This is a genomic window from Cnuella takakiae, from assembly GCF_001953305.1.
In the GTDB taxonomy this organism is placed as follows: domain Bacteria; phylum Bacteroidota; class Bacteroidia; order Chitinophagales; family Chitinophagaceae; genus Flavisolibacter; species Flavisolibacter takakiae.
On the sequence record NZ_MTFE01000010.1, the window covers coordinates 2,907,411 to 2,964,849 of the forward strand.

Annotated in this window: 55 protein-coding genes and 1 tRNA gene (2 of these 56 only partly in view); 25 read left to right on the plus strand and 31 right to left on the minus strand. The window is 50.4% G+C overall.

From position 1 onward, the window contains the following. Positions 1–371 carry the beginning of a glycosyltransferase family 2 protein gene (locus tag BUE76_RS12705; RefSeq protein ID WP_073039868.1) on the minus strand. It extends 547 nt beyond the left edge of the window, so the window shows 371 of its 918 coding nt (coding positions 1–371); its start codon is at positions 369–371; its stop codon lies beyond the left edge, outside the window. A 94-nt stretch (positions 372–465) separates the two neighbouring features. Further along, positions 466–2,940, minus strand: a complete 2,475-nt coding sequence (locus tag BUE76_RS12710) for a YfhO family protein (protein ID WP_073039866.1) — start codon at positions 2,938–2,940, stop codon at positions 466–468. Between the two features lie 185 nt (positions 2,941–3,125). On the opposite strand from BUE76_RS12710, the gene BUE76_RS12715 reads away from it, so the two are divergent. After that, positions 3,126–3,419, plus strand: coding sequence for a hypothetical protein (locus BUE76_RS12715; RefSeq protein ID WP_073039864.1), 294 nt, complete (start codon positions 3,126–3,128; stop codon positions 3,417–3,419). Then, positions 3,416–4,225, plus strand: coding sequence for a queuosine precursor transporter (locus BUE76_RS12720; protein WP_073039862.1), 810 nt, complete (start codon positions 3,416–3,418; stop codon positions 4,223–4,225). Before BUE76_RS12715 ends, BUE76_RS12720 begins: the two co-directional genes overlap by 4 nt. Positions 4,226–4,435: 210 nt before the next feature. Here the strand turns inward: BUE76_RS12720 and BUE76_RS12725 are convergent, their stop codons facing one another. From BUE76_RS12725 to BUE76_RS12740, 4 genes are read right to left on the minus strand one after another with little or no spacing between them, the layout of a single operon-like run. Then, positions 4,436–4,903, minus strand: coding sequence for an NUDIX hydrolase (locus BUE76_RS12725; RefSeq protein WP_073039861.1), 468 nt, complete (start codon positions 4,901–4,903; stop codon positions 4,436–4,438). A gap of 2 nt (positions 4,904–4,905) precedes the next feature. Continuing rightward, positions 4,906–5,844, minus strand: a complete 939-nt coding sequence (locus tag BUE76_RS12730; RefSeq protein ID WP_073039859.1) for a magnesium transporter CorA family protein — start codon at positions 5,842–5,844, stop codon at positions 4,906–4,908. A gap of 19 nt (positions 5,845–5,863) precedes the next feature. Further along, the gene (gene dapF / locus BUE76_RS12735; RefSeq protein ID WP_073039857.1) at positions 5,864–6,646 is read right to left on the minus strand and encodes a diaminopimelate epimerase; all 783 of its coding nucleotides are present in this window, start codon (positions 6,644–6,646) and stop codon (positions 5,864–5,866) included. Between the two features lie 2 nt (positions 6,647–6,648). Beyond that, positions 6,649–7,524: a nucleoside phosphorylase gene (locus BUE76_RS12740; RefSeq protein ID WP_073039855.1), complete on the minus strand. Its 876-nt coding sequence runs from the start codon at positions 7,522–7,524 to the stop codon at positions 6,649–6,651. 106 nt (positions 7,525–7,630) lie between these two features. On the opposite strand from BUE76_RS12740, the gene BUE76_RS12745 reads away from it, so the two are divergent. The 4 genes from BUE76_RS12745 to BUE76_RS12760 all read left to right on the plus strand — a co-directional run bounded on the left by BUE76_RS12745 (position 7,631) and on the right by BUE76_RS12760 (position 10,121). Further along, a tRNA-Cys gene (locus BUE76_RS12745) sits at positions 7,631–7,701 on the plus strand. A gap of 57 nt (positions 7,702–7,758) precedes the next feature. Then, a complete protein-coding gene (locus BUE76_RS12750; RefSeq protein ID WP_073039853.1) occupies positions 7,759–8,097 on the plus strand; it encodes a magnesium transporter in 339 nt (112 codons plus the stop codon). Positions 8,098–8,135: 38 nt separating this feature from the next. Beyond that, on the plus strand, positions 8,136–8,654 hold the full coding sequence (locus BUE76_RS12755; protein WP_073039851.1) for an FKBP-type peptidyl-prolyl cis-trans isomerase: 519 nt from the start codon (positions 8,136–8,138) through the stop codon (positions 8,652–8,654). Between the two features lie 42 nt (positions 8,655–8,696). Then, entirely contained in the window at positions 8,697–10,121 is a 1,425-nt protein-coding gene (locus tag BUE76_RS12760; protein WP_143157188.1) for an L-serine ammonia-lyase, read from the plus strand. 20 nt (positions 10,122–10,141) lie between these two features. On the opposite strand, the gene BUE76_RS12765 is transcribed toward BUE76_RS12760, so the two are convergent. After that, complete coding sequence (locus tag BUE76_RS12765; protein WP_216820661.1) at positions 10,142–10,699, minus strand: thermonuclease family protein; 558 nt, start codon at positions 10,697–10,699, stop codon at positions 10,142–10,144. On the opposite strand from BUE76_RS12765, the gene BUE76_RS12770 reads away from it, so the two are divergent. Next, a complete protein-coding gene (locus tag BUE76_RS12770; protein WP_083596336.1) occupies positions 10,685–11,119 on the plus strand; it encodes an MmcQ/YjbR family DNA-binding protein in 435 nt (144 codons plus the stop codon). The two genes, BUE76_RS12765 and BUE76_RS12770, sit on opposite strands and share 15 nt — an antisense overlap. A gap of 91 nt (positions 11,120–11,210) precedes the next feature. Next, positions 11,211–12,440 (plus strand): TCR/Tet family MFS transporter, encoded by a 1,230-nt coding sequence (locus tag BUE76_RS12775; RefSeq protein WP_073039848.1) that lies wholly within the window; start codon positions 11,211–11,213, stop codon positions 12,438–12,440. Positions 12,441–12,710: 270 nt separating this feature from the next. Here BUE76_RS12775 and BUE76_RS12780 read toward each other — a convergent pair whose 3' ends face one another. Together BUE76_RS12780 and BUE76_RS12785 are read right to left on the minus strand one after the other, a co-directional pair. Further along, entirely contained in the window at positions 12,711–12,983 is a 273-nt protein-coding gene (locus BUE76_RS12780) for a hypothetical protein (protein ID WP_073039847.1), read from the minus strand. Positions 12,984–13,126: 143 nt separating this feature from the next. After that, positions 13,127–13,963, minus strand: coding sequence for a DUF2911 domain-containing protein (locus BUE76_RS12785; RefSeq protein WP_073040308.1), 837 nt, complete (start codon positions 13,961–13,963; stop codon positions 13,127–13,129). A 110-nt stretch (positions 13,964–14,073) separates the two neighbouring features. Between BUE76_RS12785 and BUE76_RS12790 the strand changes: the two genes are divergently transcribed. The 6 genes from BUE76_RS12790 to BUE76_RS12815 all read left to right on the plus strand — a co-directional run bounded on the left by BUE76_RS12790 (position 14,074) and on the right by BUE76_RS12815 (position 24,638). Then, on the plus strand, positions 14,074–16,962 hold the full coding sequence (locus BUE76_RS12790; protein ID WP_083596335.1) for a sensor histidine kinase: 2,889 nt from the start codon (positions 14,074–14,076) through the stop codon (positions 16,960–16,962). A gap of 49 nt (positions 16,963–17,011) precedes the next feature. After that, a complete protein-coding gene (locus BUE76_RS12795) occupies positions 17,012–17,635 on the plus strand; it encodes a response regulator transcription factor (protein ID WP_073040306.1) in 624 nt (207 codons plus the stop codon). Between the two features lie 311 nt (positions 17,636–17,946). After that, complete coding sequence (locus tag BUE76_RS12800; protein ID WP_073039843.1) at positions 17,947–20,166, plus strand: bifunctional alpha,alpha-trehalose-phosphate synthase (UDP-forming)/trehalose-phosphatase; 2,220 nt, start codon at positions 17,947–17,949, stop codon at positions 20,164–20,166. Then, positions 20,159–21,937, plus strand: a complete 1,779-nt coding sequence (locus tag BUE76_RS12805; RefSeq protein ID WP_073039841.1) for a glycoside hydrolase family 15 protein — start codon at positions 20,159–20,161, stop codon at positions 21,935–21,937. The genes BUE76_RS12800 and BUE76_RS12805 overlap by 8 nt, the downstream gene beginning before the upstream one ends. 434 nt (positions 21,938–22,371) lie before the next feature. Beyond that, complete coding sequence (locus BUE76_RS12810) at positions 22,372–23,601, plus strand: cation:proton antiporter domain-containing protein (protein ID WP_073039839.1); 1,230 nt, start codon at positions 22,372–22,374, stop codon at positions 23,599–23,601. Beyond that, the gene (locus BUE76_RS12815) at positions 23,598–24,638 is read left to right on the plus strand and encodes an arginase family protein (RefSeq protein WP_073039837.1); all 1,041 of its coding nucleotides are present in this window, start codon (positions 23,598–23,600) and stop codon (positions 24,636–24,638) included. The genes BUE76_RS12810 and BUE76_RS12815 overlap by 4 nt, the downstream gene beginning before the upstream one ends. A 132-nt stretch (positions 24,639–24,770) precedes the next feature. On the opposite strand, the gene BUE76_RS12820 is transcribed toward BUE76_RS12815, so the two are convergent. The 9 genes from BUE76_RS12820 to ureA form a co-directional block, all read right to left on the minus strand. Then, a complete protein-coding gene (locus BUE76_RS12820) occupies positions 24,771–26,708 on the minus strand; it encodes an ABC-F family ATP-binding cassette domain-containing protein (RefSeq protein ID WP_073039835.1) in 1,938 nt (645 codons plus the stop codon). Between the two features lie 143 nt (positions 26,709–26,851). Further along, positions 26,852–27,553, minus strand: a complete 702-nt coding sequence (locus BUE76_RS12825; protein ID WP_073039833.1) for a hypothetical protein — start codon at positions 27,551–27,553, stop codon at positions 26,852–26,854. Continuing rightward, positions 27,543–28,340: an urease accessory protein UreD gene (locus tag BUE76_RS12830; RefSeq protein ID WP_073039831.1), complete on the minus strand. Its 798-nt coding sequence runs from the start codon at positions 28,338–28,340 to the stop codon at positions 27,543–27,545. The genes BUE76_RS12825 and BUE76_RS12830 overlap by 11 nt, the downstream gene beginning before the upstream one ends. Next, complete coding sequence (gene ureG, locus BUE76_RS12835) at positions 28,337–28,972, minus strand: urease accessory protein UreG (protein ID WP_073039829.1); 636 nt, start codon at positions 28,970–28,972, stop codon at positions 28,337–28,339. Before ureG ends, BUE76_RS12830 begins: the two co-directional genes overlap by 4 nt. A gap of 67 nt (positions 28,973–29,039) precedes the next feature. Beyond that, positions 29,040–29,729, minus strand: coding sequence for an urease accessory protein UreF (locus BUE76_RS12840; protein WP_073039826.1), 690 nt, complete (start codon positions 29,727–29,729; stop codon positions 29,040–29,042). Next, the gene (locus BUE76_RS12845) at positions 29,722–30,225 is read right to left on the minus strand and encodes an urease accessory protein UreE (RefSeq protein ID WP_073039824.1); all 504 of its coding nucleotides are present in this window, start codon (positions 30,223–30,225) and stop codon (positions 29,722–29,724) included. Before BUE76_RS12845 ends, BUE76_RS12840 begins: the two co-directional genes overlap by 8 nt. A 9-nt stretch (positions 30,226–30,234) precedes the next feature. Next, positions 30,235–31,956 carry an urease subunit alpha gene (ureC, locus tag BUE76_RS12850; RefSeq protein WP_073039822.1) on the minus strand — a complete coding sequence of 574 codons (1,722 nt, stop codon included), beginning with the start codon at positions 31,954–31,956 and terminating at the stop codon, positions 30,235–30,237. Next, positions 31,953–32,327, minus strand: coding sequence for an urease subunit beta (gene ureB, locus BUE76_RS12855; RefSeq protein WP_073039820.1), 375 nt, complete (start codon positions 32,325–32,327; stop codon positions 31,953–31,955). Before ureB ends, ureC begins: the two co-directional genes overlap by 4 nt. A 51-nt stretch (positions 32,328–32,378) precedes the next feature. Continuing rightward, positions 32,379–32,681 carry an urease subunit gamma gene (gene ureA / locus BUE76_RS12860; RefSeq protein WP_073039818.1) on the minus strand — a complete coding sequence of 101 codons (303 nt, stop codon included), beginning with the start codon at positions 32,679–32,681 and terminating at the stop codon, positions 32,379–32,381. Positions 32,682–32,938: 257 nt separating this feature from the next. Here ureA and BUE76_RS12865 point away from each other — a divergent pair, with 257 nt between their 5' ends. Both BUE76_RS12865 and BUE76_RS12870 read left to right on the plus strand, forming a co-directional pair. Then, a complete protein-coding gene (locus tag BUE76_RS12865) occupies positions 32,939–33,556 on the plus strand; it encodes a DUF3347 domain-containing protein (RefSeq protein ID WP_073039816.1) in 618 nt (205 codons plus the stop codon). 12 nt (positions 33,557–33,568) lie between these two features. Continuing rightward, positions 33,569–35,920, plus strand: coding sequence for a TonB-dependent receptor (locus tag BUE76_RS12870; RefSeq protein ID WP_073039811.1), 2,352 nt, complete (start codon positions 33,569–33,571; stop codon positions 35,918–35,920). Positions 35,921–36,047: 127 nt separating this feature from the next. Here BUE76_RS12870 and BUE76_RS12875 read toward each other — a convergent pair whose 3' ends face one another. From BUE76_RS12875 to BUE76_RS12895, 5 genes are all read right to left on the minus strand, one after another. Beyond that, a complete protein-coding gene (locus tag BUE76_RS12875; RefSeq protein WP_073039809.1) occupies positions 36,048–37,172 on the minus strand; it encodes a redoxin family protein in 1,125 nt (374 codons plus the stop codon). Between the two features lie 82 nt (positions 37,173–37,254). Continuing rightward, complete coding sequence (locus BUE76_RS12880; protein WP_073039807.1) at positions 37,255–37,974, minus strand: tRNA1(Val) (adenine(37)-N6)-methyltransferase; 720 nt, start codon at positions 37,972–37,974, stop codon at positions 37,255–37,257. A gap of 26 nt (positions 37,975–38,000) precedes the next feature. Then, a complete protein-coding gene (gene tsaD, locus BUE76_RS12885) occupies positions 38,001–38,990 on the minus strand; it encodes a tRNA (adenosine(37)-N6)-threonylcarbamoyltransferase complex transferase subunit TsaD (RefSeq protein ID WP_245798292.1) in 990 nt (329 codons plus the stop codon). A 304-nt stretch (positions 38,991–39,294) separates the two neighbouring features. After that, entirely contained in the window at positions 39,295–40,545 is a 1,251-nt protein-coding gene (locus BUE76_RS12890; RefSeq protein WP_073039805.1) for an ABC transporter permease, read from the minus strand. A 188-nt stretch (positions 40,546–40,733) separates the two neighbouring features. After that, on the minus strand, positions 40,734–40,955 hold the full coding sequence (locus BUE76_RS12895) for a hypothetical protein (RefSeq protein WP_073039803.1): 222 nt from the start codon (positions 40,953–40,955) through the stop codon (positions 40,734–40,736). A 289-nt stretch (positions 40,956–41,244) separates the two neighbouring features. Between BUE76_RS12895 and BUE76_RS12900 the strand changes: the two genes are divergently transcribed. After that, positions 41,245–42,831 carry a peptide chain release factor 3 gene (locus tag BUE76_RS12900; RefSeq protein WP_073039801.1) on the plus strand — a complete coding sequence of 529 codons (1,587 nt, stop codon included), beginning with the start codon at positions 41,245–41,247 and terminating at the stop codon, positions 42,829–42,831. A 183-nt stretch (positions 42,832–43,014) separates the two neighbouring features. Here BUE76_RS12900 and recF read toward each other — a convergent pair whose 3' ends face one another. Beyond that, a complete protein-coding gene (gene recF, locus BUE76_RS12905) occupies positions 43,015–44,112 on the minus strand; it encodes a DNA replication/repair protein RecF (RefSeq protein WP_073039800.1) in 1,098 nt (365 codons plus the stop codon). 284 nt (positions 44,113–44,396) lie between these two features. Between recF and pdhA the strand changes: the two genes are divergently transcribed. The 5 genes from pdhA (at position 44,397) to BUE76_RS12930 (ending at position 48,155) form a co-directional block, all read left to right on the plus strand. Next, complete coding sequence (gene pdhA, locus BUE76_RS12910; protein ID WP_073039798.1) at positions 44,397–45,392, plus strand: pyruvate dehydrogenase (acetyl-transferring) E1 component subunit alpha; 996 nt, start codon at positions 44,397–44,399, stop codon at positions 45,390–45,392. A 29-nt stretch (positions 45,393–45,421) separates the two neighbouring features. Next, on the plus strand, positions 45,422–46,108 hold the full coding sequence (locus BUE76_RS12915) for a tetratricopeptide repeat protein (protein ID WP_073039796.1): 687 nt from the start codon (positions 45,422–45,424) through the stop codon (positions 46,106–46,108). Between the two features lie 73 nt (positions 46,109–46,181). Next, entirely contained in the window at positions 46,182–46,676 is a 495-nt protein-coding gene (gene ribH, locus BUE76_RS12920; protein WP_073039794.1) for a 6,7-dimethyl-8-ribityllumazine synthase, read from the plus strand. A gap of 95 nt (positions 46,677–46,771) precedes the next feature. After that, on the plus strand, positions 46,772–47,491 hold the full coding sequence (locus BUE76_RS12925; RefSeq protein ID WP_073039792.1) for a (Fe-S)-binding protein: 720 nt from the start codon (positions 46,772–46,774) through the stop codon (positions 47,489–47,491). Positions 47,492–47,678: 187 nt separating this feature from the next. Further along, positions 47,679–48,155: an EVE domain-containing protein gene (locus BUE76_RS12930; protein WP_083596356.1), complete on the plus strand. Its 477-nt coding sequence runs from the start codon at positions 47,679–47,681 to the stop codon at positions 48,153–48,155. 150 nt (positions 48,156–48,305) lie between these two features. Here BUE76_RS12930 and BUE76_RS12935 read toward each other — a convergent pair whose 3' ends face one another. The 5 genes from BUE76_RS12935 to BUE76_RS12955 all read right to left on the minus strand — a co-directional run bounded on the left by BUE76_RS12935 (position 48,306) and on the right by BUE76_RS12955 (position 52,718). Further along, on the minus strand, positions 48,306–48,968 hold the full coding sequence (locus BUE76_RS12935) for an NAD(P)H-binding protein (protein WP_073039790.1): 663 nt from the start codon (positions 48,966–48,968) through the stop codon (positions 48,306–48,308). A gap of 90 nt (positions 48,969–49,058) precedes the next feature. Then, complete coding sequence (locus BUE76_RS12940; protein ID WP_245798290.1) at positions 49,059–49,289, minus strand: hypothetical protein; 231 nt, start codon at positions 49,287–49,289, stop codon at positions 49,059–49,061. A gap of 248 nt (positions 49,290–49,537) precedes the next feature. Further along, a complete protein-coding gene (locus BUE76_RS12945) occupies positions 49,538–50,926 on the minus strand; it encodes a M16 family metallopeptidase (RefSeq protein ID WP_073039786.1) in 1,389 nt (462 codons plus the stop codon). Between the two features lie 35 nt (positions 50,927–50,961). Beyond that, positions 50,962–52,272, minus strand: coding sequence for a M16 family metallopeptidase (locus BUE76_RS12950; RefSeq protein WP_073040301.1), 1,311 nt, complete (start codon positions 52,270–52,272; stop codon positions 50,962–50,964). An 86-nt stretch (positions 52,273–52,358) separates the two neighbouring features. Further along, positions 52,359–52,718 (minus strand): cupin domain-containing protein, encoded by a 360-nt coding sequence (locus tag BUE76_RS12955; protein WP_073039784.1) that lies wholly within the window; start codon positions 52,716–52,718, stop codon positions 52,359–52,361. Between the two features lie 180 nt (positions 52,719–52,898). On the opposite strand from BUE76_RS12955, the gene BUE76_RS12960 reads away from it, so the two are divergent. Together BUE76_RS12960 and BUE76_RS12965 are read left to right on the plus strand one after the other, a co-directional pair. Continuing rightward, the gene (locus tag BUE76_RS12960) at positions 52,899–53,783 is read left to right on the plus strand and encodes an ATP-grasp fold amidoligase family protein (RefSeq protein WP_073039782.1); all 885 of its coding nucleotides are present in this window, start codon (positions 52,899–52,901) and stop codon (positions 53,781–53,783) included. A 33-nt stretch (positions 53,784–53,816) separates the two neighbouring features. Next, positions 53,817–54,506: an SIR2 family NAD-dependent protein deacylase gene (locus BUE76_RS12965; RefSeq protein WP_073039780.1), complete on the plus strand. Its 690-nt coding sequence runs from the start codon at positions 53,817–53,819 to the stop codon at positions 54,504–54,506. 53 nt (positions 54,507–54,559) lie between these two features. Here BUE76_RS12965 and BUE76_RS12970 read toward each other — a convergent pair whose 3' ends face one another. Further along, positions 54,560–56,068 carry a saccharopine dehydrogenase C-terminal domain-containing protein gene (locus tag BUE76_RS12970; RefSeq protein WP_073039778.1) on the minus strand — a complete coding sequence of 503 codons (1,509 nt, stop codon included), beginning with the start codon at positions 56,066–56,068 and terminating at the stop codon, positions 54,560–54,562. A 66-nt stretch (positions 56,069–56,134) separates the two neighbouring features. Then, the gene (locus BUE76_RS12975; protein ID WP_073039776.1) at positions 56,135–56,938 is read right to left on the minus strand and encodes a hypothetical protein; all 804 of its coding nucleotides are present in this window, start codon (positions 56,936–56,938) and stop codon (positions 56,135–56,137) included. Between the two features lie 205 nt (positions 56,939–57,143). On the opposite strand from BUE76_RS12975, the gene gyrA reads away from it, so the two are divergent. Continuing rightward, a protein-coding gene (gene gyrA, locus BUE76_RS12980; protein WP_073039774.1) for a DNA gyrase subunit A crosses the window boundary here: on the plus strand, positions 57,144–57,439 show its 5' end (the start). 2,320 nt of this gene lie beyond the right edge of the window; the window shows 296 of its 2,616 coding nt (coding positions 1–296); its start codon is at positions 57,144–57,146; its stop codon lies off the right edge, out of view.

Sequence of the window (57,439 nt, forward strand, 5' to 3'; positions counted from 1 at the left end):
CCCAATCCAACCGCGTCGGGATACTGCTCAAAAAACCGGAGCATGCGCTCCAGGTAATCGGGCGCTGCAACGGCGTCATCATCCATAAAACACAAGATGGTACCTGTAGCAAAACTGGCTCCCGTATTTCGGGCAAAAGAAGCACCTTGTTTTTGTTCGCTCAGGTAGTGCAGGTGAAAACCAGGATGCGCCTGCATATAGTCCTGTACCAGTGCTCCGGTATTGTCGATGCTGTTATTGTCTACCACAAACACTTCAAAGAGTTCTTTGCGCAATGTTTGCTTGTTGAGGCTTTCAACTGCATCAATGATATAATCGGCCCTGTTGTAAGAACATACAACTACCGAAATCTGGGGCTTCAGCGTATCCATACAGGCCTTTGATCTTTTTTAAAATAATAAACCACGGAAACCATACGGCACTGATGGTGCGGTAAAGCTTCCGTGGTTATTTCTGGCAGGATAATTAAGCGCTTTGTTCTTTTTTGCTCCTCTGGTAAACTTTAAAGGCTGCAAAAAGCAGGAACAGGAGGATGAGGATATTTACCACCAGGGATACCGATTCTCCCGTTTTGTAAGCCGTTGGCTCAAAGGCAAAACGGATATCGTGTTTGCCTGCCGGTACATTCAGTCCACGCAACACATAGTTGGTGCGGATGATGGGCACTTCCCTGCCATCGATATAGGCTTTCCAGCCGCGATCGTAAAATATCTCGCTGAACACCGCAAAGCCATTAGCAGCGGCATTACTCTGGTAGATCATTTCCTCATTGTCGTGACGCACCAATTGGATGCTGGCAGCACTATCGGTTTGCGGCTGTTGTACCTGCGCCTTGCTGGAAGCTTCCAGAATTGCTGTATCCCCTGGATTAAATTGGTCCATGGCCTTCATCACCCCCAGCCAGTTGTTTTCAAAACGGACCGCTTTTACAAACCAGGCGGCACCCAGTGCTTCGGGGTTGGCCTGAACTTGTGGCTGGTTGTTCTGCCCGGGTGTAATTACATACTTGGTGTTCAGCATATTGAGCACCGCTATATTCATGGGCTGCTTGCGCAACTGGAAGGAAAGGAGGTCTTCTACGATGCTCAGCTTGGCAGGATGGTAACCACCAACCGCACGATGGTGGTAAGAAGTGATGGCGTCGTTGAACACATCGCGCGTCAGGTTGAGCACGCGGTAATAACCAGTGTCCTGTTTGATCTGCTGGTCGGCAGGAGTGAGGGCAAACTCCTGTTCGTATTGATCGGACTCCACAAAGTTGCGTTCATTGAGGTAGCGCTTACCAACACCCGCCAAGTCGAACAGGTTGAGCACGATCAGGGCACCCAGGGCAACCGTAGCTTTTACCCGGTCTTTCAGGTACAACCAAAGCACACCGGCTGCCAGTGCAATCAGCACCAGGCTGCGCAACAGGTCGCCGCCAAACATGCCCTTGCGGTCTGCTTTGAGCGAAGCGTATAAGTCCTGTGCGGCAGCTTCTCCGCCCAGCGACTGCGCAAAGTACTGCAACAGGCTCTCATCGTTGGGCCCGCGGAAATCAAACGACAGGTAGGCGAGGACAGCAAGTGCCAGGAGGCCGCCGGTTACATAAAGGCTGTTCTTAAAACCTTTCCATTGCGCTTCGGGCTTGTCTTCACCTGAAAAGAAACGCGTGAGGGCCATGCCTCCCAGCAGCGGGAACAGCAGCTGTGGCACCACCAGGATCATGGCAGGAGCACGGAACTTATTGTAGTAGGGCAGGAAATTGAATACAAAGCTGTTGAAAGCTTCAAAGTTCTTACCCCAGCTCATAAGGATTGCGAGGATGATGGCCGCCAGCATCCACCAGCGGTGGCCTGTTTTCAGGTACACCATGCCCAGCACAAAAAGGAAGCACATGATGGCGCCCAGGTACACAGGGCCTGCGTGGCCGGGCTGGGTACCCCAATAGGTGGGCATGGACGCGGCAAACTGTGCTGCCTGGTCTTCTGGAACGCCTTTAGCAGTTAAGTTTTTGGCCACCCTGCTGTCGCCGTCCAGCTCGCCGCCGCTGCCGCCACCATACATGCCGGGCACCAGCATGGTCATGGTTTCGGCCTGGCCATAGCTGCCATAGGTAAAGGCATAGTCAATGGAAAGCCCCGACTTTTTGGAACCTGCGTTGGCCGTCGTATCCAGGCCCAAGGTGCCATTGCGCATGGTGGCCTTGGAATAGTCGTAGGTAGTGAAAATATTGGTAGCATTGGACAGTACACCCGATATGCCGGCAACCAATGCAATACCCAAGGCAAGGGCCAGGTGTTTGTAGTCCTTAGCCTTGATCCACTCCACGGCATAATATATGGTCATAAAGCCAGCCACCAGCAGGAAGTAATAGGTAATCTGCAAATGGTTCATGCCAATGAGCAGGGCACTAAAGAGGGCAGTAAGCGCACCACCCAGCCAGTAGTTCCGGTTGTACAGCACCACCAGTGCGCCTAAAAGCGCAGGCATGTAGGCAATGGCCAGCATCTTGGTATCGTGGCCCACGGCAACGATGATGGGATCGTAAGTGGCATAGGCATAACCAATAGCGGTGAGCACACCGATCCAGGGACGCATACGGAAGGCCTGGCTCAGGAAATAAAACATCAGCGAAGCCAGGAAGAAAAAGGAAATGGGCTTGGGCAATCCCAGGGTAAATATCTGGTGGAAGAAGCCAGTGCTTACCACGTTCTGGCTTTCCAGCGCAATCTGGTACGACGGCATACCGCCAAACATATTGGTGATCCACAAAGGAAAATGGCCGTGTTGCTCTTTATATTGCAAGGCCTCCTGGGCCATACCTTTCCAATGGATAACATCACTCTGGCTGATTTGCTTGCCGCTTAATGCCGGGCTACAGAAGATTACGGCTACCAGCAACAAAACAATAATCGCAACCAGGTTGGGAAGGACTTTTTGAAAGATCCCTTTTTTCATGTGTCTGTTTTTTCCTTTACCCTTTGACTGCAGTAAAAAGCCAAAGGCTCAATTTTCTAGGCTGGGCAAATTAATGCTATTTTACACGATTAAACGAAGGCGGGGTCAAAAAGGGAAAGCTTAACGCGCAACCTTTTCACCGCTTTCTTGTTGTTGAGGACTAGCTGTTTATAAAATCAAGATTCATGAAGGGCCTGGGCTTACTGGCTAAGTTGGCATTTATCTGCAACCTGTTCTTTCTTGCCTGTGTGGTCATGCAACGAAGCGCCGGAAATGCGCAGGGCAGTATGGTTTCGCTTATTGCCATCCTTGGGCTCGTGATGGGCATGGGCATTTTCAATCCTGTTTCCAATATTATGAATGGCCTGCAGCTTTTGCGTAAGCAACCCATCACAGCCACTGTACCCCTATGGCTGGCCATTACCAATGGCGTTTTCCTAATTTTTCAAATCGCTTACCTGCTACATACATTGTTATGATCAACGCTATCATCAAAGACAAACCAACCAAGCTGTTTATTTCCTTTGCTGCCTTCTTTGTTGCCAATGCACTTATTGCCGAATGCATCGGCGGCAAAATCTTTTCCCTGGAAAAGCTACTGGGTATTGCGCCGGCCAATTTCAGCCTGCTGGGACAGACAGGGCTTTCCTTCAATCTTACCTGCGGGGTTTTATTGTGGCCACTGGAGTTTATCATGACGGATATTGTCAATGAGTTTTACGGTCCAAAGGCAGTGCGCCGCATCAGTTATACCGCGGTGGCGCTGATCTCCTATGCTTTTGTCATGTTTTATATGAGCATGCATATTCCTGCTGCCGACTGGTGGGTAAGTTCCCGTACGGCTGAAGGCATACCCGATATGCAGCTGGCTTTTGGTGGTGTGTTTGGACAGGGCATGTGGATCATCGTGGGTAGCCTGGTAGCCTTCCTGGTAAGCCAGCTGATTGATGTTTATGTATTTCATCGCATCAAAAAAGTAACAGGGGAGAAGAAAGTGTGGCTGCGGGCAACGGGCTCCACCATGGTATCGCAGTTCATCGACTCCTTTGTGGTGCTGTTTATTGCCTTCCGTATAGGCAACAACTGGCCCGTTGCGCAGGTGGTAGCCATAGGCCTGGTAAACTATGCGTATAAATTTACCGTAGCCATCCTGCTTACCCCTGTTATTTACTTAGCCGAACAAAGAATTGAAAAATACCTGGGACGTGATACTGCCCAACGTATGAAAAGAGCCGCCATGGGGCAGGGCGAAGATGCCTATACCAATATCCCTGCGGCGGGTTGATTTTAATAGATCTGCTGTCTCTTCTAAACCTGGTTTTATTAATTCATAGGCCCTTAATAAGAACAGCGACTGTCATGCCGAAACGAGTTCGGCATGACCATACTCCGGAAGTGAGGCTTGGTTTCTTACCATGCCAAAACCCTACTATTATTTGGAAGTGTACAGTTGTAGCAAAGATGGCAGATCTGGATAATAGGTGGCCTACGCAGATTATCTGCTATGATCTATTATCTGTCTTACTACCAACTTGTCAATCGGCAGGGTCAGGCATTCATCTGAAAGTTCTGCCCAATCAATAAAACGGAAGGACTCTGTTTCCCTCCGTTCTTCATACAGTTTCATCTGGTCTGCATCAAAGTCGAAAGGGGTAGTGCTGATGCGTACCTTGATGGGTTCCAGTGCACGCACTTTATAGTAAATTGAAATGATCTGGTCGCCGGGACGGAAAGCAGACTCCTGGAAAAAATCGGTGGTGTACAGGTGTTCCAGCACTTCTACTTTGAGGTTCATTTCTTCCATGAACTCGCGTGCCAGGCAGTTGCGGGTACCTTCGCCAAACTCGAGCCCGCCACCCGGGAATTTGGTGATCCGCATGCCGCGGATCAGTTCGTCGGTTACCAGCAGTTGGTTTTGTTCGTTGATGAGGATGCCATATACCCGCAGGTTCAGTTGGCCCATGCTCAGAATATTTTTTTGCGTAAAAAGAAATAACCAATGGCCAGCGATACACCCAGGGATAGGATGGCTACAATATAAAAGGCATAAGGCGAGTGCTCAAAACCACTGGGCACATTCATGCCAAACAGCGAGGAAATCAGTACCGGGAAAGTGAGTACAATGGTGATCACCGACAGCCTTTTCAATACATCGTTCTGGTTGTTGGCGATGATGGAGGCAAATGCATCCAGGGTGCTGCTCAGGATATTGGTATAGATATTCGCCATTTCAAGGGCCTGCGCATTGTCTACAATCAGGTCGGCCAGGAACTCTTTTTCATGGTCATTCAACCCAAGAAAATTGGTACGCTCCAGCTTCATAAACAACAGTTCGTTGGAGCGCAGTGCCGTTACAAAGTATACCAGGCTTTTTTGTATCCGCATCAGCTGCAACAGGTACTCGTTGCGGTTGGCGGTATAAAGCTTTTGTTCCAGGCCATTCCGGCGCGAGTTGATTTCCTTCAGGTTTTCCATGAAGTTCTGCACCACCTTTTCAAACACTTTCAGCACCATCATGTTTTTCTTGTCGGGATGACGGTTTTGAAACGTGTTTAAGAATTTCTTCATGGCGGCATTCTCAAAGGAGTTTACCGTTACAATCTGGTCGTCGGTGAGGATGATACATACCGGGATGGTGATATAGTAGGCATCACTTTCGTTGAACGAGTTGTTCTCCGTTGGTGTTTTGATCACAATCAGCCTTACGTTCCCTTCTTCTTCAAAACGGGTTCGTTCATCAATATCCAGCGAGTCGGTCAGGAAGTCGATGGGAATGTTCAAAGTTTCCGACAGTTCGGTAAACTCCTCCTGTTTCAGCGGGGGCAGCACATTCACCCAGGTACCGTGTTCGGGCTTGGGCGTTTGCACGGTTTTCTGGTTGATATTGATAAAGTATTGGATCAAAGCAGTTACTTGTGTTTAATCAGATGTCAATGGTACCGGTAAATACTCTTTGCGCGGGTCCGTTCAGCCATATATTTTTAAACGATTCGCCCACCTTGTCGTAGTCCACGCTTAAAGGTCCGCCCAGGGTTTTGATTTCCACCCTGTTGAAGCCATTATCATTGTGATAACAAACCAGGGCAGCAGCGGTAACGCCGGTGCCACAGCTATAGGTTTCGCCTTCAACGCCCCGCTCGTAGGTGCGTACAATGATCTGGTCGGTGTCGCGGGTTTGCTCCACAAAATTTACATTGATGCCTTCTGCTTTATACGCATCGCTGTATCGTATATCGCGGCCTTTACGGGCCACGTCTTCGGCCATCACATCGTTGCTGAAGGTTACAAAATGCGGCGACCCGGTATTGAGTACAAAGTGGCCATTGCGTTTTTCAAAGCCATCTACGTCTACCATTTTCAAAGCCACAATACCATCCAGTCCTACCGATGCTTCGTGTGGACCATCGATAGCCAGGAAGTTATAGGTGGTTTTGATGATGCCCAGGTCGTAGGCAAATTTTACGAGGCAGCGGCCGCCGTTGCCACACATGGTACTTTCGCCGCCATCGGCGTTGTAGTACTTCATTTCAAAGTCGAACGAAGGATGGCTGTTCAGCAGCATCAGGCCATCGGCGCCAATACCAAAGCGGCGGTCGCATAATTGTTTTACCTGCTTTTTGGTAAGCTCGTTGAACTTGCCATCGCGGTTATCAAATATGATAAAGTCGTTGCCAGTGCCCTGGTACTTATAAAAATTTACTTGCATGATCAGATCTTTTCTACGATAGCCAGCGATTGTTTAATCAAACCTTCAACGGCTGCTGCGCCATCTTTTGTAAACTCCTGTTTTACCCTGTTGGCAACAATGGCATTCAGTGCCAGGCAATGGTGACCCAGCAAACGGCCAAGGCCAAAAATGGCGGAAGTTTCCATTTCAAAATTGGTGATGCGGTGCTGGCCATAGCTAAAGCTGGAAAGGCTGCCAATAAGCTGCGGGTTGCGAACGCCCAGGCGCAACACTCGTCCCTGCGGACCGTAAAAGCCGGGACAGGTAACGGTAATGCCATGGTGATAACCCTGTACAAAATGTTTGAGCAGGGTAGGGCTTGCACTGCTGATATAAGGGTTGGTTACCTGCATGTGCAACTGCGAATGCGTAGTAAAGGATTGCAGCAACTGGCGCTCTTCGTCATTGTGCTCCAGGCGGTAAAAATTAAGCAGGTTGTCGAGGCCCAAACCATGCGTGGATGCCACATAACTGTCCACGGGAATATCGGCCTGCAACGAACCCGAAGTACCCAGGCGGATGATCTGCAGTTGGGTCAGGTGGTCTTTAACCAGCCTTGTTTGAAAATCGATGTTTACCAGAGCATCCAGTTCGTTTACAACAATGTCAATATTGTCTGGACCAATGCCGGTGGAAATAACACTGATTCTTTTGTTGCCGATGGAACCGGTGTGGGTAATGAACTCGCGGTGCTGGCTTTTATATTCGATCTTGTCGAAGTACTTGCTTACCTGTGCCACCCGATCGGGATCGCCTACGGTAAGTACGGTGGGCGCCAGCTCTTCGGGGCGCAGGTCGAGGTGGTAAACAGCACCCCTGTTATTGATGATCAGTTCGGATTCGGCTATACGCTGCATGTTGACCGGGAAAATTGGTGAGGGCTTGACAATAAATTTGTTCGGGTGCGAAATTACCCTATTTTTGCCACCCGTTCCAAAAGCATTAGTGCTTAAGGATCAAACTGGTACCGTGGCCGAGTGGCTAGGCAGAGGTCTGCAAAACCTCGTACAGCGGTTCGAATCCGCTCGGTACCTCTTCCAAAGCTGTCCTACCTAAGGCAGCTTTTTTTGTATCCATATAGCCACAACGCCATGGCACTTTCTAAAGAAGAACAGGACTTCCTGCAGTACTGGGAAGCCAACCGCAACAACAAGAAAAAATTCCTCCGCCAGTTCAGCATTGGCCTGCCGCTTAGTGCCGTTATGGCGCTTGCGCTTTTTATCAACGTATTTTCTGGATGGAACAGGCGTGCCGAGATGGTAATGCGCGGCGACAGTTCGGCCATGTACACGGTGCTTATTGCCATTGTGGGTATAGCCGTTTTCATGACCATCTTTTCCAGCCGGCACAAATGGGACATGAACGAACAGCGCTACCAGGAGCTGAAACAAAAACAAGAGGCTGGGGATGCAACGAATACCGCTCCCTGAATGTCAGCAACGCTAACCTTTTCTCTTAATACATTTGAATGAAACGATTTTTTGCACTCGCCGCTATTGGCTTTGCCTTTGCCGGATGTTTTAAAAACGGGGAAGATTCCCGTACCTGCAACTACGACCCTTGTGGCTATAAAGCGCCACAGGCTGAAATCGATAGTGTTAAAGCCATACTGGCCCGCCAGGGCATTACCAATGCTACGGAACATTGCAGCGGCTTGTTTTATGTAGTTGATTCGATGGGTAATGGCGCAGTACCTTCTCCTTGTGACCAGGTTGCCGTTAGGTATAAAGGCATGTTGAAAGACGGATCCGTTTTTGATCAAAGTAATACCACCTCTGGTTGGGCTCCAGTAGGAGGATTCATCCCAGGCTGGATAAATGGTTTGCCTTTGATCAAACAAGGTGGTGGCATGCGCTTATACATCCCGCCTTCTCTCGGTTATGGCAAGAATGCTATCAAAGACCGTGTTGATACCACTAAAGTGATCATCCCTGCTAATTCTGTTTTGATTTTTGAAGTCAAGTTAGATGGGGTATGGAAAAGTTAAGTGGTACCCGGAACGCTTATTTTTGCCAAAAATCTAAACCCTTTGGCACACGAGGCGATTTCGGTATTTGATATGTTCAAGATTGGTGTAGGGCCATCCTCTTCGCACACTTTAGGTCCGTGGAGGGCGGCCCTTCGCTTTGTGGCCAACCTGCAACAAGGCCAATTACTGGAGCAGGCAGCGCACCTGGAGGTTTTACTCTACGGCTCGCTGGCAAAAACAGGCAAGGGCCACGGTACCGACATTGCCGTGCTGATGGGACTTTTGGGTGAAGACCCCGTTACCACCGATGTTGCAGCAATAGATGCCAAGATAGCCGCTATTGCCAACAGCAGCCAATTATTGTTGGGCGGGCAAAAGGCACTTGCTTTCGACATCGCGGCACAACTGAAATTCCTGTTTACCGAAACTCTTCCCTTTCATCCCAACGGCTTGTCCTTTTTGGTAACGCTTGCCGATGGCAGGCAGTTTTCCGAAACCTATTATTCTATTGGTGGCGGTTTTGTGGTTAAGGAAGGAGAGGAGGCGGGCCGCTCGCAGGTACAGTTGCCTTTTCCCATCAACACCGCGGGTGAGCTGCTGCATTGGTGCCGCAAAACAGGACTTTCCATCCACGAAGTAGTGCAGGAAAACGAAGCCGCCTGGCGACCTGAAGCCGATACCCGTTCCGGTATCCTCAATATTTTCGGGGTGATGAAGGAATGTGCTTACCGGGGTTGCCACATTGAAGGCATTTTACCCGGCGGGCTCAACGTACAACGGAGGGCCGCCGCGCTCAACAAACGCCTGCTGAAAGGCCGCACTTATAATAATTACACCGAATGGCTGGAGGCCATCCGGGCCGGTGGCAATTCTTTTCAATACATTTTAGATTGGGTGAGCTGTTTTGCCCTGGCGGTAAACGAGGAGAATGCTTCCTTTGGCAGGGTGGTAACGGCACCTACCAATGGTGCTGCCGGCGTAATTCCGGCTGTATTGCACTACTTCCTGGTTTTTGGTGAAAACATCAATGACGAGAAAATCATCCAGTTCCTGCTAACCGCTTCGGAAATCGGGTCCATCTTCAAAAAAGGTGCAACCATTTCTGCCGCCATGGGCGGTTGCCAGGCCGAGATCGGGGTTTCTTCTTCCATGGCTGCCGCGGCACTTACCGAGGCCATGGGCGGTACCCAGCGCCAGGCACTGATGGCAGCCGAAATCGCCATGGAACACCACCTGGGCATGACCTGCGACCCCATTGCCGGACTGGTGCAGGTACCCTGTATTGAGCGCAATACCATGGGTGCCATCAAGGCCATTACTGCATCGCAGCTGGCCCTGCAAAGCAGCCCCGATTTTGCAAAGGTGTCCCTTGATGTGGTGATTGAAACGATGTGGGAAACCGCCGTGGACATGAACAGCAAATACAAAGAAACGGCCGAAGGCGGGCTGGCGATCAATATTCCTTTGAGCCTGAGTGAGTGCTGATGCTGCCTATAGCAGCACCATCATTCAAACAATACGGTTGTATTACTCTTCCTAGGTTTGGTTCCTTTTGGGTTTTTTGACCTGGCTCTTTTCGCCGAACGGAATTCCCACGGTGCCACCGGGTTGGATTCCTTCCATAAACCCAACCGCTGGTCGCGGGCTTTGGCTTCCAGTGCACTCCAGGCCGGGTTTTTATCAAAGTCGATGTAGTGCCAGGCATAACCCTGGGCCAGCATAGTTTCGTTGATGTTGCGGCCATCATCCAGGAAAGCAACGGCAATGGTACGACCATAGCGGTCTTTGTCTTTTTCTTCAATACGCACCCGGTGGCCTTCCATCAAGGCACCCAGCACACGGCCCGCAGCCTTACCATAGGGCTGCGCTTTCTCGGGGCAGTCGATGCCATATAACCTCACTTTTACCTGCTGGTTGCCTGCCATCAACAGGGTAAACGTATCGCCATCGGCAATCTTCACTACTTGGCCCATGTTCTGGTCGCCGTTGCTGCTGTTACAGGCAAAAAGCAGGCAGCAAAACAGGACCCTTGATACCGACATAAAAAAATGCGAACCCTTCATACCTATAAAGATAAGGGCTCTGAGTACTGGTACTTAGCAGTGCCTTTCACCCTTATTTTTGGCGCTATGGAACTGGAAACCCTGCAGGCTATCTGTATGCAAATTCCCCGTGCTACCGAGTCGGTAAAATGGGATCACAACCTGGTATTTGCCGTTGGCGGTAAAATGTTTTGCATCACCAACCTGGATGGTCCTTTGATGTTTTCGGTTAAAGTTCCCCCCGACAGTTTTGAAGAGTGGACCTTGCTGCCGGGCATCATTCCTGCCCCATACCTGGCACGCGCCAAATGGATACAGGTACAGCAGCCCGGAAACCTGTCGCGCAGCGAAATTGAAGACCTTATCAAAGAAAGCTACCGCCTGGTGGTTGCAGGCCTGACCAGGCAAATGAAAAAAGAATTGGGGCTGGATAAACAGTAAACCCACGCTTTGCTGCCACCCATCCCAATGCCCATAGGCCTGGTACAGGTTTTAGCCCGGTTTTCCACCGATTGCCGCAACTTTGCGCCCTATGGCCAAACAGGTTAAGGATTCCAAATCGGCACTCCGCTTTATCTTTTTTACCCTCCTGATAGATGTAACAGGTTTGGGGTTAATCATCCCGGTGATTCCCAAACTCATCGAGCAACTGACCGGCGGCGATGTCAGTTCGGCTTCACAGTGGGGCGGCTGGCTCACCTTTGCCTATGCCATCATGCAGTTTGTGTTTGCCCCCATCCTGGGCAACCTGAGCGACCAGTACGGTCGGAGGCCCATCCTGCTGCTTTCCCTGGTGGGATTTGGTATCGATTATCTCTTTGTTTCCTTTGCACCCACCATCGGGTGGCTGTTTGTGGGCCGGCTGGTGGCGGGTATCACCGGTGCATCCTTTACTACGGCCTCCGCATATATTGCCGATGTGAGCACCGAAAAAAACAGGGCGCAAAATTTCGGGTTGATTGGTGCAGCCTTTGGCCTTGGTTTTATCATCGGCCCTGTAATTGGCGGGTTGCTGGGAGCCTATGGTGCCCGGGTGCCCTTTCTGGTGGCGGCAGGTCTTAGCCTGGCAAATGCATTATATGGCTACCTGGTATTGCCCGAGTCGCTGCCCAAGGAAAACAGGCGGCCTTTCCAATGGCGCAGGGCCAACCCACTGGGTTCACTGCTCCACCTCAAAAAATATCCCCGCGTAAGCGGACTGGTAGGCGCACTGGTACTGGTGTACATTGCCGGCCATGCGGTGCAAAGCAACTGGACCTTTTTTACCATCCGTAAGTTTGGATGGAGCGAGTCGCTGATCGGTATATCGCTGGGCGCTTTTGGGGTGTTGATCGCCGGTGTGCAGGGTGGACTGATCCGTTTTATTACCCCTAAAATTGGGAGTGACCGGAGCGTGTACATAGGTCTTGCCTTGTATACAATTGGTATGCTGCTCTTTGCTTTTGCTTCCCAAAGCTGGATGATGTTTGCCTTCATGGTACCTTATTGCCTGGGTGGCATCGCCGGGCCGGCACTGCAATCCATTATCTCCGGCAATGTACCCCCCAACGAGCAGGGCGAGTTGCAGGGGGCGCTTACCTCCCTCATCAGCGCCACTTCCATTGTAGGGCCGCCGCTGATGACCAATCTTTTTGCATATTTCACCCGTCCTTCCGCACCCATTCAATTCCCTGGTGCACCATTTTTAGCCGGCGCTGTGTTGATGCTTACCAGTACGCTTCTGGCTTATGCATTTTTGAAGCCGGTGGTGGTGAAAAAGTAAGGATAGCGGCAACTAGCAATTAGCTGCAAGCTACTGGCTGCAAGCTGCAAGTTGAAGCGGCAAGTTTGGGTAGGAGTAGAGAAAGGCAGCGTTATGTTGGTGGTGCGAAATAGCATCAGATATGCTTTACCATGTACTTGCAGCATTTCCATAATACAGGTACTGTGAAAACAAAATAGCCACGCTGCACAGCGTGGCTATTTTCATAATGACGGTTCTAGGCCAGCAGCTTTGGAACGCAAAATCCTTACTGGTGTTCAGGTCTGTTTTTTAGCCTTGTACCAGGTTGGTGTCAGCCTTATTCTCCAGGTCGTCGCGCCGGTCCACATCTTCAAAAGTAGGATCTGCGTTTTCGCCAAAGGGTTCTTCCCGGTACTGGTCGCCGGTGGTGCGGGTTAGATTCTGGTTATCGCCATCGGTTTTGGAACTGCTATAGGTTTCCACACCTGGCTGCTGCCCCGATTCTTCCCTGCGGTGCGGATCTTTCCTGCGGCCTTCGTCGGAAGGGAGGTTGCGGTGAAACTCTTCATTTTCCTTGTCCATAAAAAGCGTTTCCCTAACCGGCTAAAAAGCCATGCCAAAAGATTGCGGATGTATGATTTCGGATTTCGGAAGTTTCATCCAGCAGATTGTTCCTCATGCAATGAAATGTCCAAAATCCGAAATCTCAAATCCGGGATCAACCCTTATTTCAAGCTTGTGATCAGCTTTTCATTCAGGCGCACATAGTCCATGTTCTGCGCCTTGCGGGCCAGTTCAATGGATTTGTTGGCTGCCTGCTTTGCGTCGTTGTTGCGACCCAACTTGGCAAGGGCATTAGCACGCTGGTGGTGGATCCAGAATGCATCGGGGCTCTGGGCTACGGCTTTATCCAGCCACTCCAGCGCCTTGTTCATGTCCTTACCGGTTTCCATATAGTACATGGCCGACTGGAAATAAGGACGGTTGTCCTTGTTCATCAGGTTGTCGATCTGCGCCATCACTTTGCTTTCCACATCCATATTGATGGGCAGGGCTACCGCGGTATTTTCCCATGCAAGCTGGAGGTCGGCGCCTCCGGGACGCACATTCACAAACTGCATGCTCAGGGTTTCTACCGGCATTGCAGTGGACTGGGGCTTTGCTTTTACCCGCACCAGGTCCTGGTCCTGCTTGTAAGCTGCAGGCGAGGTTACATCGGTTTGTTTGGTCAGGATAAAGGTCCATTCGCCGGCCCCGGGAATGCTCAGTAAACCATATTTTCCTGCAGGCACCTTGGTGCCGCCAATAATTACTTCGTCGGAAAAGGTGAGGGTAGTGGCCCCGTTGGCACCTGTGCGCCATACCGCATCAAAAGGCACGAGGTCGCCAAAAACTTTACGTCCCCTGGCATTGGGCCTTGAATAGGAGAGGTCAACCGAACCAATGCCCAGTTCCTGTTTGATGGTTTGGGTAGTACTGGGTGCAGGGGTACGGAGTTGCTGGGCACCGGCACCCAGGGTAATGGAAGCTAAGGCGGCAAGCAGGATACATTTTTTAATCATGGCAAAAGTGGTTTGAAGGGTCAAATGTAGCACATCAATGCTATAGGCTGCCCTGCTGGCCAAAGCTCCTGCTGGGCTTAGGCCAGGGTCCTGTACCTTTGTCACCTGTCATGAAGGGATATGCTTTTCACCGCATCTTATGGTGCTGTCTTTTGTTTTGCTGCCTGCCTTATGCCAGCGGCAGTCAAACCGTATTTACCAAGGTGGAAGGTCTGCCTACCAACGAAATATTCGACTTGCTGGTGGATAAGAAGGGTTACGTGTGGGTAGGCCACGATATGGGTATCAGCCGCTTCGATGGCGTAAGCTTTACTCCTTTCAGCCACCCCGAAAGGTCCTCGCTGAGCATTACAGATATCATAGAGGACAACCAGGGAAAAATCTGGTTTCACAATTTTACCGGGCAGATCTTTTATATTGAAAATGAACGCGTACACCTGCTGAAGGCTTACCGCAACGAGGCGGAGGACGTATTTCCCCGCATGGTGCTGCTGGGTGATGAACTGGTGGTTACCTCCAACAAAGGGTTGTTTGTATGCAATACAAGGACTTTGGAAAGCAGGTACGAGGTGGTAAAGGGGCCTAAATATGGTGGCACAAGGTCGCTGGCAAGGGTAGGCAACCAGGTGATGGCCATTCACATCAACCGCTTTTACCTGTACGACAAAAAAAATGGGTTCAGGGCAGTAAAACTGCCGCAGCCCCATATTTATGTGCAAAACCGAAATATGGTTTTGCAAACGGAAGGGCTGGGCGATACCGCCCTGATGATTGCCAACCCATCTGGTACCATGTACCAGCTTAAAGTGCAGCACAATGAGATCAAAATGGTAGGTACGAGGCAGTTGCCCGACTTTATCAACTCGATTAGTTTGCTCAAGGGAAGGCCCTGGATCCATGCAAAGCACGCGAGCTTAAAACCATCGGCAACAGGTATTGAAGACAGTATTGAAGGCCTGAATATCAGCGATATGGCTGTTGACCTGCAGGGCAGACTGTGGGTCAGTTCGCTAACCAAGGGATTAATGGCAGCCCAAACAGGTGGTTTCAACCAGGCTTTCCAGCCTTCTTTCCTGGAGGCCAGCGACCTGATCAGCGCGGGTACTGCTTTCAATGATACGCTTTTGTTGGGGTCCCGGAACGGCTGGCTGTTCCTCGTGGCTGGCAAACAGAAAAACCTGATCTGGAAACACAAGCTCCCTGCCGATGTGGGCGGCGTCAACCTGATTTCCCGGCAGGTTGGCGGAAGATTTATCATCAGTACTTCCCTGGGCACTTTCCAGTTTTATTATCCTTCCAAAACCATCTTCAAGTTTTTCTCTTTTATCACCAAGGATGTTGAATTCTACCGGGGCCGCATCCTGGTGGCTTCGGCGGTGGGATTGATCTCATTTCCCTTGCATGTGTCGCCCGATACCTTTATCCTCCGCAATATCATAGGACATTATAATTGGAATAATTGGTGGCAGCGTTACCGGGAGACTGTCGTTGTCGAGGAAGACCAGCGATATTTCTGGTACCTGCCGCGTTGCAGGAGCATTGCCTTGACCGAAGACCGCAACCTCTACGCTTCCTTCATGAATGGCGTACACTATTTTGACAAAAGGGGCATCCTTCCGCTGCTGCATATGGGCAAAAGGGTGTATTCCAACTCACTGGTGGCCATTGGAAAAAAAGTATACATCGGTACCCTTAACAAAGGGTTGATGGTAATGGAAGGAGGGAAGCTGAAAATGGTGGGCACGCCGGAAGGTTTGTTTTCCGAAAGCATCATCCGCCTGAAGCATACCGGCCCTTATTTGTGGTTGTTGCTCGACCGTGGTATTCAACTGCTTAATTTGCAAACCGACCGGATCATCTCCAATATCGAGCTGCCAGAAGAGTCGGGCTCCAATGTACAGGACATCATACTGGATGGCGACACGGCCCTGATCGCTACCAACTCGGGGCTCCTGAAAGTAGCCATGAAGCCTTCCGGCAATTACAACAAGCTCCATAGCGAGCTGAAGCTGGTGGTGGTAAACGGTTTGGATACCTTACGCCAGCAATCCGGCAAGCTATCGCACCAGCAGAACACCATCCAATTCCACCTGTCCGTTCCCTGGTACAGCCCGGGCAGGGGTTTGTATTTTAAATACCGCCTGTTGGGCGGCACCAATACCCAGTGGTATTACAGTCTTCCCGGCGAACGCATCATCCGTTTTGCATCGCTCATGCCGGGTGATTATACCTTTGAATCTTATGCCGTGGTTTCCGGTTTCCAGGAGCCCCGGCCTGTTCGCTACCAATTTTCCATTCAAAAGCCCTGGTGGCGCAGCTGGACCTTCAACATCACCCTGCTGGTGCTGGCAGCCCTTATATTTTACGGCCTCTACCGGATGCGGGTTCGACAGGTACTGCACCTGGCCCAGGTGCGCCAGGCCATCAGCAGCGACCTGCACGACGAGATCGGGTCTACCATCAGCAGCATTAATATTTATTCGGAACTGGCCAAGTCGGAAACGAATAACGAACCCTACCTGCAACTGATTCAGGAAAATACAAGGGAGGTGATCAGCAAACTCGACGACCTGGTGTGGAGTATCAACCCGCGCAACGATTGCCTGAGCCAGTTGGTAGCCCGTATGCGATCCGTGGCCGAGCCCGTGTTGCTGGGTGCCGGTATCCAGCCCCGTTTTTTTATTGCCGAAGGCATCGATGAACTGGAGTTGTCGCTGCATGCTAAACGCAACTTTTACCTGATATACAAGGAGTTGGTCAACAACGTAGTCAAGCATTCAAAAGCCACCCACTGCCAGATCAGGCTGCAATTGCTGCCCGGGTGGCTGGAGCTGTCCATTTCGGATGATGGCATTGGCTTTCCCGAAAATGTCAGCCAAAAGGGCAGGAGCGGTATGTACAATATGCAGGAGCGGGCCCAGCAGGTAAAAGCCAGGTTCTTCATTTCCAGCCAGGAAGGCCAGGGCACTTATGCCACTGTGCAGTTGCCCTTAAAATAACCCGGTATAAACAAAGCCCGGCTGTTGCCAGGCACTTACCTTTATGGGTATGATCCGTATATGTATCGTTGAGGACAATATGGCTTATCGCAATGCCCTGGCCCTGTTCATCGGCCGGGTAAGTGATTTCGAGGTGGTGCACATCAGCGATACGCTGGAGGACATCGAAAACGTAGTGCGTAATGTAAACCCCGATGTATATGTGCTGGACATCGACCTGCCGGTAACCTCCGGCATCAGGGGCATCCGGCTAATCAAGGACATCAACCCCGAAGCCAATATCCTGATGCTGACCGTGTTTGAAGATGAGGAAAAAATTTTCCAGTCGGTAAAGGCTGGTGCACTGGGATACCTGTTGAAAAAGGACCCGCCCGAAAGGATCATCCATGCCATCCGCAGCATCCATGGCGGCGAAAGCATCATGAATGGCCAGATTGCCCGCAAGATCCTGAACTATTTTACCAAGCAGGTGCCGGCAAAACCCAGCTTTGAAGATTATAACCTTACCAAGCGGGAAACGGAAATCCTGATGTTGTTGATTGATGGGTTGACATATAAAGAAATTGCCGCCCGTTGCTTTATTTCCCTTGATACTGTTTTTTCGCATATCAAGAAGATCTATGCCAAGCTGAAAGTGAACTCGCGGTCCGAAATTGCCGCCCGTTTCCGGTAAAAAAAAGCTCCAGGTAAAATACCCGGAGCGTTTGCTAAGTAGCCGTGTTAGCGTAAACAGTTTAGTATTGGTTGCTCAATAAATTTGATACAGCAAAGTTACCTGAGGCATATACGCCACCCTATCGCATATTTATGTGATTTTTATGGGATGCCCTTGCCGATTCCACATTATATAATAAATTCTACCCCTGCTTAGTCCCATTTTCCAAAGCCAGATAGCTGGGGCGTGCTCTTTTGGCTGGTAACTGCTGCAGCTGCTTTTTCCCTTGTGGCGCAATTTTTTAGCTATGCCTGCACGGAGAAATATTCATGAGCAGACTGATCATCGTTTCCAACAGGCTTCCATTTTCCATCGACCGTTCCAACGATACCCTCTCGGTACGGCAAAGCTCCGGGGGGCTGGTATCGGCCATCAAAAGCTATTTTGAAGGCGAAAACCAGACAGCGGATTTCCAGGGTAAAATTTGGATTGGCACTTTTGATGCACCCGAAGAAGACTGGCAGGCGGCCCTGGAAGCTGGCGCCATTCCTACTGATTTCGGAATTGAACCCGTATTTGCCGGCCGCGATATATACGAAGCTTTTTACAATGGCTTTTCCAACTCCACATTGTGGCCCCTTTTCCACTATTTCCCTTCGCTGGTAGAATACGAACAGGAGAACTTTGATGCCTACCTGGCCGTGAACCGCCTTTTTGCCGAAAAAATCCAGGCCATTTACCAGCCGGGTGATGTCGTTTGGGTGCACGATTATCAATTGCTTTTGCTGCCCGCCCTGGTGCGCCAACTGATACCCGATATCACCCTTGGTTTTTTCCTCCACATACCTTTTCCATCCTACGAGATATTCAGGATGATGCCTACCGACTGGAAAAGACAGATACTCCATGGTATGCTGGGCGCCGACCTGATTGGCTTTCATACCCATGACTATGTGCAGCATTTCATCCAGTCGGTAAAAATGGCTTTGAAAGGCGACTCGCAGTTCAATACCATTTACTATGAAAGCCGCATTGTGCGTGCAGAGCTTTTTCCTATTGCCATTGACTTTAAAAAGTTTCAGCAGGCTGTGACCACTCCGCAGGTGCAGGGCATACGCGAGAGTCTGGAAGAGCGGTTCCGGGATAAAAAGATCATTTTCAGTGTCGACCGGCTGGATTATACCAAGGGGCTCAACTACCGGCTGAATGCTTTTGAGCGGTTTTTAGAAACCTATCCAGAGTGGAAGGAAAAGCTGGTTTTTATTTTCAATGTCATTCCCTCAAGGGATGTGATCCCTACCTATATTGACCGCAAACGCAGCATCGAGGAAAAGGTGAGTACCATCAATGGCCGCTTTTCCACCCTCGACTGGCAGCCCCTGTTGTACCGCTACAACCACATGTCCTTTGAAGAACTCTGCGCCCTGTACAGCGCTGCCGATGTGGCCCTGATTACACCCTTGCGCGATGGCATGAACCTGGTGGCGAAGGAGTATGTAGCAGCCTGCAGCGATAAAGGTGTTTTGATTTTAAGTGAACTTACAGGCGCCGCCAGCGAGCTGTCGGAAGCACTCCAGGTAAACCCTACCGATATCATGGATGTGGTGCAGGCGCTGGAGCAGGCCCTGCTGATGCCTGCCAACGAGCAAGGGCGCAGGCTTGCCGGTATGCAACAGCGTCTTAGCCGTTATGATGTAAACCACTGGATAGAGGATTTTTTGCAGCAACTGCAGGAAGCCAAACAGGAGCAGCAGCGGAATGAGATCAACCTGCTGGACCCCGACGAGGTAAAAGAAATTCTGGAAGCTTTTCATAAAGCAGAAAAACGTTGCATCCTGCTGGATTATGACGGCACCCTTTCGCCCATACAAAAGCTGCCCTCTATGGCCAAACCTTCGGAGGAATTGCTGGAACTGCTGATCCAATTGTGTAGTGATCCCAGGAATGAAGTGGTGGTAATCAGTGGTCGTGATGCCGATACCCTTGAAGGCTGGCTGGGTCAGCTGCCCCTCAGCCTGGTGGCCGAGCACGGCGCCTGCATCAGGCTGCGCAACGAAAGCTGGCAAACCCTCAGCAACCAGTCGCCAAGCTGGAAAGAAGCCATCAAACCCATACTGGAACTGTTTGTCAACCGGTGCCCCGGGTCATTTATCGAGGAAAAGAAAAACACGCTGGCCTGGCATTATCGCACCACCAACCCCGACCTGGGTTTTACCCGGAGCCGCGAGTTGCGCAACAGCCTTTTGCAGCTGACTACCAATACCAACCTGCAGGTAATTGACGGCAATAAAGTGATCGAGGTACGCCAGATAGGGATTGATAAAGGAAACACGGCCTGTAATATCATCAACCAGTTTGCACCCGATTTTGTGCTGTGCATGGGTGACGATACCACCGATGAGGACATGTTCAAAACCCTGCGCGACCAGGCCTTTACCATCAAAATTGGCAGGGGCACTACCGCCGCGCAATACTCCCTTTGGAGCCAGGAAGAAGTGCTGCCCCTCCTGAGAAAGTTAATCAACCACCAACCTAAAGTATATGGCTAAACATAAATACAATTTCGGGGTCATCGGCAACTGTTCCTACCTGGCTTATATCGATATGCATGCAGACGTAAAGTGGATGTGTTTGCCGCGTTTTGACTCGTCTTTCCTGTTTGGTTCCCTCCTGGATGAAGAAAAAGGGGGGCATTTTTACATCCGCCCTGCAGCCGAGCAATACGAGAGCAAACAGTATTACCTGCCCAACACCAATGTATTGTGTACAGAGTTTACCACTGCCGACGGCCGCTTCCGGATTGTGGATTGCGCCCCGCGCATGACCATCCATGACCGCCAGTTCCGGCCGCTGATGCTGGTGCGTAAAATAGAATTGCTATCGGGTGATCCAAGCATCAAGGTGGTATGCGACCCCAGAGGGGAATATGGCAAAATAGTACCCGAAACTGCTACCGGCAGCAACCATATTGCTTTCCTTGGGCTGGGCAAACAGGTGCGGATGACTACCGATATTTCGCTCAACTATGTACTGGAGCAAAGGCCTTTTGTGCTGGACGAAACCCGCTACATCGTACTTACTTATGGCCAGCCTTTGGAAGCGCCACTCCGGGAAACGGCCGAGGAGTTTCTGACCAAAACAGTGCTGCACTGGCAGGCCTGGGTGAAGGGTTGCTATATCCCCAATATTTACCAGGAGCAGATCATACGGTCGGCGCTGATATTGAAATTGCACCAGTACGAAGATACCGGCGGTATCATTGCCTCGGGCACAACCAGCTTGCCCGAGTACCACAACAGCACCCGCAACTGGGACTACCGTTTTGTGTGGTTCCGGGATGCTTATTATACGCTCCGCGCTTTCAACCAGATCGGGCATTTTGAAGAGCTGGAGCGTTATTTCGATTTTATCCAGAATGTCATCCGCAATTCGGGCGACACCTTGCAACCTTTGTATTCCATTACGGGCGAAAAAGACCTGCACGAACTGGAGCTTGACCTGGCAGGATATATGGGCAACCAGCCGGTGCGTATAGGCAATAAAGCTTCAATCCAGATACAAAACGATGTATATGGGCAGGTAATGGTAAGCCTGATGCCTCTGTTTACCGACAAGCGCCTGACCTTTGCCCGAAAAGAAAGCTATAAGAAAATTGTACCCTGGCTGCTGGACCGCATAGAAATGACCATGCATGCCGAAGATGCAGGCTTGTGGGAATTCAGGAACAGTAAGTACATTTTCGCCTATACCATGATGTTTCATTGGGCAGGCGCAAAGGCTGCTTTTAAAATTGCCCAGGCTTTCAATGATACAGCCATCATGGCAAAAGCCAGCAAACTGGCCAGTGAGGCTGCCAAGAATATTGAAAAGTGCTGGGATCCTGAACGGGGGTGCTATACCCAGGCCATCGGAAGCAAGAACCTCGATGCCAGCACGCTCAAACTGATCTCCATGAATTACCTGCCCGGAAACGACCCGCGGGCAAAAACGCATATAGCCGCACTGGAAAAAGAGTTGCTTGCCGACCATGGCCTTTTTTACCGCTACAAACATTACGATGATTTTGGCGAGCCGGAAACCACTTTCCTCGTGTGCGCTTTTTGGTACATAGATGCGCTGGCCTGCGTGGGCCGTATTGATGATGCTAAAAAGAACCTGGACCAGATCATGCAGTTCAGCAACCACCTGGGCATCTTCAGCGAGGACGTGGCCACCGATGGTTCGCAGTGGGGCAATATCCCGCAAACCTATAGCCATGTTGGCTTGATCAACGCAGCTTTCCGGGTATCGCGTAAGCTGGACCAGGCGGAGTTTATATAGTTTGGAGTTCGGGGTTGGTCTCACAGATGACACAGATGACACGGATGTTTTTGGATAAACTTGATTCTTGCTTTCCTGTTTAATTTGGTTTTGTAAATCCCTCAATATTGTATTTCCATCTGTGCTATCTGTGTCATCTGTGAGCAAAAAATTGAATAAAAGTTCTCACGGATGACTCGGATAGCACAGATGGTTTTTCGTGTAGAGAAGTAGGTGTTTACAATTTATGGGCACTCTTTATCCAGTGGTTTTTATCCGTGTTATCTGTGTCATCTGTGAGAACCTATTAAACCAATACGACAAACAGTGAGGTCTAAAAACACTACGGCACTGTTGAGCATCATAACCTTATCATCTGTGGCATCTATGAGAACTTATCATTTCAGTAAACCATCCAAGCCGCAGCTGCTGGCTAAATATTGTACTTTTCTACCATGGGATTAGTGTCAACAGAATTATTGCTGATCATACTGTGCAGCCTGGTTATCCTTTCTTATTTCTTTTCCATCATCAGCCAGTACATACGGGTGCCATCTGTTTTGCTGTTGTTGTTTGCCGGTATTGGGTTAAGGATGATTGCCGATGCCTACCAGTTGAATCTGCGGCTGCCAGCCACCCTTGTAGAAGGGCTTGGCGTGGTGGGCCTCATCATGATCATCCTGGAAGCCGGCCTGGACCTGAAGTTGGGCCGCGATAAAATAAAGCTGGTGCGCGACTCCTTTTTGTCGGCGCTGGTCATACTGGTGGTATCGGTAGCGCTGATCACGGCCATCCTCCATATCTGGTTGCGGGAAGACGTGATCTCCTGTATCGTTTATGCATTGCCGTTATCCATCATGAGTTCGTCCATCACCATTCCTTCCATCCACAACCTCACACCTGCCAAGAAGGAATTCCTGGTGTATGAAGCTTCGTTTTCCGATATCCTGGGCATCATGTTGTTCAACTATTTTGCTGCACCCGAAATCCTCACAGCAAAATCCATCGGCATTTTTGGCTTCAACATCATCATATCGATCCTGCTGTCGATTGTCATTTCTTTCCTGCTCTTCCTCGTACTGGCACGCACCAAACTGAACATTAAGTTCTTCCTGGTATTTTCCCTGCTGGTGGTGATCTATTCGGGTGGTAAGATGCTGCACCTGCCATCCCTGCTCATTATCCTTGTTTTTGGTATGGTGATCAACAACTGGGACAAAATTCCATTACCCGGTTTGCTGAAGCGTTACCCACAGAAAGAGGTAGACCCCTTGCGGGAATTCCTGCATTCCATTACCGCGGAATCCTCATTTTTGATCCGCACCTTTTTCTTCATCCTCTTTGGTTATACCATCGATCTTTCCTTTATCAACGACCAGGAAGTGATCGTTGTGGGCAGCCTCATTGTGCTGGCATTTTTCCTGATCCGTTTAATTTACCTGAAGTTCTACTTCCGGACCCAAGTGGTACCCGAGGTGTTTTTTATTCCCCGCGGACTGATCACCATTGTCTTATTCTTTAAAATCCCCACCTCCTTAAAGCTGGCCAGTTTCAACGACGGCATTTTGTTTTTTATCATTCTCTCCACAAGTATTATCTTATCACTGGGAATGATCCTTTACAAGAAACCAGCGGAAGCTGTGGTGGAAGACCCGCAGTTTTCGGAAAGAAGCGACATACTATGAACTTGACCCATTTCAAATTTTACGGCAAAGAAGAAGTGCTGCAGCAAACAAGGCTGCGCAAGTTTGAAACCAAGCTGGGTGAAGTGGTGCAAACCATGCAACCGGGTATCAGCGTGCAAAAGGAACTGGACCAGAGCACAGCAGGCTACGTGGTTTTTGGCATTCCGGAAGACATAGGCATCAAAGCCAACCTGGGTTCTGCTACCAGCCGGGGTGCCTGGAATGCGTTTCTCGATGCGTTCCTCAACACGCAAAGCAATGATTTCCTGGAAGGGGAAGAAGTGCTTTTGCTGGGTCATTTTGATTTTACGGAAGTAGAAGAACTGGTGGAGCAAATGGCCCTGAATGCCGATGAAAAAACAGGCGCTTACCGACATGCCGTCAACTCCATTGACGATGCTGTGGAAGGCCTGGTTAAACTGATTGTTGCGTCTGATAAAATCCCCATTGTAATTGGCGGTGGGCACAACAATGCTTACCCCTGTATCAAAGGTGCGGCAAAAGGCCTGGCACAAACCGGGCAGGTAGCCATTCCGCAAATCAATGCCATCAACCTGGATGCGCACAGCGGTTATGCTCCCACTGAAGGCCGGCACAGCGGCAATGCCTTCCGTTACGCAGAAGAAGACGGGTACCTGGAAAAATATTGCGTGGTTGGCATCCAGGAAGCATGCCTGCCACAAAATGTATGGATGGATATCGTCAACAATCCATTTACGGATTGCATCACATTTGAAGACATCTATGTACGCAACAAACGCAGCTTTGTAGCTGCCGTTGAACATGCCATCGACTTTACTGATGATACCCATGTAGGCATTGAGCTGGATATGAATATCCTGCAACAGGTAGAAGGCATCAATGGCATCACGGCCATGCATGCCCGGCAGTACCTGAACCTATGTGGCAGGGCTGCCAAAGTGGCCTACCTGCATATTGCAGAAGGCGCAGGCCCACAAACTACTGCAAGTGTGGGACAGCTCACGGCTTACCTGGTGAGTGATTTTGTAAAAGCGGTGGAAGAGATAAGGGATTAGGAGAACGGTTGGTTTCAGATATAAGAAGACCACGGACAACGGACAACAGACCTCAAAATACAGCTAATACCCTGATTACATTTTGTCGTCTGTCGTCCGTTGTCCGTGGTCTATTCTAAGCTCTTACCGCTACTAGCTTTCCATCTCCATGATCTGCTCAAAAAGCTGCTCGTAGGTTTTATTTAAAGACGCGAGATCTTCTTTTACCTTTTTATAAGCGGCCTCTGTTTGTGCAAATACCTGCGGGTTGGAGTAGGTTCCGGGATTACCCAGGCTTTCTTCCAATTCCCGCTTTTTATCGTTCAGTTTTGCCAGTTCTTCTTCTGTTTGCTTGAACTTGCGCTGCACCTTTTGCAATTCTTTATTAATCGGCTGATTCTTTACAGGTGCAGGTGCGGCTACCGGCTGCGGAGCGGCTTGTTTTGCACCTTTCCCTTTTTCTTCTTTGCCATTTTCATCGCCTTTCCGGGCTGCCATCCGTTCTTTCCAGGCAACATACTCTTCGTAATTGCCTTTGAACTCCTTGATCTCGCCATCTACAATTTCCCAGATCTTATTGGCAGCCTTGGAAATAAAATAACGATCGTGGCTTACCAGCAGGAAGGAGCCTTCGTAGCGGTTGAGTGCGTTTACCAGCAGCTCGGTAGAATGGATATCGAGGTGGTTGGTAGGTTCATCCAACAACATGAAGTTGGCCTTGGAAATGATGGTTTTGGCAAGGGCCACGCGGGCCTTTTCGCCACCACTCAGTACGCGGATCTTTTTCTCTACATCATCGCCGCCAAAGAGGAAGCAACCCAGCAGGGTGCGCAGCTCCAGTTCGTTTTTCTTCGAACCGGCCTCCTTCATTTCTTCAATGATCGTATTGTTGATGTTGAGGGCTTCCAGTTGGTGCTGTGCGTAAAACGCTTCTTCTACGTTGTGGCCCCATTTGCGTTCGCCATCAATAGGTTCCTGGCCGGCGACAATCCGCAGCAGGGTTGATTTACCCTTGCCGTTGGCACCAATCAGTGCAATCTTGTCACCGCGTTCAATTTCAGCAGTAGCACCTTTCAGGATTTGGAGTTCGCCAAAGCTTTTGTTGACATTCTTCAGCTCCACCAGCACCTTGCCCGGTGTTTTTTCAACAGCAAAGTTGATGCGGATATCAGGTCGCTCAATGGCCACATCTTCAATTCTGTCCAGCTTGTCGAGGCGCTTCATCACACTCTGGGCCTGTGCAGCCTTGCTGGCTTTTGCCTTGAAACGCTCGATGAAACGTTCCTGCTGGCGGATATACTCTTGTTGGTTTTCGAAGGCACGTTGTTGCAGTTCCACGCGTTGCAGCTTTTCTACTTCGTAAAACTCGTAGTCGCCGTTGTAGAAATGCAGTTCGCGCTGGTACAGTTCCACCACCTTCGTCACCATGCGGTTCATGAAATAGCGGTCGTGGCTCACAATCACCACGGCGCCTTTGTAGTGCAGCAGGTATTTTTCCAACCATTCAATAGAGGGAAGGTCCAAGTGGTTGGTCGGTTCGTCAAGCAGCAGCAGGTCGGGGGCCTGAAGGATCATTTTAGCCAGCAACACCCGCATCCGCCAGCCACCGCTGAATTGCTTATAAGGTTTCTGAAGGTCGGCATTGCTGAAGCCAAGACCCTGCAGCACTTCTTCAGTTTGGTGCTGGATGGTATATCCGCCCGCTTCTTCAAACTCGTGTAGCTTCTCGCTGTACAGCATCAGCTTATCATCCGAACTATCGGATTCCAGTTCTTTGGTCAGGGCTTCCAGTTCTTTTTCGATGGCCATGGCTTTATCAAAAGCATGCATGGCCACACCCAGGATGGACTCGTTGGTGTCGAAAGAAAGCAGGTCCTGGTGCAGGTAACCGATGGTGGTAAAGCGGCCTTTTTCCACCTGTCCCACGCTGGGCAGGTATTCGCCTACTAGCACTTTAAGGAGGGTGGATTTGCCGGTGCCATTATAGCCAACTAGGCCAATGCGTTCGCCTGGATGAATATGCCAGGTGGCATTTTCAACGATGGTGCGTGCGCCAAATTCAAAAGTAACGTTCTGGAAACCTGCTAACATAGTCGGAATTGAGCCCGCAAAGATAAACAGGGCAGGCTTACGGCTGGCAGGTTTAAGATGAAGTTGATTTTAGGAGTGGAACCACGGAGACCCGGAGGGCAGGGAGGTACACAGAGGTAGGGTAAAATCAAAAAAGAAGGTAGTTACCAGCCCAGGGCAATGATACCCAGTCCGCAGATAAAAATGGTAAGCCCACCAAGTGGGTGCATGTACCGCTCCAGTTTCTCCGTTTTCAAAAAGCCCAGGCCGAAGTACCCGGCAAGTACCATCCCGGCCATGGTAAGCAGGGTTATGGTTGTGTAAACAGCAACGATGAGCGCCATAGCACCCCAGGATGCTTTTGCCGCAGGCATAAACAGCAGGGGGATCATGGGTTCGCAGGGTCCCAAAAGAAAGATGAGAAATAGGACCCAGGGCGTTACCGTATGCCGGTCCTGGGGTAATACAGCCTGGCCATGCCGGTGTTCAAAAACATAGAGGCTTCCGGCTTCATCCATATCAAAATGCTTGTGCCGCCGGTTGCGTCCAAGCTGGTACATACCCCAGGCTGCGTAGCCAACACCAAAGACCAATAGCGCCCAACCGGCAATGCCGCCGCGAATTTCCTGCAATCCCTGCAAACCTGCAAGGCTCCAGCCAAGGGCTGCGCCCAATAATCCCAGTACAATAGAACTGCCCACGTGGCCGAGGCCGCACAAAAAGGTCCAGAACAGGGTTTTTTGGAGGCTCCATCCCCTTGCCTTTGATAGTGCCACAAAGGGTATATAGTGATCCGGCCCTGCAAGGGTATGCAGGAAGGAAATGGTGATGGCAGATAAAAGGAGTAGGGTCAGTTCAGAATGCATGGGCAAAGGTTTTGGATTGCGGCTGCACCAGGACCGCCAGTTGCTGGATACAGGTAAAAAGCTGTTCGCCCTTGTGGCCTACCATCCTGACCAGCAAACCCGGTACGGGTAATTGGGAAATACCCCAACGGATACCAGTAAAAGCGGCAAGTTTTTGCGCCAGCTTCTCCTGGTAGTTACCCTCGTAACCTTCCGGTGATAACCACAGAAAGCTGGCCTGGTGTGAAAAGCCTTCAAGTTGTCCCATACCTAAGGGGTTGATTGTACTCGGAGTAATCACCAGGTTATCTTTTACCACCAGTTTGCCTTCCTGGAATATCTCGGTGCTGCTCTGATAATGCCGGAAGGAAAAAGCTTCGCCCTGCAGCTGGCGGCCGGGTGTCAGCACTTCCCCCCAGGCAAGGGTGCAGCTTTTTTCCAGGTAAATTTTATTGATACCGGTAAAATGGGCAGCCCGGTGGGGCACCGAAGGGTGGGGGATATAGGTAAGACAGCAATCTTCTTCCATCCTTACTTCCATAGTTTGGCTGGCCCTTCCCTGCATCTTGAAAATCCGCTGGTAGGCCTGTGTTTCCAGCTGGAGCGAGGTGCCCGTATCCATTGCCACCTGGATATCATAATGATCCCCATCCAGCACACCCGGCGAGGCGTTCATGATCATGGCACGACAGCCCGGCAGCCCGCGCTGGCTGATATCGGCCAGTTTGAACGGTGCGGAAAAATAGGTGGAACCCAGCACGGTTTTGCCTTCCCGTAAACGGGTATGTAGGTGCAGGCTTGCCTTCATCGTACCAGTTCGGGTTCGTCAATTGTTTCCAGCAAAGCGTATTTTTTGATCCAGCCAATCACGCTGTCCAGGCCGATATCGTTCCGCAGGTTGGTAAACACAAAAGGGCTGCCTTTGCGCATCCGGCGGGCATCTGTTTCCATCACCTCAAGGCTGGCGCCAACGTAAGGAGCCAGGTCAATTTTATTGATCACCAACAGGTCGGAGCGGGTAATGCCGGGGCCGCCCTTACGGGGAATTTTGTCGCCTTCGGCAACATCGATCACAAAAATGGTCAGGTCGGCCAGGTCGGGGCTGAAGGTGGCCGAAAGGTTGTCGCCGCCGCTCTCAATAAAAATGAGTTGGATTGCCGGGAAGCGTTCTGCCATTTCCTCCACAGCCTCCAGGTTCATGCTCGCATCCTCGCGGATGGCTGTATGTGGGCAGCCGCCGGTTTCCACGCCAATGATGCGGTCGGCTGGCAGCAGGCTGTTTTTGGTAAGGAACTCGGCGTCTTCTTTTGTATAAATATCGTTGGTGATCACCCCAAGGTCGTAGTGGTGCATCATGTGGCGGCTCAGCCGTTCGATCAGGGCTGTCTTGCCCGAGCCAACCGGGCCGGCAATACCAATTTTGATATAGTTTCTTTCCAAGTTTATTTGATTTGTTGCCTTTCGGTTGTTCTTGTTTCAACATGAGTTACCTAAAGGGCAGGTTTTATCAGGACATGTATAATCTCGAATAAAGGCCTTCATGTTGCATGCTCCGGATGTCGAAGCCGGTACAGCAGCGGCCAAGCAATTCCGGGTCAGGAGTTATTGTAGCGGTTGCCAATTCATCCATCAGTGGTTGCAGGGAAAACAGGATTTCCTGTCCATCCTGCTGGCCAAGCGGTACCAGTTTTACGCTATTGGTAACCATGCCTACAGCGGCATTGTAAAAGAACCCCGTGAGCGCTTCCTTTTTGCCAATACCCATGGCAGCGGCATAGATGCCAAAGGCGATGCAGTAATGGCCACTACATTCTTTTTGCCGGATCATGTGCAGGTATGCTGCGCCACAGCTATTGGCTACCAGGGGCTGCAATATTTTAATCAACCGTAAACCCAGCTTCTGGCTGGCTTCCCTGATTTCCCTGGGCAGCTTAAGAGCTGTACAGGTTTGGTCAAGATCCGCGATTACCGCTATGTTATCTTCCACGGTAGCATCAAAAGCCAGCGAAACAAAAGCCGCATCATTAAATGACAGGTTGTGCCGCAATTGTCCCTCGATAAAAGCTAAAGCCGTGGCCTTGTTGTGCACAGCGCCCTGCTGCACATAGGTTTCCAAACCTGCGGAATGGGAAAAGCCACCAATGGGAAGCGTCGGGTCGGTTATCTGTAAAAGCCTGAGCAGGGATAGATCAGCCATTCTGGGTCATTTGCAGGATACGGGAAAACAGGCTGGGATTATTGTTGCCATGGCCATGCGGCGCAACCGTTGTTTTCAATGGATGGAGCAGTTTGGCGGTTTCGGCAATGGGCTCAAAACCTGCAGCCTGCAGTACCTGGAACAGGGGCTTTTCAAACGGCACCAACAGGCAGTCGTCCTGGTAAAAGAGGGGCAGGTGCTTGTTGCCGATCTCATATACCACCTGTGCCATGGCGTACATGGTTTTGGGTTGGATGCGGATAACGTTGCAGGGTAGTATGTTGATGACACAAATCGTTTGTTCATCTGAATTTACCACATCATCCTGCTCCAGCGCGGCGGTTTCATTGATCCTTTTCAGCACGATTTCCTTGCCCAAAGCACTGCGTTTATGCAGGATCTTTTTTCCTGTTTCAAACCACTCCAGGCTTACTGTATCCACCACAAAATGAGGGGGGAAATCCGCCTTTTTACCAAGCACTTTTTGTATCACCATCCTTGTTGGTTAAAAAAGAAAATAACGTTGGGTAAGCGGCAGTTCTGCCATTGGCTCACAGGTAAGGTGTACGCCGTCTACTTTTACTTCGTAGGTTTCGGGGTTCACCTCGATGTCTGGGGTAGCATCATTGAGCAGCAGGTCTTTTTTGGAGATGTTGCGGCAACCCTTTACAGCTTGCACCTGTTTTTGCAACCCATAGGAAGCTACTACTCCATTATCAAGCGATGCCTGCGAAACAAAGGTGATACAGGACTGGAACAAAGCTTTGCCATAAGCGCCAAACATGGGACGGTACAATACGGGCTGTGGCGTTGGTATGGAAGCATTGGGATCGCCCATTCTGCTGGCGATGATCATGCCGCTCTTGATGATGATCTCGGGCTTTACGCCAAAAAAGGCGGGTTTCCACAAAACCAAATCCGCCAGTTTGCCAGCTTCTAATGAGCCTACGGTGTCGCTAATGCCATGGGTGATGGCGGGGTTGATGGTGTATTTGGCTACATACCTCTTTACCCGGAAATTATCATGGCCTTTGCCCTCGTCTTCGGGCAAGCTGCCCCGCTGCACTTTCATCTTGTGGGCGGTTTGCCAGGTGCGGGTAATCACTTCGGCTACGCGGCCCATGGCCTGCGAGTCGGAACTCATCATGCTGAACACACCCATGTCGTGGAGTATATCCTCTGCGGCGATGGTTTCAGGCCGGATGCGCGAATCGGCAAATGCCACATCTTCGGGCACCGATTTGTCGAGGTGGTGGCATACCATCAGCATGTCGAGGTGTTCGTCGATGGTGTTGATGGTAAAGGGCCGGGTAGGGTTGGTGGAAGAGGGCAGGATATTGGGGTACATGGCCGACTTGATAATATCGGGGGCATGCCCGCCACCGGCGCCTTCGGTATGAAAGGTGTGGATGGTACGGCCTGCTATGGCTGCCATGGTATCTTCCAAAAAGCCGCTTTCATTCAAGGTGTCGGTATGTATGGCTACCTGCACATCGTACTGGTCGGCTACCTGCAGGCAGGCGTCAATTACGGCAGGCGTGGAGCCCCAGTCTTCGTGGATCTTAAGGCCACAGGCACCCGCCTCCACCTGTTCGGCAATGGGAGCCGTGGTGGCACAGTTACCCTTACCAAAGAAACCCAGGTTCATAGGAAAGGCATCGGCGGACTCCAGCATCCGCCGCATGTTCCAGGCACCCGGCGTAACGGTGGTGGCATTGGTGCCATCGGCCGGGCCGGTGCCGCCGCCCATCATGGTGGTAATGCCACTGTACAGGGCATGTTCTATTTGCTGGGGGCAGATAAAATGAATATGCGTGTCGATACCGCCGGCAGTGGCAATCAACGCCGCGCCGCCATGCACTTCGGTGGAAGCGCCAATGATCATATTGGGCGAAACACCATCCATGGTATCGGGGTTGCCTGCCTTGCCGATGCCCACGATGCGGCCATCCCTGATCCCTATATCGCCTTTTACAATACCCCAATGGTCGATGATGATGACATTGGTGATCACAAAATCGAGTACGCCATCGCTGCGCAGGGCAGTAGCCGATTGGGCCATGCCATCGCGGATGGTTTTGCCGCCGCCAAACTTGGCTTCATCGCCATAATGGGCAAAATCCTTTTCGATCTCGATCAGCAGTTCGGTATCGCCCAGCCGCACTTTGTCGCCAGTTGTGGGGCCGTACATGCTGGCGTATTTATGCCGGTTGATGGATAAACTCATGAAGTGGTGTTTTTAAAATGAGCAGCATTGGCTTTTGCTACAGCCGCTTCACGGGCTTCGGCACTGGTTGTTTCGCCGCCTGCCAGGTTGCTGAAGCCATGCAGGATGTGCTGACCGCCAAAAGCGACCAGTTCAACCTCTTTCTCTTCACCGGGTTCAAAGCGAACCGCTGTGCCGGCGGGAATATTGAGGCGCATGCCAAAGGCCAGGCTGCGTTCAAAAGCCATGTGCTTGTTTACTTCGAAAAAGTGAAAATGCGAGCCCACCTGCACGGGCCGGTCGCCGGTATTGGTAACAAAAACTGTTGCGGTTGCCCTGCCCACATTGGCGGTGATGGGCTCGGAAGCAAGGAAATATTCTCCAGGAATCATGCGCTGCCGTTTTAGAAGATGAATGTATGGGAGTATGCTTTTTCCCTTGGACTACCTGATGGGATGATGTACGGTGACCAGCTTGGTGCCATCGGGGAACGTAGCTTCAATCTGTATCTCCTCGATCATTTCAGGAACGCCACTCATCACGTCTTCGCGGGTCAGGATGGTGGTGCCGTACTGCATCAGTTCGGCAACGGTTTTGCCATCGCGTGCAGCTTCCTGCAGGTGCGAGGAGATCAGAGCGACCGCTTCGGGGTAGTTGAGTTTGAGTCCGCGGTCCTTGCGTTTTTGCGCCAGCTCACCGGCCAGGAATATCAATAGTTTTTCCGACTCCCTTGGAGACAAATGCATAAGCTGTGGTTGAATTGGGTAGATAACGGGGACAGGCAACCGGGAATAGAACGGCAAGTAATGCTTTTCTGGATTCCGCGTTTGAATGTACAACAGTTTGATAAACCTTGAAGGTTTCGAAAACCTTCAAGGTTTGCTGATCTCCATAAACCTATAAGGTTTCAAAAACCTTATAGGTTTTAACACCTAACAGGTCTTGAAGACCTGTTAGGTGTACCCATCACCGATACAGCTATTTTTGCACAAAGAAACCTTGTATGAAAAAGATTGTCCTGCTGGTAGTTTTGGCCCTGGCTGGCGTTGCTGCCTGGTATTTTTGGGAAACCAAACCCAAACCCGATAATGAGGTTGCGGCCCTTTCGCAGCCTTTGGCCAGCAAACATAGCCTTGCTTTCAACCAGTCGGTAGACTCGGTACTGAATGCCTATTATGCCCTTTCGGATGCCCTGGTAAACTGGGATTCGGCAAAGGCGCAAATACATACCACCCAACTCAAGGACAGGTTGGCTCATTTTCCCCTTTCTGAATTGAAGGGAGATGAGGCATTGCAGCAAACTGCCCGACCTTTATTGGCACAGGTACAACAGGGAACCACCAGCATGGAAGCCGCTGCCGGCCTGGAAGCCAAACGCCGGGCTTTTCACACCCTGTCGCAAAACCTGTACAACCTGTTGCGTACGGTACGCTACGATGCTGCCACCATTTACCTGCAGGAATGCCCCATGGCTTTTAACGATGACGGCACCGGCAACTGGCTGAGCCAGACCGCGGCCATCCGTAATCCTTACCTGGGCACCCAGCATCCTAAATACAAGAGCGGCATGCTGGAATGTGGCGAAACCAAGGACTCCATTGATTTTGCCCACGGCAAATAAGCAAACCCCTGCATGAAACCATTACTTTCCTTAATGCTGGTGATGCTTTGCCTGGGTGCAACGGCCCAGAAAAAGATGACCCTGAGCGGCTATGTGCGCGACAGTGCTACCGGCGAGTCGGTGATCAGTGCCACCATTGCGGTATCGGGTAAAAACCTTTCGGTGAGCAGCAACCAGTATGGCTTTTTCTCGCTGACCCTTGATAGCGGCAGCTATGTGCTGGCAGTAACCCATGTGGGTTATATCACCCAGGGTTACCCGGTAAACCTGCAACAGGACCAGCGGCTCGACATCTTGTTGCAATCCACCAGCAGTGCCCTGAGCGAAGTAAAGGTGTATAGCCGCCGCCGCGACCAGAACGTGCGGAACGCTCAAATGGGGCGTATCGATCTGTCCATCAACCAGATCAAGAACATCCCGGCCTTCCTGGGCGAGGTGGACATCCTGAAAACCCTGCAACTGCTGCCCGGTGTGCGCAATGCGGGTGAAGGGAATGCCGGTTTTTACGTTCGGGGTGGTGGTGCCGACCAAAACCTGATCATGCTGGATGATGCCGTGGTGTACAATACCGGCCACCTGTTTGGGTTTTTCTCCATTTTCAACTCAGACGCTATCAAAAATACTTCCCTGATCAAGGGCGGCATGCCTGCACAGTACGGCGGCAGGCTGTCTTCAGTGCTGGACATTACCATGAAGGACGGCAATAGCCGCAAATTTGAAGGGGAAGGCGGCATCGGCCTGATTGCATCGCGGCTTTCGTTGCAGGGACCATTGGTAAAGGACAAAGCTTCCTTTATCGTATCGGCCCGCCGCACTTATGTGGATGCGCTCACCCGGCCATTTATCAAAAAAACTTCCGATTTCTACGGTTCTGGCTATTTCTTTTACGACCTTAATGCCAAGATCAACTACCGGATCTCGGAAAAAGACCGGCTCTACCTAAGCGGGTACTTTGGCCGCGATGTTTTTGATTTCAACAACCAGCGCCGATCTTTTGGCGCCAAGATTCCTTGGGGTAACAGCACGGCAACGCTGCGGTGGAACCATGTGTTCAGCAATAAACTGTTTGCCAACACTACGGTGGTGTTCAATGATTATAAGTTCCGGTTTACTGCGAGGCAGGATAACCTGAATTTCACCCTCGCCTCCGGCATCCGCGATGGCAATGCCAAGGTAGATTTTGACTATTACCCGGCACCCAGGCACAAGATGAAGTTTGGGGGTCAAACCACCTACCACCGCTTTACGCCCAATGTACTCAGCGGGAACCAGGATTCGGTGGTATTTACGCCCAGCAATGAGGACAATAAATACGCCTGGGAAAACGCCCTGTACATTCAGGACGATTGGGACCTGAGCGAAAAGATAAAGCTGAACTATGGCCTGCGGTGGACCGGTTTCAGCCAGGTGGGTCCTTATACGGCCTTCCAGCGGGACGCCAACCGCAATAAGCTGGATAGCACCGTGTATGGCAGTGGCGACCTGATCAAAACCTACCAGGGTTTGGAGCCCAGGGCCACTATGCGTTTCCAGATAAATGACGCGTCTTCCATCAAGGCGGCGGTAAACCGCAATTACCAGTTCATACACCTTGTAAGCAATTCTGGTTCTACGCTGCCCACCGACCTTTGGGTGCCCAGTACCTTCCGGGTAAAACCGCAGATTGCCTGGCAGTATGCTTTGGGTTATTTTAAAAACCTGAAGGATAATGCTATTGAAACTTCGGTAGAAGTGTATTACAAGTCTATGCAAAACCAGATCGAGTACCGCGAAGGCTACACACCCGGCCTCACCGACCCCGAAGAGGAATTTGTTTTTGGCAAGGGCTGGAGTTATGGCTCCGAGTTCCTGATCAACAAAGTGCGGGGTAAACTGACCGGCTGGGTTGGGTATACGCTTTCCTGGACCTGGCGGCAGTTTCCACAATTGAATGAAGGCAAAAAGTACCCGGCCCGTTACGACCGCCGCCATGATCTCTCCGTAGTAGGTACTTACGAACTCAGTCCAAAATGGCGGTTTGGTGGTGCCTTTGTTTATGGTACCGGTAATGCCACTTCCCTGCCCGAACGGTTTTATATTGTTGAAGGAGTGCTCACACAGGCATTCAGCCGCATCAATGCCTACCGCTTACCGGCTTATCACCGCCTCGACCTGAGTGCAACCCTTACCCCCAACAAGAATAAAAACCGGAAACTCGGTACCCAATGGGTGTTCAGCATTTATAATGTGTACAGCAGGCTCAATCCTTACTTCCTCTACTTCGACCAAACCGGCAGCCCGCTTGATGGCAGCCTGAAGGTAGAAGCGAGGCAAGTGTCGCTGTTCCCAATTATTCCTACCGTTACCTGGAACTTTAAGTTTTAAGTCGGAGGTAAGAAGTACGAAGTCAACAGCCGGTCACATCAAGAACCGGCTGTTTACTTTGTACTTTGAAATTCGCACTTCGCACTTCGCACTTCCAACTTCGTACTTCGCACTTCCACCTTCGTACTTAATACACCCTTCCAATCAAGGGATGATCCACGATCATCTTCTTGATGGCCATGGGATTGATAGTGGCCTGTTTGCGGTAAACAATTTTTCCGCCGGGCTCCACCAGGATGGTGTAGGGGAGGGCGCCCTGCCATTTGGAGTCCACTGCTTCAATCAGTTTGTATTTGTCGTCTGCCGAAAACAGGTAGTTCTTATTGGATGCACCTTTTCCCTGCAGGAACTTCAGCACTTTATCTTTCTTTTCAGGGCTGTCAGCGGAAATGGAAACAAACTCGAAATCCCTTCCGCGGTACATACGGTTGATGCTCATAAAATCGGGGAACTCAACCACGCAGGGCCCGCACCAAGTAGCCCAAATATTGATCAGGCGGAGTTTGTCGCCTTTGTTGGCCAGGAGCTCTTTTACGCCGGCTTCGTCAATCATATCCAAACCCACGGGTTCTTTCATCCAACCTTCCATGGCTGTTTTGTTGCCTTCCTCTTTTTCGGCCCATTTTACCGAGCAGCCAAAAACCTTTGTAGTAGCCACCGGCACTTCTTTTTCCTGGAGCAGGGCGTCAAGCGCATTGCGGGTATCGAGGCTGTTGGGTGTTTTGGTGGGTTTCTCCACATCATCGATGCGGCCCTGGTAGCGCAGCTTACGTTCTTTGTCGAAAATAAAAACATGTGGGGTAGCTACGGGTCCATAGGCTTTGGCCATGGCCTGCATATCGCCATCATACAGGTAAGGGAAATTGTATCCTTTCTCCTTTGCCCTTTGCTTCATCTCGGCATAAGAGTCGCTCAGGTCGGTATAACCCAGTTCATCCAACCGTACAGCCTTGGGGTCGTTGGGCGATACTGCTACAACAGCAACGCCTTTTGCTGCATAATCTTTGGTAAGTTGAATCAACCGGTCTTCGTAAGCCTGGGCAGTAGGGCAGTGGTTACAGGTAAATACGATGGCCAGCAGTTTGGCGCTATTAAATGACGCAAGGGTATAGGTTTTACCGTCTACGCCTTTGAGGGAAAAGGACGGTGCCTTGGTTCCGATGGCAATGGTTGGATGATCATCTGCCGCTAAGGCCAAAACGGGCAGCAAAAACAATAGGAGTAAGGAAGTTAGCAGGGTTCCTTTTTTCATGGTGACAAGCTTTATGCTAATATAAGCACAACAGGCTTAAGCATTAGCCGCCGTTTTCATACAAGCAAAAAGGAAAGCAGGATTATAAATAGAGATAGTAATCTTTCAAAAGTTCCGTGAATGCGGCACTATAGTTCTTGTCTTCTGTACAAATAAGCAGGCTGGTTTCTGTTTGCATCTGCGGTGCCCTTTTCGATAATTGCATCATCAAACGGAATGGCGCATGACTGGGTGTTTGATGTACCCTTACCACCTGTGCCAGGTGGAAACCAGAATCGGAGATGAGCTTGACTATTTCCTGGGTTCTTTTGGCTGGCAGGAGCAAATAGGCCTGGCCATCTGCCTCAAGCAGGTTGTAGGTTTTGGCAAAAAGGTCCTTGAGCAGCAATCCGCCAGCATGATGGGCCAGGTTGCGTCCCTGGTGGGTGGACGCCAGTTCTCCCTCGTAAAAGGGCGGGTTGCTGAAAATCAGGGGGTATTTCCGGGAAAAAGATGTTTTCAGGAAATCACCCATTATTACGTTCACCTGTTGGGGCCAGGGACTGGCGGCAATATTCTCCCCTGCCTGTGCCGCTGCCTCCGGGTCGATTTCCACCGCATCTATAGGTACTTGATTTTGCTGCGCTACCATCAGCGACAATAAGCCGGTACCCGTTCCGATGTCAAGGGCTGCATCATATGTTTTTCCTGCAGCCTGGTGGGCTACCCATGCCCCAAACAGGCAACCGTCGGTGGTTACCTTCATGGCACAGCGGTCGTGCCGGATGCAGAATTGCTTGAATTGAAAGTAGGGGTTGGGCATACCTCGATGGATATCATTTACACAAACTACCAGGTAGCCCTTGCACTGGCGCTTTCCGCTAAGGGCGTAAAGGTACCTGCCAGGTATTTGTAATATCCTGTAATAGCAATCATGGCGGCATTGTCGGTACAGTACTCAAAATCTGGAATAAACACTTCCCAGCCATGTTGGGCACCTAATTCCTTTAATCCCTTACGCAGCCCGCTATTGGCCGATACACCGCCAGCCATGCAAAGACGCGTACAGCCTGTTTGCAGGGCCGCTTTCTTCAATTTGTTAAGTAGGATGGTTACAATCCGGTGTTGGATAGAAGCGCAGATGTCAGCCAGGTGTTTGGTAACAAAGTCTGGGTTTTCTTTTTGCTGCTTTTGCAAAAAATACAGCACGGAAGTTTTTAAGCCACTGAAACTAAAATCAAGTCCTTCAATTTGAGGCTCGGCAAAAGCAAAAGCTTTGGGATTGCCCGATTGGGCATATTTGTCAATCAGGGGGCCGCCAGGGTATGAAAGGCCCATGATCTTGGCCGTTTTGTCGAATGCCTCACCGGCTGCATCATCAAGTGTTTCGCCAATCACTTCCATATCGGAAGGGCTTTTCACAAACACAATTTGGGTATGGCCGCCGCTAACGGTCAAACATAAAAAAGGAAATGCCGGTTGCGGGTCACCAATGAGATTGGCAAGTACATGCGCCTGCATGTGGTGAACAGCAATCAGGGGCTTGTCCATTGCAATGGCAAGGGACCGGGCAAACTGGCTGCCCACCAGCAGGGAGCCGATCAGGCCCGGAGCCTGGGTATAAGCAATGGCATCAATTTCCGGAAGGGAAACATTCGCTTGCTTTAGCGCAAGGTCTACTACGGGTACGATGTTTTGCATGTGTGCCCGGCTAGCCAGCTCGGGCACCACGCCGCCATATTGTTCGTGTACGGTCTGGTTGGCTATATAGTTGGAAAGGATCTTGCCATCCCGGCACACCGAAGCCGAGGTTTCATCACAGGAAGATTCAATGGCCAAAATTGTAACACCAACACCCCATGTCCCCCTGAATGGGGAACTTAGGCCGGAGTTTCCTTGTTCAGTTTCCAAATTCATCGGTGCGAAGATAGGGCAAGCTTAGACCGGTTAAATGCGTGTAGACCTGGGGCAAAGTATTAAAAAGCGAATGGGCTGTGTAGACACAGCCCATGACATATTACTTCAGTTCTTAAGTGTTTAATAAAAAATCACTAAGCATACCATTTAACCCTGCAAAATGCCCATAGAAAACAAGAAAGGTACTCCGGCCTAAGTTCCCCCTTCAGGGGAACAGGGGGTGGATTTAACTCCTGATGGCCACAACCGGGTCCATCTTGGCAGCCTGGGAAGCCGGAATAATGCCCGCCAAAACGCCTACGATGATACAGATAGAAATGGCCAAAATCATGTTGCTTGTGGATATGAAAATGGGGAAATTCAGCGCACTGCTAATGACAATGGTGAGTAGGTAAACCAGCAAAATACCCAGGAAGCCACCGATGAGACATAAGGCCGCGGACTCCATCAGGAACTCGGTCAGGATAACGCGGGGCTTGGCGCCAATGGCTTTTTTCAAACCAATCTGGCTGGTTCGTTCTTTTACCGTTACAAACATGATATTGGCTACGCCAAACATGCCTACGATGAGGGAGAGGGCTGCAATGGCCCAGCCGCCAATATTTACGCTGGCAAAAATGCCGCTCATGGCCTCGCTGAATTCATTGATGTCGTTGAGGGCAAAATTTAATTCCTGTGTGGGCGTCAGTTTGCGGATGCCCCTGAGAGCAATGGTGAGTTCATCCTTTAAAAGGGCGGTGCTGGTGGTTTCTTTTCCTTTTACCAGGATCAAGGGGTCAGCCGTTAGCTCGTTCATAATGGTCCGGCCATACTGGTAAGAAAAAATCACCGATTTATCCAGTTGCCAACCACCCAGCATCTGGCCACCTTGCTTTTTAATTACACCAATCACCTGGTTGGTTCGTCCTCTTACCGTAATGATTTTGCCAACAGCCCGTTCGGCATCACCCACCAGTTGTTCGGCAATTTCATTTCCAATGACTGCAACGCCGGCGCCTTGCTCAAATTCGGAAGGCGTGAGCATCCGGCCGTAGGCAATTTCTACCGGCTGAATGGCGGGAAAGTCTTCTGTGATACCATATATCACTGCGCCGTTCAGCACATTGCTGCCAAACTCCACTTGTCCGGATGTATTATTTACAAATGCCACGGCGGAAGCCGAGGGGGTCCGCTCCCGGATCATTTCTATTTCCCTGTATTTGGGAACCGGCCGGTTTACATATTTCCACCAGGGATAATCAGGGCCACCGCCTGCCGAATAGTCCCATTTGTCGATATAAATTGTATTGGTGCCCAGCGATTTGATTTCGTTCTGGATATTGTACTCCAGGCTATTGACGGTAGCCAGCACCCCGATGATGCAGAAGATGCCAATGGTGACACCAAAAAGGGAAAGGAAAGCACGGAGTTTATTTTTCCATAATTCCTGAAAAGCCATTTTAAAGCTGTTCACGATAATTTCCAGGTTCTGGCGCATGCAACAAATGTAACCGAATTGCCGGGAACCTTTGCGCCCCCTGCACCAGCATACTACCGGTAATCAACAAAAAGGCCGGCAATATTGCCGGCCTTTTATGTTATAAAAAAAGCAGAATCGGTACTTTCCTGGATCATTTCCTTTCTTTAATCATTATTCATCCACGGTACCCACCTACCTCTGCTTTGTTAATGTTGGGAACGGTCATCTTGTTTGTGTTCGCTGCTGCCCGACATATCATCTTTAGTAGGATGACTGTTTTGCTGCTGGCGCTTATTAAAGTAGGGTTCTCTTCTTTGTTCAAAGTTCATACCCTCAAATCCCTGCTCAGCCGAAGACCTGCCCGAATCGTTGTAAGAACCACCACCGGGATGACCGCCTCGGTTCCCGTTTTCCCGATTTTGTTCCATAGCAATTAACGTTACAACCCTTATGGACCTAAAACTATGCCGGAGCAATGTACCCTATGGTCAAAGGTGTACCAGATACATTCTGGGGAATTTTCGCCCGTTCGGGCCATTGTGCTTTCCCCGAAATTTCTATATAAGTTGTTAAGGCTGAATGATTATAATCAGGGCAACTTTCTCTTCAATGCCTTATGCCCCTTAAGGTTCTTTCCTCTTGCCCAAAGGCTGCCATGCCTTACCTTTGCAGCCGCAAAATGACCCCGCCCCAACATTGCGGCGGGTTTTTACCACCATGAAGTATCAACAGGAAATCAGCCGCCGCCGCACTTTTGCCATCATCTCGCACCCCGATGCGGGAAAGACCACCCTTACCGAGAAGTTCCTGCTTTTTGGTGGTGCCATCCAGGTAGCCGGCGCGGTGAAAAGCAATAAAATAAAAAAGGCCGCAACCTCCGACTTTATGGAGATTGAGCGGCAACGCGGTATCTCGGTAGCCACCTCGGTTATGAGCTTCGAGTACCAGAATACCTTGGTGAACCTGCTGGACACCCCGGGTCACAAGGACTTTGCGGAAGACACATTCCGCACCCTCACTGCCGTGGATTCGGTGATCCTGGTGGTGGACAGTGTAAATGGTGTGGAAGAACAAACCCGCCGCCTGATGCAGGTATGCAGCATGCGTAAAACTTCGGTGATCGTGTTCATCAACAAAATGGACCGCGATGGTAAGAACCGCTTCGACCTGCTGGAGGAGATTGAAAAGGAGCTGTCTATTTCCCTGCATCCCATGACCTGGCCTATCAACCAGGGTAAGGAGTTCAAGGGGGTTTACGACCTCCACAACCGCAGCCTGCGCCTGTTTACAGCCAATACCAAGGCAACAGATGAAGATACCATTTCTATTTCCGACCTCAACGATGGCCAATTAGATGATAAAGTAGGGAAGAAGGATGCCGACCTCCTGCGCGAAGATGTGGAACTGATTGACGGCGTTTACGGCGAACTGGATGTTGCCAGTTACCTGTCGGGTGATGTGGCGCCGGTATTTTTCGGATCGGCCATCAACAACTTTGGCGTTAAGGAAATGCTGGACACCTTTATACGTATTGCCCCCGTGCCCCGCGACCGGGAAACCAACCTGCGCAAGGTAGGGGTGGGCGAGGACAAGTTTTCCGGCTTTATCTTTAAAATACACGCCAACCTCGACCCCAAGCACCGCGACCGGATTGCCTTTTTGCGGGTATGTTCGGGTAAGTTTGAGCGCAATAAATATTTCCACCACGTACGGCTGGATAAGGATGTACGCTTCTCCAATCCTTACACGTTTTTGGCCCGCGAGAAAAGCGTGGTTGATGATGCTTATCCCGGCGATGTGGTGGGTTTGTTTGATACGGGAAACTTCAAAATTGGTGATACCCTCACCGAAGGCGAGGAGTTTTTCTTTACGGGCATTCCAACCTTTTCACCCGAAATTTTTAAAGAGGTGATCAATAAGGACCCGATGAAAACTAAGCAACTGGAAAAAGGCCTGCTGCAGCTCACGGACGAAGGTGTGGCCCAGCTCTTTACCCAGTTTGGCGGCAATAAAAAGATCATCGGGTGCGTAGGTGAGCTCCAGTTTGAAGTAATCCAGTACCGCCTGCTGCACGAATACGGCGCATCGGTACAGTTCAACTCCCTGCCTTTTTACAAGGCCACCTGGATCACCAGCAACGACCCCCAGAAACTGGAAGACTTTACCCGGTTCAAACAGGCCAATATCGCGGAAGACAAGGACAAGCAGCTGGTGTACCTGGCCCAAAGCGAATGGTTCCTGAATACCGAAAGAAACAATAACCCGGAGATCGAGTTTCATTTTACGAGTGAGGTGAATAAGTAAACCTCACCTCCCGGCTCACACCCCCTGTTCCCCTAAAGGGGGAACTTAGGTCAAACAGTCTGATTACAACAGTGCCCCTCCTAAGCAGAGGGGCACTGTTGTTTATAAAAACTTCGCCTTAACGTATGGAGCAAAAATGGCAACACTCCGGCCTAAGTTCCCCCTTTAGGGGGACAGGGGGTGTCAGGGCTGTTTGAGCTCTATTATCTGAAACGGCCGCCCCAATTTTTCCAGCTGGCTGGTAAGCCTTTCGCAACTGGTATCGGTGATAAAAACCTGGCTTTCGTTTTCCGTACATACCCGCATCAGGAGGTTGGAGATGCGTTCCTCGTCCAGCTTTTCGAATACATCATCCAGCAGGATAAAAGGGGGGGTGCGTTTTTCCTGGTGCAGAATATCTACTTCCGCTAGTTTGAGGGCAAAAAGCAGGCTCTTGCGCTGTCCCTGCGAGGCGATGCTTTTAAAAGTTTGCTCGGCCATATTCAGGGTAAGGTCATCGCGGTGTATGCCGGCCGTAGTGCGCTGAAGCATCAGGTCCTTCTGGCGGGTAGTATGCAGCAAATGCTCCAGCGGGGTATGGTGCAGTTCGCTTTCATAAAAAAGTTGCAGGGGCTCGTACTGGCGGGCAATTTCGTTGTACAACTGTTTTACCGCAGGCAAAAATCCAAGCAGGAAGTGCTGCCGTTTTCCAAAAATAAAATTGCCTTCCCGGGATAGTTGTTCATCCAAAATGTCCAGCACCGACAGGTCGCGGCCCCCAAAGCCTGATGAATAGTTGCGCAGAAAAGAATTACGCTGCTGAAGGATCCGGGTATAATTAATCAGGGATTGCAGGTAATCGGGATCAAGCTGGGAGAGGAGGGTATCCACAAATTTGCGGCGCTCCTCGCTGGTACCGATGATCAGCTGCACATCATCGGGGGCAATCACCACGCAAGGGTAGCGGCCGATATGTTTGGAGAAACGGCTATAGGCATCCCCATCAACCGAGAACTCTTTTTTTCCTGTTTCACGCAAAATGCAAACGGCTTGCTCGGCATGGCCGCGCAAATTGAACTTGCCTTCGATCCGGAAACCCTGGTGGCCATGCATGGTAACCAGCGCATCCTGACGGGTAAAATAGCTTTTGGTGAAACAGAGATAGTGCAGAGCGTCCAGCAGGTTGGTTTTGCCCATGCCATTAAGCCCGCAAATACCCACAATGGATTCGGTAAACTGAAACTCCTGGTGGAAATAGTTTTTGAACTGAAACAGCGATATGGAATGACAACGGAGGTCCAACGCTGCAAAGAAAAGGGGATAATGTGAAAATGAGCCAAAGTGGTAATAGGCTAATTAGCTATTTTGCTAATGTGCTAAAGTTTCGGTCGAAAAGGATGATTTTTTCCGGGTTTTCGTGTTGGTACAAATGTCCCAAAAAACTTAATTGCCTATGTCTTATAGAAGCGTACTGCATCTTTTTAGCACATTATCCCATTAGCTAATTAGCACATTGGCACATTAGCTAATTACCCTATTACCATATTCTCATCTTTCCCTTATTTTTGCCCCTCAAATTTCCAACCGTGGCTACACAATTTTCGAAAGAAACTTATCTGTACTGGTACGAACTTATGCAGTTGATCCGTCAGTTTGAACTGATGGCTGAGGAAAAATACAAGATGGAAGGCAAGATCCGTGGCTTCTTCCACTCCTATGTGGGCCAGGAGGCAATTGCCGCCGGATGTATGACCGCAACAAAGCCTGAAGATTCCTTTATCACCGCCTACCGCGACCACGGTCTTGCGGTTGCCAAAGGCGTATCGGTAAACAGCTGCATGGCCGAACTGTATGGTAAAGCTACAGGCTGCGCCAAAGGCAAGGGTGGCTCGATGCACTTCTTTGGCAAGGATGTAAACTTTTTTGGCGGCCACGGAATCGTAGGTGCCCAAATTGGTACCGGCGCAGGCATCGCTTTCGCCGAGCAGTACAACGGCACCGATAATGTTTGCCTCACCTTCTTTGGTGACGGCGCCTCCCGCCAGGGCATGCTGCATGAGACCTTCAACCTGGCCATGCTGTGGAAGCTGCCCGTGATCTTTATTTGCGAAAACAACAACTACGCGATGGGTACCTCGGTGAAGCGTACCTCCAACGTACACGATATTTACAAGCTGGCAGATGCTTACGAAATGCCTGCCGACCAGGTAGATGGTATGCGCCCCGAGGCCGTACACGAAGCCATGAGCCGTGCCGTAAAGCGTGCCCGCTCCGGCGATGGTCCCACACTGCTGGAGATCAAAACCTACCGCTACAAAGGCCACTCCATTTCTGATCCCCAGAAATACCGCACCAAGGACGAAGTGGAAGAGTACCGCGCCAAGGATCCTGTAGCCATCATTGAGCAGACCATCCTCGACAACAAATTTGCTACGCCTGAAGAACTGGCAGTCATTAACAAGCGTGTAGAAGACGCAGTGGTTGAAAGCGTGCGGTTTGCCGAAGAATCTCCCTGGCCCAGCGATGACGAGGTGTTAAAAGATGTGTACATCGACCAAGATTATCCCTTCATTGTAGACTAATACTGCTTGCCCTTTTTAATTTTATTTTCATGGTAGAAACAAATCAAACTGTACCCACCCGAAACGACAACGAGGTAGTGGTAGAAAAAGCCAGGGACTTCTGGGCCCGTAGTGGCAAGACCGTTACCATCGCAGCCCTGGCTGTGATCGTGTTGGGCGCTGCTTACCTGGGTTATAAATACCTGATTCAGGCACCTAAAGAGAAAAAGGCTGCCGATGCACTGGCTGTTGCCGAAGGTTATTTCCGTTCCGATTCCATTGGTGTTGCGCTTAATGGCGATGGTGTAAATCCCGGTATGCTCAAGGTAATTGACCAGTACGGTGGCACCAAGGCCGGTAACCTGGCCCGCTATTATGCCGGTACCCTGCTGTTGAAGCAAGGAAAGCCAGCAGATGCTGCCAAGCACCTGGGCGATTTCAGCACCGACAGCAAGATGGTTCAGGCACGTGCCTACAAACTGCTGGGTGATGCCTATGCCGAGCAGGGCAAGAACAGCGATGCGCTGGCACAGTACAAGAAGGCCGCCAGGCATTTTACGGACGATGAAGTGAATGCTTCTGAATACCTCTTTCTCGCCGCATATTTTGCCGACCGCGTGGTAAAAGACCAGCAGCAGGCTATTGAGCTGTTCAAGGAACTGAAAGAAAAATTCCCCCGCACCGAACGTGGTTTCGAGGCGGACAAGTACCTGGCCCAGTTGGGACAATACAAATAAGTAAACAGTCTTTAGTTGATAGATCAAAGTCAAAATATGAACTATCAATTAAAGACTTTGAACTGAAATTATTATGGCTGATGTAGCAAACAGCAAGTTATTACAACAGGTAGAGGGCATCCAGCAAGTTCAGGATGCCCTTGTTGTTTTGGTTAAGACCGAGTGGAACGCAACGGTAGTGGACGAACTGGAAAGGGGAGCCCTTGCCGTATTGAAACAGTACGGCATAGCGGCAAAAACTTTGGTGGTGCCCGGGGCGGTTGAAATCCCTTTTGCCATCCAGCGCTGCTGGGCAAAAAGCCAGCAAAAGCCGGCTGCTTTTATTGCATTGGGCTGCGTAGTACGTGGTGGTACCCCCCATTTTGAATACGTGTGCCAAACTGTAACCGATGGTGTTACCCACCTGAACCTGAACCTTCCCGTTCCGGTAATTTATGGCGTACTCACCGTTAACACCGATGAACAGGCCCGCGAACGTATTGGCGGAATCCATGGCCATAAAGGAGAAGAGGCGGCCATCACGGCTTTGAAGATGATGGTGTTGAATGAAGCATTGAATGATGAGTAATGAATAAGAGGTAGTAGAATTCTGTTTGCTGCTCGTTCGTTTTTTATTTGTGCTGCTCACTTTTTACTCATCATATATTATTCATCCCCGCTTTCATGAACGTCCAACTGTTTATTCCCTGCTTTGTAGATCAACTTTATCCTGATGCGGCCTTCAATATGGTGAAAGTGCTGCAAAAGGCCGGTTGTACCGTTAGCTATAATGCCAACCAAACCTGTTGCGGCCAACCTGCCTTTAATGCCGGCTTTTGGGATGATTCCAGAACCATTTGTGGCAAGTTCCTGGACGACTTCAATACCGAAGATTATATTGTTGCGCCCAGTGCTTCCTGTGTGGGTTTTGTACGCAACTACTACAGTAAGCTTTTTACCGAAGGAGCAGCAGCTGAAAAGGCGAAAAAGATCGGTGCAAATATTTTCGAGTTTTCCGATTTTCTGGTTAATGTGCTGGGTAAGACAGATTTTGGTGCCCGCCTCCAAGGCCAGGCTACTTACCACGACTCCTGTGCGGCACTCCGCGAATGCAAGATCAAACAGGAACCGCGAACACTACTCGATAATGTACAGGGTCTTTCGTTAACCGAAATGCAGGATGTGGAAACCTGTTGCGGCTTCGGGGGCACTTTTGCTGTTAAGTTTGAACCCATCTCGATAGGTATGGGCGAACAAAAAGTGGAAAATGCCGTAGCCACCGGTGCCGAGTACCTTATCTCCACCGACCTTTCCTGCCTGATGCACCTGGATGGTTATATCCGGAAAAACAATAGCAACATCAAGGTCATGCATTTGGCCGATGTGCTGGCGAGCGGTTGGTAAGCAGCCCCTCCCAGCCCTCCCCGTAGGGAGTTGGGAACCCGCAGGTTTGAACAGGAATAATTCATAATAATATTGCGGATTTGAAATTTTGAAATTCCTGGAACCTCTGGAACGGCTGAAATACCTAATGCAACCAGTGTGTGTCCCTCTTAAAGATTTGAAACAAATCCTACCCTAAATAATGAATATGGCTAAAAAGCAATCAGGAACTGCTGCTACTACCTCCGTCCCTACCGGGGAGGACCGGGGAGGAGCTGCCTACTGGCTGATCAAATCCGAACCATTTAAATATTCCTGGGACCAGTTTGTACAGGATGGTTCCACCTTTTGGGATGGCGTGCGCAATTATGCCGCCCGCAACAACCTGCGGGCCATGAAAGTAGGCGACAAAGCTTTTTTTTACCACAGCAATGAAGGCCTGGAGATCGTAGGCGTAGCCGAAGTGATCCGGGAAGCTTACCAGGATCCAACGTCGGAGGAAGAGACCTGGTCGGCTGTGGACTTTAAACCAGTGCGCAAGCTGCAAAATCCTGTATCGCTCAAAGTCATCAAAGCCGATCCACGCCTGGAGCAAATGGCATTATTAAGGCTTGGCCGGCTTTCGGTGCAGCCTGTAACCCCTGAAGAATGGGAGCTGGTTTTGCAGTATGAAAGGGGAACATAAAAACTCCCATAGCCAGGCTAATATTCAAGGGAACTGAATAAGTATCAACACAGCCAGACAACTGCAAAAGAACAATCCGTTGCTGTTGTTTGGCTGTTTGCATTTACACTATTATAAAACGCCTGGAAGGCCCATTCCCCGAGCTATTGTTTAAACGGGCCATTGCTGCACCAGTTGAAACAGCTCTTTCATGCTGTATACCTTATGCTTTGCAAACTGCGTTCTGGCCGCAACAATCATGGCCCGCGCCACATCAAAACCCTGGATGGATTTAGTTACGCCCAAACCGGGCACAAACTGCAATGCACCACTCAGGGACAAGGCCAGCTGTTCACCCAGCCGCTTTTCCGTTCTTGCTCCCGCCAACAGGCCAGGTTGCATAATGGAAATATGCTGGAAAGATAACTGGCTGATATCCCGCTCCAATTCACCCTTCATCCGGCTGTAAAAGAAAAAAGAATCGGTTGCCGCATTGGCCGAAGAAACGAGTACATAATGTGTCACACCATTGGCAGCCGCAGCGGCTGCAAACTGGTACTGGTAAGTGTAGTCTACTTTATACTGGGCTTGTTTGCTGCCCGCAGCAGCAAGGGTGGTACCCAGGGCAGAAAACAAAACGGTGCCTTTTACCTGCTGCCGCCATTGCCCGGGCTGGTCAAAATCAATGACATGCTCCCGTAGTTTGGGGTGGGTGATACCCGTAGGCCGGCGCACAAAAACATGTACTTCCTGCCAGTGGGCATCGGTAAGCAGCAGTTGGGTAAGCTGTTTGCCTACCAGGCCGGTAGCGCCAAGTACAAGGGCTGTTGCCATAAATAAAGGTTGAAAGGTTGGTAAAAAGTTCTTTTTGCCGGAAAGGGATCGCAAAACAAATGCCCGGCTTTACCGGGCATTTGTTGCAAGCTAGCGCTTTCCCTGCAGGCGCTCAGCAATGGCCACCTCAAGGCTGTCGGGCATGGTACCCGCATCATCATCAATGGGAGCCAGGCGGCCAAGGGAGGGATCGTAGTAAAAGATGTGGTCATCGCCACCGTTATAAGTTACCCGGTAGCGGGTTTCTTCATTAAACGAAAAAGGCTCGGCAGTAACACGGTACGGCACTTTGTCTACCAACAGTTCGAAAGTTTGTTCCATTATTTACCATTTTCCTTTCGCCCTGCAAATACAAGTCCATAATAAGGTATGGCTGAGGTTTAGGGCGTTGGAGCTGATTTACCTGCAGGGGCAGAACCGTATACAAAAAGACCACAGCCTACAGCCTACAAACCACCTTTAGGTTTCCCATGTGGTCTGTCGTCTGTAGGCTGTGGTCTTCCTATCTTCTGCCAATGTTCAGGTTGCAGTATTACCAGCTACTGATAAATTGCAACGCACGGCTGGATCTAAAATGACTTTGCCTGCTCTTCCTTTATATTAACCTCGGTAACCGGACCCCATTTTTTTGCCAGTTCCCTGATTTCGGAAGCTTTGCCTACCAGCACAAACTGGAGCTTGTCTTTTGGAAAATACCTCTGGATGATTTCCTTGGCCCGGGCAGTGGTGAGGCCATCCACCTGCTTTTGAAAATTGTTGATATACGACTCGTCGAAGCCATACCAGTACATTTGGGTGAGCAAGCCGGCCAGCTGGCCGGAAGTTTCGTACCGGGGCGGAAACTGTCCTTTCACATAGTTCTTTGCCGATGCCAAAGTGTTTTCATCCACACCCTGGGTGTGCAGGCGCTGCATTACTTCCAGGGCCTTGTCGATGGCGGCCGCAGTGTTTTTGGTAGCCGTAAAAGTGGAAATGCGGAAACTGCCGCCATTCTTCAGGCTGCTGAACCCGCTGTTGGCACCATAGGTAAGGCCACTGTTTACCCGCAATTCGTCGTTGAGCCAGGAGGTGAAACGACCACCCAGGATGGTATTGATGACATCAATGGCAACCAGGTCGGGGTTACTGCGGCTTACACCCGGTGCACCGATGTAAAAGGTAGTTTCGCGGGCATCGTCCTTATTTACCAGCAAAACTTTGGCAGATGCCGGTGCGTTTATGGGCTGGTTGGCGAGGTTGGCAGGCAGGTTGCCCTTGGTCCATTTTCCAAACAGGTCGGCCAGGAGCTTTTTCATCTCCCTGCTGTCAAAATCGCCGGCAACAGCAATGGCAGAACCATTGGGCAGGTATTGTGCCTTGTAAAAAGCAGCCACATCCTTTGCGCTAAGGGCAGCCACACTCGCCTTGTTACCGCTGGCCGGATTGGCGTACACATGGCCGGCAAACATTACCTGGTCAAAATAGTTGCCGATCACCTGGCGGGGGCTTTCCTTGGCCTGCTCCAGTTGCACCAGGGTGCGCTGTTGTTCCTTGCGGAATTCGGCCGTGTCAAAGCGGGGCGACAGTACAATGTCGCGGATCAGGCCCAAAACAGTAGCCGCATCTTTGCGGGCAAAACGGGCACTCAGCCCAGCGCTTTCCTTACCTGCATAAGTATTCACTTCAGCACCCAGGTAGTCGATGGTGGAATCCAGCACCTGCTTGCTCATGGTGCGGGTGCCATGCATCAGGGCTGAGGCAGTAAGCGAAGCCAGTCCCGACTTTTGCGCATCGTAAATGGCACCAGCGGGAAAAATGGCTGATACGGACACCAGGGGAACTTCTTTTTGTTCCATCAGGTACACCGTAAGGCCATTGGGCAACTGGAATTTCTGGTAGGGGGGAAGTTTGAAGGCAGCTTGCTGCGACTGTGCAATGAAGCAGGCCAGCAGGGTTATACAGAATAAAAGCTTTTTCATGTGGGTTGTATTACCGGTTATTTGGGGTGAGCACATTAATCGATATTGGACTGGAGCACGCCAACAGTGCGGGTGCTTTTGCGCAAGTACTTGTTGGCAACCCGCTGGATGTCGGCAGTGGTCAGTTTGTTGTATTCCTGCGGTGCTTCAAACAGCTTGCGGTAATCGCCAAAATATGCCTCGTAGTTACCCAAATTATTGCTCTTACCGTTGATGGTTTCCAGTTGGCGGTAGAGTTCTACCGTTTTTTGGTTCTTGATTTTTTGCAACTCAGCCTCGGTGATGCCTTCGCGCTTCAGCTTTTCCAGTTGGGTGTAAATGGCCTGCTCCAATGTTTCGGGTTGTACACCGGCATTGGTTACGGCATTGATGGAAAAAAGATTGGGATCAAATGACTCACCAAAGTATACGAATACACTGGTGGCCAGTTGTTGCTGGTCAACCAGCGATGCATACAATCGGCTGGAATTGCCGGCAGCCAGCACCGATTCCAGCACCTTTAGTGCATAATAATCCGAATCGCGGGTAGCTGGAGTGCGGTAGGCAATACTCAGGTAAGGCGTTGCCACTTCTTTCTGCACCACAATGCGGCGTTCACCCAGTTGCGGGCTTTCCACCAGGTGCACGGGCTTGGGTGCCGGTTGTGCGGCAATGGGTTCCAGGTATTTTGTTGCCAGTCTTTTTACGTCTTCTGTTTTTACACCGCCCGAAACCACCACCACGGCATTGTTGGGAGCATAGTAGGTGCGGAAGTAATATTCCAGGTCTTTCTTTGTCCAGTTTTTAATGTCCTGCTCGTAGCCAATTACCGGCCAGTGGTAGGGTCCATCCTGGAAGGCAGTAGCCTGCACGTTTTCCAGCAGCAGGCGCCAGGGCGAGTTTTCCAAACCCGTACTTCTTTCGGATAGCACCACGCCGCGTTCGCTTTCCACCATGGCCGAATCGATATTCAGGCTGGCGATGCGGTCGGCCTCTAGGTCAAAGATGGTTTCCAGCGCCGATGCAGGGAACCAGTCCGTATACACCGTCATGTCTTCGGTGGTATAGGCGTTATTGGCGCCGCCATTGAATTCCATTACCCGGTCAAATTGCTTGGGTCCGTGTTTTTTGGCGCCATTGAACATCATGTGTTCAAAAAAATGCGAGAGGCCGGTGATTCCCGGATGTTCATTGCGGGACCCTACCTTGTAGAACAGGTACATATTGGCGTTGGGAATGGAAAAGTCCTCGAGCACCAGGAACTTCATCCCATTTTTAAGGGTGAAGGTCTGAACGTCGGAAGCCTTGTTTTGGGCCTGGCTACCCATACTTAAGCCCAGCAGGGCCAGCAGGATCAGTTTTCTCATGTGTGTAAACGGTTTGCCCGGTTGGATACGGGTTTGGTTAAATGGGAATGCAAAGAGCGTGATCAAATTGAAGCCGATAGTTTAAATCAGGACTCCCTGTTGGCTCCTTCGGGGGTAAAAGCGGGAATGCAAATGCTCCAATACTGGCATTCGGTTTCAAAAGGATTGGAGTAGCGCACCTTGGTGCCCGCAGCAATAAAGATGCTTTGGCCAGCTTCCAGCACTACGGTTTTCCCATCCGCTTCCACTTGTTTGCGGCCGCTGCTTACCAGGGTGTATTCATCGAAATCGGGTGTTTGAAAAGGTTCGCCCCAACCCGGAGGTGCCACCATCCGGGCAATGCTGTGACCAATGTTGGCAGTAGCTACAACGCCAAAATGTTCTTCGATCAGTTTACCATCGGTGGTAGGAACAATGAATGGAGCCTTCTGGTGAAAATGTGGCATGTACAGGTATTATGTTGAGAATAGTAATAAGGACAATTAGTGCCTTGCTAATTGGTTTATAATTATTAACGGCCCACAAATTACAGCCAATGGCAACAATTAAAATTAATGAGGCTGTTTGTTTAGGGGTATATATTTGTAGTTTATTCCCTTTTTACCATACCCATCACAACGAAACCGATGAATATCAAAAGCATTGCTCGCCGTATTTTCAAAACAGAAGAAAAAAAAGAGGATACCATCAACGGGGAATTTGGACAAAGAATCAGGGCGCGACATGCCCGTTTTTGGAAGACCGAAGATGGTGAACAGGTACGCAATACCATCCATTTTGCCGAAGACCCCATAGAAATCTGGAAGGACAAACAGCTATGGCAGCGTAAGCTGAGTAATAAATTCAATGCCCGCGAGTTTGCCAAAAAGCATGGCTGTCAGGTTGCGGAGTTGTATTGGAGAGGCCGCGATCTGAACACGCTGGACTTTGCCCAGCTGCCTGCACAATATGTAATGCGGCCAACAATAGGACACAACTCCAACCAGGTATTTCTTATGAATGACGGGGTGAATATCCTGGAAAACAAACCTTACACGCCAGAAGAAATCAAAGCAGCCCTGCAAAAGGCTTTTGACGCTAACCCCAGTCTCGAATTCGTGGTAGAGGAGTTCCTGCAAAATGAAGCCGGCGAATACAAGATTCCTGTTGATTACAAAATGTATTTGTTCAATGGTGAGCTGGCTGCTTTCCTGGTCATCCAGCGCTCCGGCCCTACCAAAGGTTTTGGCAATTTTTATGACGAAAAATGGACCCCCATAGAGCGCCTGCGCACCCATTATCCTGAAGGAGAGTTGCTTCCTAAACCCCATTGTTTTGACCAGATGGTGGCTGATGCCAAACGCCTGAGCAAGGCTTATGAAATTTTTGTGCGGATTGATTTTTATGCTACACCGCAGGGCGCCGTGTTTGGTGAGTTTACCCCCACGCCTGCATTGGGTAAAGATTACACCGAAGCTGGCGAACAATTATTGCTTTCCTATTGGAACCGGTTTACACCCGGTAAATTCTGATTGTTACAGGAATGTTTCAGGATATCTTTTAGCATGAAAAAAAGACTCGTTGTACTCACCGGTGCCGGCATCAGCGCGGAAAGTGGACTGAAAACTTTCCGCGATGCCGACGGTTTGTGGGAAGGATATGATATCGAGGAAGTGGCAACGGCTACTGCATGGCGGCGCAACCCGGCACTGGTGCAGGAGTTTTACAATATGCGCCGTAAAAATGTACAGGAGGCGCAACCCAATAGCGCCCATTTGGAACTGGCAGCCTTGGAGCAGCACTTCGACGTGCAAATCATCACCCAAAATATTGACGATCTGCACGAAAGGGCAGGCTCTTCACAGGTACTGCACCTGCACGGCGAAATTTTGAAGATGCGTAGTGAGTTGGATGAAGAGCTGGTCTTTCCTGTTGCAGGCGATATTCAAATGGGCGATCTGGCGCCTGATGGCGCTCAGCTTCGACCGCATATTGTATGGTTTGAAGAAGCCGTTCCCATGATAGAGCCGGCAGCAGCCCTGGTTAGAAAGGCGGATATTTTTGTGGTGGTGGGCACATCACTGGTGGTGTACCCAGCGGCAGGCTTAGTAGACTTTGCGCCCCGGCATATACCCAAGTTTATTGTAGACAAAAAGATTCCTTACAATGCATCCCTGCCCAATCTTCAAACCATTGAAGCGCCTGCAACGGAGGGTATCAAACAATTGACCCACATGCTTGAGTCGATGCGGTAACAGCTATTTTGAAATGGTTTTTCCGGTAGCTTTTCGTGCGGAGACAATTGAATCTAAAGGGTTTTTTCCTGCTCCACAAAGCATATGCCTTTTTGCTCCAGCGCTTCCAGTACCGGGTTAAAAATGCCAGGCAGAATAGGTATATGCAAGCCCCGTACTGGTAGTTTGTTTTGCAGCAGCAATACCGCTGCAATGCCCAGGGGTAAACCTACGGTTGTGGCCATGGCTGTGCGGCTGTCGTCTTCGCCTTCCAGCACCAGGGAGCTTTCTACCTGGTAGCTGCGGCCATCCAATTCATAGGCAATCTGGTGAAGCATGACCACCAGGTCGCGGTCGCCGGGTTTTAAGGCCAGCTTTTGCTCTAGGGCAAATTGCAGCAGTTCGGCAGCCGAGCAGCGGCCTTTGTTTACCAGCGTAAGGTCGTCGTTCAAACCCAGGTAAAACAGCTGCTGCAGGGTGAGCTTCGACTCGTGCATCCGGAAGGCGAGGGAAGCGGCAGCGTTGTATTTCAGGCCATCGAGGTCAACCTCACGGAGGTCGCCTTTTTCGTCTACCAGCAACATCTCCTCCGGCTCCTGCTTGCTGGCCCTATTGCTTTCATTTTCCAGTTCAACCAGTTCCATCAGGCTACGCAACAGCTCCTGGCTGCCCTCCAACTGGCTTTTCAGCTTTTGCTCCAGCCAGCTGCTGAATTGAAAGCGGTCCATGTGCTCCTTGAAAACCGAAGCAAGGGTTCTGCCATCGCTTTCGTAAAAGGTGGCCGTGCTCGTGAGCTGCAGGTCTACGAGGTTTTTCCATCCATAAATAAAATCCGGATGCCGCAGGGTGGTGCGCACAAAATCGCGGCAATGCGGGAGGCCATAAATGTCCAGGTAATGTAGGGAATCGCGGTTGGGGTACCAACAATAGGTTTGATCCTGTATCTCCACGGGTCTGCGTTCCGAAAAAAGATCGGCGTAGGGTAATTGTATCTTTTTACCCCCTTTTAAGAACAGGGCGCCTTCTTTACCGGCATGTACTACGTTGCGGGGATTCCAGCTTATTTTATAGTGCCAGGGATTATCGTCATTTCCGGGTGCTACCAATCCGCCACAATGCGAGTAAAAGCGGGTCACCTTGCCACCAAGAGCCTTAATGTCATTGAGCAGCTTCATGGCACTCATGTGGTCTATACCAGGATCGAGACCCATTTCGCATAAAAAGAGCAACCCTTTTTCCTCTATTGTCGGTCTGAGCGCTTCCAGCTGCGTATCGATATAGGAGGCGGTGAGCAGGTGTTTTCCTTCCTGCAAACAGGTTTGGGCCACCTGGATATGTAAGGAAGGCGGGAGCATGGAAATCACCACGTCGGCATGCCTGATGCGGGCTGTGCGGGAATCGACATCCAAGATGTCGAAAGAAACAGCCTCCCCGGAAGGATGGCCATTGATTTTACTTGCTGCAAGCGACAGTTGTGCATCTACCACCACCAGCAGCCAGCCGTACCGGGCACATTGCTCCAAAAGATATTCGATCAGCACGGTTGCCGATTTGCCGGCGCCGAAAAGCAGGATTTGTTTCATACCGTTTCGAAAGGCCTAATATAGGGATTCGATGTGATGCGTCAATCCCCGGCATTCAGGAAACAGTTAAAGTGCACGCAAGGAAGTGCGGAGCGATTTGGACCTGATTTCCTGGATATAACAGTGCACCTGGGCATCGGGTAAAACATTGCCAAGTTCCAGCACCCGCACACCCAGCGGGCTGAGCGAGTCCGCTGTAATATTTTCGGTGCGCAACAGGTGGCCGGCCTTATTCAGTATTTCTACCTGCACAATCACTTTATCGATGGTAGAACGGGTGCCATTGAAAATACGTACCTGCCTGCTATCCCCCCTTTTTTCAGGTGCGGGAGCGCTTACCTCCACATCGTCCAGCAAACCTTTGGGCAGGGCTGCCCCGTTAGCGGTATTGGTTACGATATTCGTATCTGCTGCTGCAATATGCTCACGGGTGAGTGCATGCTGGTATTCATTTTCCACGGCATCTTCAAGTGCCGGACCGCTGCCCGGTTTGTGTGCAGCAATGGAAGGGTGCAGCCCCGACTGTCCATATGCACTCAGGTGCATGGTACTGATCATGATTTGCAAAATGCCAATGGCTGCAAATACTGTAGCCACAAGGGAAAACAAGGATACCCAGGCCGTTGAAACCCGTTTATGGGGCCGCTTGGCCGAATCCTTCCTTTGCAGGGGCGGGAGCACAAAAACATGGGGTGGGACAGGAGCCGTTAATCGGTACACGGTACTTATCTTATGCCTGCGCGGCAGGGCAATAAATACATTAGCCGCATGGTTTGCAGCTCCTGACTTAGGGAATATCTTGCCTTCAGCACGCTTGCCGATCCAGCCTGATGCAATTACCCGCTCCCGCAACCATTGAACCCTGTTCATAGTGCCCCCGTTTTAACAACTGGTATAAAGAAAATACTATGCCCATTGCCTAAACAGGGTTCCCGTTGGAACAATTAAATTTAACAGCAGCTTGCCTAAAGGATCAGCTAAATGTGGGTAAATAGACCTAAACTGTGCGGATATTTAGGCGGCAAAAAAGTATTTTTGCAGGCCTTTAAATGGCTTTATAAAGCTTTAAAAACGAATGGAAGATAATCTGCAACCGCAAGAAACTCAGGATAATAACCGGATTATTCCGGTAAATATCGAAGAGCAGATGAAAACGGCCTATATCGACTACTCTATGTCGGTAATTGTAGGCCGTGCCCTACCTGATGTACGCGATGGTTTCAAACCCGTTCACCGCCGCATTCTCCATGCGATGAACGAATTGGGTATGTACCACAACAAACCGCACAAGAAATCTGCCCGTATTGTGGGCGAGGTTTTGGGTAAATACCACCCACACGGCGACTCCTCGGTGTACGATGCAATGGTGCG

Bases quoted from the DNA above. Each gene is read 5' to 3' on its own strand.
- BUE76_RS12710 (WP_073039866.1), bottom strand. From the start codon at position 2,940: ATGAAAAAAGGGATCTTTCAAAAAGTCCTTCCCAACCTGGTTGCGATT.
- BUE76_RS12715 (WP_073039864.1), top strand. From the start codon at position 3,126: ATGAAGGGCCTGGGCTTACTGGCTAAGTTGGCATTTATCTGCAACCTG.
- BUE76_RS12720 (WP_073039862.1), top strand. From the start codon at position 3,416: ATGATCAACGCTATCATCAAAGACAAACCAACCAAGCTGTTTATTTCC.
- BUE76_RS12725 (WP_073039861.1), bottom strand. From the start codon at position 4,903: ATGGGCCAACTGAACCTGCGGGTATATGGCATCCTCATCAACGAACAA.
- dapF (WP_073039857.1), bottom strand. From the start codon at position 6,646: ATGCAAGTAAATTTTTATAAGTACCAGGGCACTGGCAACGACTTTATC.
- BUE76_RS12740 (WP_073039855.1), bottom strand. From the start codon at position 7,524: ATGCAGCGTATAGCCGAATCCGAACTGATCATCAATAACAGGGGTGCT.
- BUE76_RS12750 (WP_073039853.1), top strand. From the start codon at position 7,759: ATGGCACTTTCTAAAGAAGAACAGGACTTCCTGCAGTACTGGGAAGCC.
- BUE76_RS12755 (WP_073039851.1), top strand. From the start codon at position 8,136: ATGAAACGATTTTTTGCACTCGCCGCTATTGGCTTTGCCTTTGCCGGA.
- BUE76_RS12770 (WP_083596336.1), top strand. From the start codon at position 10,685: ATGCGAACCCTTCATACCTATAAAGATAAGGGCTCTGAGTACTGGTAC.
- BUE76_RS12765 (WP_216820661.1), bottom strand. From the start codon at position 10,699: ATGAAGGGTTCGCATTTTTTTATGTCGGTATCAAGGGTCCTGTTTTGC.
- BUE76_RS12775 (WP_073039848.1), top strand. From the start codon at position 11,211: ATGGCCAAACAGGTTAAGGATTCCAAATCGGCACTCCGCTTTATCTTT.
- BUE76_RS12780 (WP_073039847.1), bottom strand. From the start codon at position 12,983: ATGGACAAGGAAAATGAAGAGTTTCACCGCAACCTCCCTTCCGACGAA.
- BUE76_RS12785 (WP_073040308.1), bottom strand. From the start codon at position 13,963: ATGATTAAAAAATGTATCCTGCTTGCCGCCTTAGCTTCCATTACCCTG.
- BUE76_RS12790 (WP_083596335.1), top strand. From the start codon at position 14,074: ATGAAGGGATATGCTTTTCACCGCATCTTATGGTGCTGTCTTTTGTTT.
- BUE76_RS12795 (WP_073040306.1), top strand. From the start codon at position 17,012: ATGATCCGTATATGTATCGTTGAGGACAATATGGCTTATCGCAATGCC.
- BUE76_RS12800 (WP_073039843.1), top strand. From the start codon at position 17,947: ATGAGCAGACTGATCATCGTTTCCAACAGGCTTCCATTTTCCATCGAC.
- BUE76_RS12805 (WP_073039841.1), top strand. From the start codon at position 20,159: ATGGCTAAACATAAATACAATTTCGGGGTCATCGGCAACTGTTCCTAC.
- BUE76_RS12810 (WP_073039839.1), top strand. From the start codon at position 22,372: ATGGGATTAGTGTCAACAGAATTATTGCTGATCATACTGTGCAGCCTG.
- BUE76_RS12815 (WP_073039837.1), top strand. From the start codon at position 23,598: ATGAACTTGACCCATTTCAAATTTTACGGCAAAGAAGAAGTGCTGCAG.
- BUE76_RS12820 (WP_073039835.1), bottom strand. From the start codon at position 26,708: ATGTTAGCAGGTTTCCAGAACGTTACTTTTGAATTTGGCGCACGCACC.
- BUE76_RS12825 (WP_073039833.1), bottom strand. From the start codon at position 27,553: ATGCATTCTGAACTGACCCTACTCCTTTTATCTGCCATCACCATTTCC.
- BUE76_RS12830 (WP_073039831.1), bottom strand. From the start codon at position 28,340: ATGAAGGCAAGCCTGCACCTACATACCCGTTTACGGGAAGGCAAAACC.
- BUE76_RS12840 (WP_073039826.1), bottom strand. From the start codon at position 29,729: ATGGCTGATCTATCCCTGCTCAGGCTTTTACAGATAACCGACCCGACG.
- BUE76_RS12845 (WP_073039824.1), bottom strand. From the start codon at position 30,225: ATGGTGATACAAAAAGTGCTTGGTAAAAAGGCGGATTTCCCCCCTCAT.
- ureC (WP_073039822.1), bottom strand. From the start codon at position 31,956: ATGAGTTTATCCATCAACCGGCATAAATACGCCAGCATGTACGGCCCC.
- ureB (WP_073039820.1), bottom strand. From the start codon at position 32,327: ATGATTCCTGGAGAATATTTCCTTGCTTCCGAGCCCATCACCGCCAAT.
- ureA (WP_073039818.1), bottom strand. From the start codon at position 32,681: ATGCATTTGTCTCCAAGGGAGTCGGAAAAACTATTGATATTCCTGGCC.
- BUE76_RS12865 (WP_073039816.1), top strand. From the start codon at position 32,939: ATGAAAAAGATTGTCCTGCTGGTAGTTTTGGCCCTGGCTGGCGTTGCT.
- BUE76_RS12870 (WP_073039811.1), top strand. From the start codon at position 33,569: ATGAAACCATTACTTTCCTTAATGCTGGTGATGCTTTGCCTGGGTGCA.
- BUE76_RS12875 (WP_073039809.1), bottom strand. From the start codon at position 37,172: ATGAAAAAAGGAACCCTGCTAACTTCCTTACTCCTATTGTTTTTGCTG.
- BUE76_RS12880 (WP_073039807.1), bottom strand. From the start codon at position 37,974: ATGCCCAACCCCTACTTTCAATTCAAGCAATTCTGCATCCGGCACGAC.
- BUE76_RS12890 (WP_073039805.1), bottom strand. From the start codon at position 40,545: ATGCGCCAGAACCTGGAAATTATCGTGAACAGCTTTAAAATGGCTTTT.
- BUE76_RS12895 (WP_073039803.1), bottom strand. From the start codon at position 40,955: ATGGAACAAAATCGGGAAAACGGGAACCGAGGCGGTCATCCCGGTGGT.
- BUE76_RS12900 (WP_073039801.1), top strand. From the start codon at position 41,245: ATGAAGTATCAACAGGAAATCAGCCGCCGCCGCACTTTTGCCATCATC.
- BUE76_RS12915 (WP_073039796.1), top strand. From the start codon at position 45,422: ATGGTAGAAACAAATCAAACTGTACCCACCCGAAACGACAACGAGGTA.
- ribH (WP_073039794.1), top strand. From the start codon at position 46,182: ATGGCTGATGTAGCAAACAGCAAGTTATTACAACAGGTAGAGGGCATC.
- BUE76_RS12925 (WP_073039792.1), top strand. From the start codon at position 46,772: ATGAACGTCCAACTGTTTATTCCCTGCTTTGTAGATCAACTTTATCCT.
- BUE76_RS12930 (WP_083596356.1), top strand. From the start codon at position 47,679: ATGGCTAAAAAGCAATCAGGAACTGCTGCTACTACCTCCGTCCCTACC.
- BUE76_RS12935 (WP_073039790.1), bottom strand. From the start codon at position 48,968: ATGGCAACAGCCCTTGTACTTGGCGCTACCGGCCTGGTAGGCAAACAG.
- BUE76_RS12940 (WP_245798290.1), bottom strand. From the start codon at position 49,289: ATGGAACAAACTTTCGAACTGTTGGTAGACAAAGTGCCGTACCGTGTT.
- BUE76_RS12945 (WP_073039786.1), bottom strand. From the start codon at position 50,926: ATGAAAAAGCTTTTATTCTGTATAACCCTGCTGGCCTGCTTCATTGCA.
- BUE76_RS12950 (WP_073040301.1), bottom strand. From the start codon at position 52,272: ATGAGAAAACTGATCCTGCTGGCCCTGCTGGGCTTAAGTATGGGTAGC.
- BUE76_RS12955 (WP_073039784.1), bottom strand. From the start codon at position 52,718: ATGCCACATTTTCACCAGAAGGCTCCATTCATTGTTCCTACCACCGAT.
- BUE76_RS12960 (WP_073039782.1), top strand. From the start codon at position 52,899: ATGAATATCAAAAGCATTGCTCGCCGTATTTTCAAAACAGAAGAAAAA.
- BUE76_RS12965 (WP_073039780.1), top strand. From the start codon at position 53,817: ATGAAAAAAAGACTCGTTGTACTCACCGGTGCCGGCATCAGCGCGGAA.
- BUE76_RS12970 (WP_073039778.1), bottom strand. From the start codon at position 56,068: ATGAAACAAATCCTGCTTTTCGGCGCCGGCAAATCGGCAACCGTGCTG.
- BUE76_RS12975 (WP_073039776.1), bottom strand. From the start codon at position 56,938: ATGAACAGGGTTCAATGGTTGCGGGAGCGGGTAATTGCATCAGGCTGG.